The 55712-nt window shown below is 67.5% G+C and carries 58 protein-coding genes and 2 pseudogenes (2 of these 60 cut by a window edge); 31 read left to right on the top strand and 29 right to left on the bottom strand.

Annotation, left to right across the window (positions count from 1 at the left end; genetic code table 11):
* The 3 genes from ABD212_RS16100 to ABD212_RS16110 form a co-directional block, all read right to left on the bottom strand.
* Positions 1 to 132: the 5' end (the start) of an ABC transporter ATP-binding protein gene (locus ABD212_RS16100; protein WP_344096531.1), read on the bottom strand. 681 nt of this gene lie to the left of the window's left edge; only the first 132 of its 813 coding nucleotides appear in the window; it begins with the start codon at positions 130 to 132; its stop codon lies beyond the left edge, outside the window.
* Positions 129 to 953 carry an ABC transporter ATP-binding protein gene (locus ABD212_RS16105; RefSeq protein ID WP_344096533.1) on the bottom strand — a complete coding sequence of 275 codons (825 nt, stop codon included), beginning with the start codon at positions 951 to 953 and terminating at the stop codon, positions 129 to 131. The genes ABD212_RS16100 and ABD212_RS16105 overlap by 4 nt, the downstream gene beginning before the upstream one ends.
* A gap of 90 nt (positions 954 to 1043) precedes the next feature.
* Positions 1044 to 2723: an ABC transporter substrate-binding protein gene (locus tag ABD212_RS16110; protein ID WP_344096538.1), complete on the bottom strand. Its 1680-nt coding sequence runs from the start codon at positions 2721 to 2723 to the stop codon at positions 1044 to 1046.
* A gap of 186 nt (positions 2724 to 2909) precedes the next feature.
* On the opposite strand from ABD212_RS16110, the pseudogene ABD212_RS16115 reads away from it, so the two are divergent.
* Positions 2910 to 3050 (top strand): annotated as a pseudogene (locus tag ABD212_RS16115) (TetR family transcriptional regulator); the annotation flags it as partial.
* Between the two features lie 120 nt (positions 3051 to 3170).
* The gene (locus tag ABD212_RS16120; protein WP_344096678.1) at positions 3171 to 3545 is read left to right on the top strand and encodes a TetR family transcriptional regulator C-terminal domain-containing protein; all 375 of its coding nucleotides are present in this window, start codon (positions 3171 to 3173) and stop codon (positions 3543 to 3545) included.
* A gap of 9 nt (positions 3546 to 3554) precedes the next feature.
* Here ABD212_RS16120 and serC read toward each other — a convergent pair whose 3' ends face one another.
* Positions 3555 to 4673: a phosphoserine transaminase gene (serC, locus tag ABD212_RS16125; RefSeq protein WP_344096540.1), complete on the bottom strand. Its 1119-nt coding sequence runs from the start codon at positions 4671 to 4673 to the stop codon at positions 3555 to 3557.
* A 76-nt stretch (positions 4674 to 4749) separates the two neighbouring features.
* Positions 4750 to 5100, bottom strand: a complete 351-nt coding sequence (locus tag ABD212_RS16130; protein WP_344096542.1) for a three-helix bundle dimerization domain-containing protein — start codon at positions 5098 to 5100, stop codon at positions 4750 to 4752.
* A gap of 109 nt (positions 5101 to 5209) precedes the next feature.
* Between ABD212_RS16130 and ABD212_RS16135 the strand changes: the two genes are divergently transcribed.
* The 7 genes from ABD212_RS16135 to ABD212_RS16165 all read left to right on the top strand — a co-directional run bounded on the left by ABD212_RS16135 (position 5210) and on the right by ABD212_RS16165 (position 14441).
* On the top strand, positions 5210 to 5926 hold the full coding sequence (locus tag ABD212_RS16135) for an iron-dependent transcriptional repressor DtxR (protein WP_344096544.1): 717 nt from the start codon (positions 5210 to 5212) through the stop codon (positions 5924 to 5926).
* Between the two features lie 190 nt (positions 5927 to 6116).
* Positions 6117 to 7076 carry a M23 family metallopeptidase gene (locus ABD212_RS16140; RefSeq protein ID WP_344096547.1) on the top strand — a complete coding sequence of 320 codons (960 nt, stop codon included), beginning with the start codon at positions 6117 to 6119 and terminating at the stop codon, positions 7074 to 7076.
* 304 nt (positions 7077 to 7380) lie between these two features.
* Positions 7381 to 7878, top strand: a complete 498-nt coding sequence (locus ABD212_RS16145) for an HNH endonuclease (protein ID WP_344096549.1) — start codon at positions 7381 to 7383, stop codon at positions 7876 to 7878.
* Between the two features lie 52 nt (positions 7879 to 7930).
* The gene (locus ABD212_RS16150; RefSeq protein WP_344096551.1) at positions 7931 to 8494 is read left to right on the top strand and encodes a cysteine hydrolase family protein; all 564 of its coding nucleotides are present in this window, start codon (positions 7931 to 7933) and stop codon (positions 8492 to 8494) included.
* A gap of 99 nt (positions 8495 to 8593) precedes the next feature.
* Entirely contained in the window at positions 8594 to 9406 is an 813-nt protein-coding gene (locus ABD212_RS16155; protein ID WP_344096553.1) for a hypothetical protein, read from the top strand.
* A gap of 7 nt (positions 9407 to 9413) precedes the next feature.
* On the top strand, positions 9414 to 11018 hold the full coding sequence (locus ABD212_RS16160) for a DNA polymerase Y family protein (protein WP_344096556.1): 1605 nt from the start codon (positions 9414 to 9416) through the stop codon (positions 11016 to 11018).
* 12 nt (positions 11019 to 11030) lie between these two features.
* Positions 11031 to 14441, top strand: a complete 3411-nt coding sequence (locus ABD212_RS16165) for an error-prone DNA polymerase (protein WP_344096559.1) — start codon at positions 11031 to 11033, stop codon at positions 14439 to 14441.
* Positions 14442 to 14448: 7 nt separating this feature from the next.
* Here ABD212_RS16165 and ABD212_RS16170 read toward each other — a convergent pair whose 3' ends face one another.
* Positions 14449 to 14865 (bottom strand): nuclear transport factor 2 family protein, encoded by a 417-nt coding sequence (locus tag ABD212_RS16170; RefSeq protein WP_344096562.1) that lies wholly within the window; start codon positions 14863 to 14865, stop codon positions 14449 to 14451.
* Positions 14866 to 14926: 61 nt separating this feature from the next.
* Between ABD212_RS16170 and ABD212_RS16175 the strand changes: the two genes are divergently transcribed.
* Positions 14927 to 15889, top strand: coding sequence for an NAD(P)-dependent alcohol dehydrogenase (locus ABD212_RS16175; protein WP_344096564.1), 963 nt, complete (start codon positions 14927 to 14929; stop codon positions 15887 to 15889).
* Here the strand turns inward: ABD212_RS16175 and ABD212_RS16180 are convergent, their stop codons facing one another.
* From ABD212_RS16180 to ABD212_RS16195, 4 genes are all read right to left on the bottom strand, one after another.
* Complete coding sequence (locus ABD212_RS16180) at positions 15890 to 16699, bottom strand: FAD:protein FMN transferase (protein WP_344096566.1); 810 nt, start codon at positions 16697 to 16699, stop codon at positions 15890 to 15892.
* Positions 16696 to 17247, bottom strand: a complete 552-nt coding sequence (locus ABD212_RS16185; protein ID WP_344096569.1) for an FMN-binding protein — start codon at positions 17245 to 17247, stop codon at positions 16696 to 16698. The genes ABD212_RS16180 and ABD212_RS16185 overlap by 4 nt, the downstream gene beginning before the upstream one ends.
* Positions 17248 to 17275: 28 nt before the next feature.
* Positions 17276 to 18730, bottom strand: coding sequence for a ferredoxin reductase family protein (locus tag ABD212_RS16190; protein WP_344096571.1), 1455 nt, complete (start codon positions 18728 to 18730; stop codon positions 17276 to 17278).
* Positions 18731 to 19021: 291 nt separating this feature from the next.
* Positions 19022 to 19687: a GAP family protein gene (locus ABD212_RS16195; RefSeq protein WP_344096573.1), complete on the bottom strand. Its 666-nt coding sequence runs from the start codon at positions 19685 to 19687 to the stop codon at positions 19022 to 19024.
* Between the two features lie 261 nt (positions 19688 to 19948).
* Here ABD212_RS16195 and ABD212_RS16200 point away from each other — a divergent pair, with 261 nt between their 5' ends.
* Positions 19949 to 20722 (top strand): ABC transporter permease, encoded by a 774-nt coding sequence (locus ABD212_RS16200; protein WP_344096576.1) that lies wholly within the window; start codon positions 19949 to 19951, stop codon positions 20720 to 20722.
* 10 nt (positions 20723 to 20732) lie between these two features.
* Here ABD212_RS16200 and ABD212_RS16205 read toward each other — a convergent pair whose 3' ends face one another.
* The 3 genes from ABD212_RS16205 to ABD212_RS16215 form a co-directional block, all read right to left on the bottom strand.
* On the bottom strand, positions 20733 to 21149 hold the full coding sequence (locus tag ABD212_RS16205) for a VOC family protein (protein ID WP_344096578.1): 417 nt from the start codon (positions 21147 to 21149) through the stop codon (positions 20733 to 20735).
* 38 nt (positions 21150 to 21187) lie between these two features.
* Complete coding sequence (locus ABD212_RS16210; RefSeq protein ID WP_344096580.1) at positions 21188 to 21913, bottom strand: alpha/beta fold hydrolase; 726 nt, start codon at positions 21911 to 21913, stop codon at positions 21188 to 21190.
* 113 nt (positions 21914 to 22026) lie between these two features.
* Entirely contained in the window at positions 22027 to 22524 is a 498-nt protein-coding gene (locus ABD212_RS16215; protein WP_344096583.1) for a hypothetical protein, read from the bottom strand.
* A 116-nt stretch (positions 22525 to 22640) separates the two neighbouring features.
* Here ABD212_RS16215 and ABD212_RS16220 point away from each other — a divergent pair, with 116 nt between their 5' ends.
* From ABD212_RS16220 to ABD212_RS16230, 3 genes are all read left to right on the top strand, one after another.
* Complete coding sequence (locus ABD212_RS16220) at positions 22641 to 23216, top strand: beta-class carbonic anhydrase (protein ID WP_344096585.1); 576 nt, start codon at positions 22641 to 22643, stop codon at positions 23214 to 23216.
* 104 nt (positions 23217 to 23320) lie between these two features.
* Entirely contained in the window at positions 23321 to 23818 is a 498-nt protein-coding gene (locus tag ABD212_RS16225; RefSeq protein ID WP_344096587.1) for a MarR family winged helix-turn-helix transcriptional regulator, read from the top strand.
* Positions 23819 to 23899: 81 nt separating this feature from the next.
* The gene (locus ABD212_RS16230; RefSeq protein WP_344096589.1) at positions 23900 to 25321 is read left to right on the top strand and encodes an MATE family efflux transporter; all 1422 of its coding nucleotides are present in this window, start codon (positions 23900 to 23902) and stop codon (positions 25319 to 25321) included.
* Between the two features lie 16 nt (positions 25322 to 25337).
* Here ABD212_RS16230 and ABD212_RS16235 read toward each other — a convergent pair whose 3' ends face one another.
* Both ABD212_RS16235 and ABD212_RS16240 read right to left on the bottom strand, forming a co-directional pair.
* A complete protein-coding gene (locus tag ABD212_RS16235; RefSeq protein ID WP_344096591.1) occupies positions 25338 to 25751 on the bottom strand; it encodes a hypothetical protein in 414 nt (137 codons plus the stop codon).
* A 79-nt stretch (positions 25752 to 25830) separates the two neighbouring features.
* Complete coding sequence (locus tag ABD212_RS16240) at positions 25831 to 26028, bottom strand: hypothetical protein (RefSeq protein ID WP_344096594.1); 198 nt, start codon at positions 26026 to 26028, stop codon at positions 25831 to 25833.
* A 163-nt stretch (positions 26029 to 26191) separates the two neighbouring features.
* Between ABD212_RS16240 and ABD212_RS16245 the strand changes: the two genes are divergently transcribed.
* The 4 genes from ABD212_RS16245 (at position 26192) to ABD212_RS16260 (ending at position 29135) form a co-directional block, all read left to right on the top strand.
* Positions 26192 to 26743, top strand: coding sequence for a nucleotidyltransferase family protein (locus ABD212_RS16245; RefSeq protein ID WP_344096596.1), 552 nt, complete (start codon positions 26192 to 26194; stop codon positions 26741 to 26743).
* A 43-nt stretch (positions 26744 to 26786) separates the two neighbouring features.
* Positions 26787 to 27341, top strand: a complete 555-nt coding sequence (locus ABD212_RS16250) for a putative immunity protein (RefSeq protein WP_344096599.1) — start codon at positions 26787 to 26789, stop codon at positions 27339 to 27341.
* Between the two features lie 70 nt (positions 27342 to 27411).
* Positions 27412 to 27726, top strand: a complete 315-nt coding sequence (locus tag ABD212_RS16255; RefSeq protein WP_344096602.1) for a hypothetical protein — start codon at positions 27412 to 27414, stop codon at positions 27724 to 27726.
* Positions 27727 to 27758: 32 nt separating this feature from the next.
* Positions 27759 to 29135, top strand: coding sequence for a pyridine nucleotide-disulfide oxidoreductase (locus ABD212_RS16260; RefSeq protein ID WP_344096604.1), 1377 nt, complete (start codon positions 27759 to 27761; stop codon positions 29133 to 29135).
* 36 nt (positions 29136 to 29171) lie between these two features.
* On the opposite strand, the gene ABD212_RS16265 is transcribed toward ABD212_RS16260, so the two are convergent.
* Together ABD212_RS16265 and ABD212_RS16270 are read right to left on the bottom strand one after the other, a co-directional pair.
* Positions 29172 to 30029, bottom strand: coding sequence for a hypothetical protein (locus ABD212_RS16265; RefSeq protein ID WP_344096606.1), 858 nt, complete (start codon positions 30027 to 30029; stop codon positions 29172 to 29174).
* Between the two features lie 112 nt (positions 30030 to 30141).
* The gene (locus tag ABD212_RS16270) at positions 30142 to 30588 is read right to left on the bottom strand and encodes a hypothetical protein (protein WP_344096608.1); all 447 of its coding nucleotides are present in this window, start codon (positions 30586 to 30588) and stop codon (positions 30142 to 30144) included.
* Between the two features lie 132 nt (positions 30589 to 30720).
* On the opposite strand from ABD212_RS16270, the gene ABD212_RS16275 reads away from it, so the two are divergent.
* Positions 30721 to 30930 (top strand): hypothetical protein, encoded by a 210-nt coding sequence (locus ABD212_RS16275; protein ID WP_344096610.1) that lies wholly within the window; start codon positions 30721 to 30723, stop codon positions 30928 to 30930.
* A gap of 130 nt (positions 30931 to 31060) precedes the next feature.
* Complete coding sequence (locus tag ABD212_RS16280) at positions 31061 to 32422, top strand: D-alanyl-D-alanine carboxypeptidase family protein (protein ID WP_344096612.1); 1362 nt, start codon at positions 31061 to 31063, stop codon at positions 32420 to 32422.
* A 20-nt stretch (positions 32423 to 32442) separates the two neighbouring features.
* On the opposite strand, the gene ABD212_RS16285 is transcribed toward ABD212_RS16280, so the two are convergent.
* The 4 genes from ABD212_RS16285 to ABD212_RS16300 form a co-directional block, all read right to left on the bottom strand.
* Positions 32443 to 34485, bottom strand: coding sequence for a vWA domain-containing protein (locus tag ABD212_RS16285; protein ID WP_344096614.1), 2043 nt, complete (start codon positions 34483 to 34485; stop codon positions 32443 to 32445).
* A 45-nt stretch (positions 34486 to 34530) separates the two neighbouring features.
* Positions 34531 to 35922, bottom strand: coding sequence for a sigma 54-interacting transcriptional regulator (locus tag ABD212_RS16290; protein WP_344096616.1), 1392 nt, complete (start codon positions 35920 to 35922; stop codon positions 34531 to 34533).
* A gap of 173 nt (positions 35923 to 36095) precedes the next feature.
* Positions 36096 to 36752, bottom strand: coding sequence for a hypothetical protein (locus ABD212_RS16295; protein ID WP_344096618.1), 657 nt, complete (start codon positions 36750 to 36752; stop codon positions 36096 to 36098).
* An 82-nt stretch (positions 36753 to 36834) separates the two neighbouring features.
* Complete coding sequence (locus ABD212_RS16300; protein WP_344096620.1) at positions 36835 to 37608, bottom strand: alpha/beta fold hydrolase; 774 nt, start codon at positions 37606 to 37608, stop codon at positions 36835 to 36837.
* A gap of 492 nt (positions 37609 to 38100) precedes the next feature.
* Here ABD212_RS16300 and ABD212_RS16305 point away from each other — a divergent pair, with 492 nt between their 5' ends.
* Together ABD212_RS16305 and ABD212_RS16310 are read left to right on the top strand one after the other, a co-directional pair.
* Positions 38101 to 38352: a type II toxin-antitoxin system Phd/YefM family antitoxin gene (locus ABD212_RS16305; RefSeq protein ID WP_344096622.1), complete on the top strand. Its 252-nt coding sequence runs from the start codon at positions 38101 to 38103 to the stop codon at positions 38350 to 38352.
* Positions 38349 to 38609: a Txe/YoeB family addiction module toxin gene (locus tag ABD212_RS16310; protein ID WP_344096625.1), complete on the top strand. Its 261-nt coding sequence runs from the start codon at positions 38349 to 38351 to the stop codon at positions 38607 to 38609. The genes ABD212_RS16305 and ABD212_RS16310 overlap by 4 nt, the downstream gene beginning before the upstream one ends.
* Positions 38610 to 38833: 224 nt before the next feature.
* Here the strand turns inward: ABD212_RS16310 and ABD212_RS16315 are convergent, their stop codons facing one another.
* On the bottom strand, positions 38834 to 39253 hold the full coding sequence (locus ABD212_RS16315; protein ID WP_344096628.1) for a hypothetical protein: 420 nt from the start codon (positions 39251 to 39253) through the stop codon (positions 38834 to 38836).
* Between the two features lie 870 nt (positions 39254 to 40123).
* On the opposite strand from ABD212_RS16315, the gene ABD212_RS16320 reads away from it, so the two are divergent.
* The 3 genes from ABD212_RS16320 to ABD212_RS16330 all read left to right on the top strand — a co-directional run bounded on the left by ABD212_RS16320 (position 40124) and on the right by ABD212_RS16330 (position 43247).
* Positions 40124 to 40747 (top strand): hypothetical protein, encoded by a 624-nt coding sequence (locus tag ABD212_RS16320; protein ID WP_344096630.1) that lies wholly within the window; start codon positions 40124 to 40126, stop codon positions 40745 to 40747.
* A gap of 1116 nt (positions 40748 to 41863) precedes the next feature.
* Positions 41864 to 42196, top strand: coding sequence for a hypothetical protein (locus ABD212_RS16325; RefSeq protein ID WP_344096633.1), 333 nt, complete (start codon positions 41864 to 41866; stop codon positions 42194 to 42196).
* A 61-nt stretch (positions 42197 to 42257) separates the two neighbouring features.
* Positions 42258 to 43247, top strand: coding sequence for an SHOCT domain-containing protein (locus ABD212_RS16330; RefSeq protein WP_344096635.1), 990 nt, complete (start codon positions 42258 to 42260; stop codon positions 43245 to 43247).
* A 302-nt stretch (positions 43248 to 43549) separates the two neighbouring features.
* Here the strand turns inward: ABD212_RS16330 and ABD212_RS16335 are convergent, their stop codons facing one another.
* Together ABD212_RS16335 and ABD212_RS16340 are read right to left on the bottom strand one after the other, a co-directional pair.
* On the bottom strand, positions 43550 to 44353 hold the full coding sequence (locus tag ABD212_RS16335) for a hypothetical protein (protein ID WP_344096637.1): 804 nt from the start codon (positions 44351 to 44353) through the stop codon (positions 43550 to 43552).
* A gap of 704 nt (positions 44354 to 45057) precedes the next feature.
* Positions 45058 to 45426: pseudogene (locus ABD212_RS16340) on the bottom strand (PH domain-containing protein); the annotation flags it as partial.
* A 490-nt stretch (positions 45427 to 45916) separates the two neighbouring features.
* On the opposite strand from ABD212_RS16340, the gene ABD212_RS16345 reads away from it, so the two are divergent.
* Complete coding sequence (locus ABD212_RS16345) at positions 45917 to 46441, top strand: DUF4352 domain-containing protein (protein WP_344096640.1); 525 nt, start codon at positions 45917 to 45919, stop codon at positions 46439 to 46441.
* Positions 46442 to 46998: 557 nt separating this feature from the next.
* Here the strand turns inward: ABD212_RS16345 and ABD212_RS16350 are convergent.
* Positions 46999 to 47868 carry a DUF4190 domain-containing protein gene (locus ABD212_RS16350; RefSeq protein WP_344096642.1) on the bottom strand — a complete coding sequence of 290 codons (870 nt, stop codon included), beginning with the start codon at positions 47866 to 47868 and terminating at the stop codon, positions 46999 to 47001.
* Between the two features lie 845 nt (positions 47869 to 48713).
* Between ABD212_RS16350 and ABD212_RS16355 the strand changes: the two genes are divergently transcribed.
* From ABD212_RS16355 to ABD212_RS16375, 5 genes are all read left to right on the top strand, one after another.
* On the top strand, positions 48714 to 48896 hold the full coding sequence (locus ABD212_RS16355; protein WP_344096644.1) for a hypothetical protein: 183 nt from the start codon (positions 48714 to 48716) through the stop codon (positions 48894 to 48896).
* Positions 48897 to 48950: 54 nt separating this feature from the next.
* The gene (locus ABD212_RS16360; protein WP_344096646.1) at positions 48951 to 49271 is read left to right on the top strand and encodes a hypothetical protein; all 321 of its coding nucleotides are present in this window, start codon (positions 48951 to 48953) and stop codon (positions 49269 to 49271) included.
* Between the two features lie 515 nt (positions 49272 to 49786).
* Complete coding sequence (locus ABD212_RS16365; RefSeq protein ID WP_344096648.1) at positions 49787 to 50146, top strand: hypothetical protein; 360 nt, start codon at positions 49787 to 49789, stop codon at positions 50144 to 50146.
* Between the two features lie 666 nt (positions 50147 to 50812).
* Positions 50813 to 51334 (top strand): DUF1697 domain-containing protein, encoded by a 522-nt coding sequence (locus tag ABD212_RS16370; RefSeq protein WP_344096651.1) that lies wholly within the window; start codon positions 50813 to 50815, stop codon positions 51332 to 51334.
* 45 nt (positions 51335 to 51379) lie between these two features.
* The gene (locus ABD212_RS16375) at positions 51380 to 51844 is read left to right on the top strand and encodes a group II truncated hemoglobin (protein ID WP_344096653.1); all 465 of its coding nucleotides are present in this window, start codon (positions 51380 to 51382) and stop codon (positions 51842 to 51844) included.
* Positions 51845 to 51866: 22 nt separating this feature from the next.
* Here ABD212_RS16375 and ABD212_RS16380 read toward each other — a convergent pair whose 3' ends face one another.
* The 4 genes from ABD212_RS16380 to ABD212_RS16395 all read right to left on the bottom strand — a co-directional run.
* Positions 51867 to 52544: a class I SAM-dependent methyltransferase gene (locus ABD212_RS16380; RefSeq protein ID WP_344096655.1), complete on the bottom strand. Its 678-nt coding sequence runs from the start codon at positions 52542 to 52544 to the stop codon at positions 51867 to 51869.
* Positions 52545 to 52626: 82 nt separating this feature from the next.
* Positions 52627 to 53658: an alpha/beta fold hydrolase gene (locus ABD212_RS16385; protein ID WP_344096657.1), complete on the bottom strand. Its 1032-nt coding sequence runs from the start codon at positions 53656 to 53658 to the stop codon at positions 52627 to 52629.
* Between the two features lie 113 nt (positions 53659 to 53771).
* Positions 53772 to 55076 carry a S1C family serine protease gene (locus tag ABD212_RS16390; protein ID WP_344096659.1) on the bottom strand — a complete coding sequence of 435 codons (1305 nt, stop codon included), beginning with the start codon at positions 55074 to 55076 and terminating at the stop codon, positions 53772 to 53774.
* 217 nt (positions 55077 to 55293) lie between these two features.
* Positions 55294 to 55712 carry the 3' portion of a M23 family metallopeptidase gene (locus ABD212_RS16395; protein ID WP_344096661.1) on the bottom strand. The gene runs 274 nt beyond the window's last position, so only the last 419 of its 693 coding nucleotides appear in the window; its start codon lies off the right edge, out of view — the gene reads right to left on this strand; it ends in the stop codon at positions 55294 to 55296.

The following is a 55712-nucleotide window of genomic DNA, read 5'->3' on the forward strand; positions in this document are numbered from 1 at the left end:
GCCCGACTGGCCGACGAGCCCGATGGTCTGCTGAGACCGAAGGGTGAAGCTCACGTCGTCAAGCGCCTTGATCTGGCCGGAACCGCGGACGTTGTAGATCTTCGTGACGTTCTTGAACTCGAGAGTAGTCATCGCACGACCACTCCCTTCTCGCCGGTGAGACGTGGGAAGGAGCGCAGGAGGCTGCGCGTGTACTCGTGCTTGGGGGCGGTCCAGATCCGCTCGGCGGGACCGAGCTCGACGATCTCGCCGTCGCGCATGATGGCGATGCGGTCGCTGATCTCCAGCAGCATCGGCAGGTCGTGGGTGATGAAGACCACGGAGAATCCGAACTCGTGACGCAGGTCGGAGATCTGCCTGAGGATCTCGCGCTGCACGAGCACGTCCAGTGCGGTCGTCGGCTCGTCCATCACCATCAACTGCGGGCGCAGCGCGAGCGCCATGGCGATCATGACCCGCTGCCGCATGCCGCCGGACAGCTCGTGGGGATACGAGCGCATCCGCGCACCCCCCACCTTCACGATTTCGAGGAGCTCGATGACGGCGGCACGACGCTCCGCGCGGTTCATCTCGGGACGGTGGACGAGGAACACGTCGTCCAGCTGCGAGCCGATCGTGCTCACGGGGTTGAGAGCGTTCATCGCCCCCTGAAACACCATCGAGATCTTGTCCCAGCGGAATCGGCGCATCTCCTCGGCGTCGAGCGCGTGCAGGTCGATGTCCTCGCCCGACGCATCGTGGAACATGACGCTGCCGCTGGTGATCACCGCCGGCGGCTTGAGCAGCCGCTGCACGCCATAGGCCAGCGTCGTCTTGCCGCTGCCGCTCTCGCCGGCAAGTCCGACGATCTCGCCGCGCTTGATGTCGAGGGTGACGTTCTTGACCGCCGCGACGGGCGGATCCACGTCGTACACGACCGAGAAGTCGCGTATGGAGAGGAGGGAATCTGTCATGAGGGAAACGCTACGCTTTCCGGCTCACAGCACAGTGCCTGGGGTGGACGGGGTGATCAGACCCACATCCACCCCAGGCGCGCTGGCTGCCTACTTGGCGGGCTGCAGCTTCATCAGCACCTGGACGGCCGACGGCTGCGTCGGGTCGGCAGTCGCATACTGGTCGTCCTCGCTCGGCCACCCGGTGAAGGTCCGGGTGTTGTACTCGGCCAGCTGGGGGTGGGTGCCGATCGGGATGGCCGGAACGTCGTCCACGAAGATCTTCTGGATCTTGTTGAGGGCGTCCGTTCGGCTCGCCTCGTCCGATGCGGTCGCGTACTGCTTCAGCAGCGCGTTCGCGTCCGGGTTGTTGTAACGTCCGAAGTTGTCGGAGACCTTGCCGCCCGAGGCCTGCTCGAGGTAGGCGCCGTTCATCACGTCGTCATAGATGTGCCACGGGTTGGAGCCGGAGCCCGACCAGTGCAGCGCGGCGTCGAAGTTGCCCGTCGCCATGTTGTCGAACCACGTGTTGGCATCCGGCGTAGCGACCTTCGCGTCGGCGCCGAGAGTGGTCTTGATCTGCGTTGCAACCAGCTGGATGCCGGTGACGTAGTCGTTCCATCCCTGCGGATCCTGCAGCGTGAAGGACACCGCCTTGCCGGACGGGTCGATCAGGGCGCCGTCCTTCCAGGTGTATCCGGCGTCGGTGAGCACCTTCTTGGCACCCTCGACGTCGATCGAGAAGGTCTGGTCCTGGTAGTCGGGAGCGATGTACTGGTCGCCCGTCGGCTGCGGGATGCCCGTGACGCTCGTCAGTTCGGGGCCCGCGTTGCTCCGGGCCTTCTCGGCGTGCGCCTTGCGGTCGACGACCATGTTCACGGCCTTGCGGAAAGCGACATCGTTGAACGGAGCCTTCGTGGTGTTCACGAGGATCATGTCGGGGCTCAGCACATTGGCGCCCCAGAAGACGTTGTGCTTCGGGTCCTTGTCGACGTAGTTCGTCTTGTAGTCGGTGATGAAGATCTGCGCCCAGTCGGTCTCGCCGGTCTGCAGCGCCCGCAGCAGGCCGGTGTTGTCGTTGTACTCGAGGTACTTCAGCTCGCCGACCGGAACCTTCCCGCCCCAGTAGTCGGAGCGGGCCTTGAGCACGACACCCTGCGAGGAGAAGCTCTTGATCGTGAAGGGCCCGGTGCCGACGCCGTCCTTGATCGGATCCTTCGACGGGTCGGAGACGCTCTTCCACAGGTGCTCGGGAACGATGCTCGTCTGCAGCACGTCTCCCTGCTTGACGAACTTCGACTCGGTGAAGGAGAGCACGACGTTGCCGCCGTCCTTCTTGATGTCGGCGAGCTTCAGCCCGGCCAGGTCGAGAGCGGGGGTGTTCTTGATCATGTTGAATGTGAACACGATGTCGTCAGCGGTGAACGGCTTGCCGTCGCTCCACTTGACGCCGTCGCGGGGCGTGACCGTGAGTTGGGTGTAGTCGCTGTTCCACTCCACCTTCGATGCCAGCCACGGGGTCGTCTCGTTCTTGCCAACGGGGTTGACCATGGCGAGCGGTTCGTAGATCATGCGGTCGTACCCGAGGGACATGCCCGAGCCGGTGCTGATGAACGGGTTGTTGATCTGCGTGGCCAGAATGGCCGAGCCGTCCGGCTTCGCGACCGTGAGCGAGCCGGTGCTGGCCCCGGCGCTCGCTGTGGGCGAACCGCCCGAGCCGCAACCGGTGAGCGCGAGCGAGCCGAGCGCGAGAACTGCGGCGCCCGCGATCAAATGGTTCTTGAACCTCATTGTTTCTCCTTGTCGGTGGACTCCAGGAACGGAGCGGTGCATGTCGCCCTCGCGCCGATTGGGTCGTCCGTATCAGCGATGGCCTCGGCATCGAGGTCGACGTGAAGTAACTTACTTGTCAGTAAGTCTCATCACAAACTGCGAATAGACTACGTTTCGATAACGAGCAACGGAGGGGCTGCCCGAATGCATGTCGAGAGGCGCCAGCCGCGTAATCGCCCCGAGACCGTTGTCCGCCGACGCGAGATCCTCGACGCTGCCGTCGAGATCTTCGGCAGCAAGGGTTACGCCGGGGGGACACTCGGCGACATAGCCGATCAGGTCGGGATGACCCACGCAGGAATTCTGCATCATTTCGGGTCGAAGGATCAGCTCCTGCTCGCGGTTCTGCGACATCGTGATGAAACTGATGTCGCGGGGCTCGAAGGGCAGCACATCCCGGATGGGATGGATCTGTTCCGCCACCTCGTGAAGACGGCCTTCCGCAACGAGGAGCGGCCCGGCATCGTGCAGGCGTACACCGTGCTGTCGGCCGAGTCGGTCACCGACGATCACCCCGGTCGCGATTTCTTCCAGACGCGGTACCGCACGTTGCGCTCCGAGGTCGACCAGGCGTTCCGCGCGGTGTGCGCGGAGCGCGGCGTCGACGCACCGGACACGGTAGACCACGCTGCGGCCGGCATCCTTGCCGTGATGGACGGGCTCCAGGTGCAGTGGCTGCTCGACCCCGACCGGGTAGAGCTCGCTCGGGCGTCGCAGTTCGCCATCGAGGCCCTGGTGGCCGCAGTGCTCAGCCCGCAGCCGTCAGATGTCAGTGCGTGATCGGCTCGTTCACACGGTGATCCGCTCCACCGTGTAGTCGATGCAGCGGATCAGCTGGCGCACGTCCTCGGGGTCGATCGAGACGAACGTCGCCACGCGCAGCTGGTTGCGGCCGAGCTTGCGGTAGGGCTCGGTGTCGACGATCCCGTTCGCCCGAAGGCTCGCGGCGACGGCTGCGGCATCCACCGACTCCTCGAAATCGATCGTCACCACGACCTGCGAGCGATCGGCGGGGTCCGCCACGAAGGGCGTCGCGAACTCGGTCGCGTCGGCCCACGCGTACAGCGCGCGCGACGACTCGCGGGTGCGGGCGTCGGCCCACTGCAGCCCGCCGTTGCGGCTGATCCACGCCAGCTGCTCGTTGAGGAGGAACAGCGTCGCCAGTGCGGGGGTGTTGAGGGTCTGGTTCAGACGCGAGTTGTCGAGCGCGTTCTTGAGGCTGAGGAACTCGGGGATGTATCGACCGGATGCCGCGATCCGCTCGATCCGCTCCACCGCGGCGGGCGAGACCAGCGCGAACCACAGACCGCCGTCCGAGCCGAGGTTCTTCTGCGGCGCGAAGTAGTAGACGTCCGCCTCGTGGATCGAGAAGTCGATGCCGCCGGCGGCGCTGGTCGCATCGATGACGGTGAGTGCCCCGGCATCCCCGTCCACGCGTGTCACCGGTGCCGAGACGCCGGTCGAGGTCTCGTTGTGCGGCCACGCGTAGACGTCGATGCCTTCGACGGGCTCCGGCGCCGTGCGCATGCCCCCGGCGACTTCGCGCACGTCCGGCGGCTGCAGCCAGGGCGTTTTGGCCGCAGCCGCGAACTTTCCGCCGAACTCGCCGAAGACCAGGTGCTGGCTGCGCGTCTCGATGAGGCCGAACGCCGCAGCATCCCAGAAGGCCGTTGAGCCGCCGTTGCCGAGGATGACCTCGTATCCGGCGGGGGCCCGGAAGAGATCCGTCATCCGCGCGCGAACGCGACCGACGAGGTCCTTCACGGGCCGCTGGCGATGCGAGGTGCCGAGGATCACGGACCCCGGGCCGGCGAGCGCCTCGATGTGCTCCGTCCGGATCTTCGCCGGGCCGCATCCGAAGCGTCCGTCGGAGGGCAGGATGTCACGGGGGAGCTCGACGTGGGGCATGGCTCGATTCTAGGGATCGGCCGCACCCGGCCCCGGCTCCGTGACCCGCGGTGTCAGCGCGGACGCGGGGTTCGCGTCATTGATCAAGGTCGCCGTAGAGCAGGCCGGTGTGCTGCGACCGCCGGTCGACCTCCATCGGGTCGAGCTCCTGGGGCTCGTCCGTCGGCACCAGACGCTGCTGCTCGGCCGCGACATCCAGCGGCGCCGGCTCGGCCTCGAGGCGCAGCCGCTCGTGTGAAGCGTGCTCGACGAGCACCGGTACGAAGTCGCGCACGCGCCCTCCGTCGAGCTTGTGCGCCTCCTCGCGCACGATCTCCTCGACGTGGGCGTGCTCGATGGTCGGGAACCGTCCGGCGAGTCGCTCGATCACCTCGTCGATCTCGTGCTGTTCATCCCTGCCGCCGGCACCGGGTGTTTGGTCGGTCATAGGTGAATTGTGAACGCGCGGACGAGTGCAGGCAAGGGCTCCGGGCCTCGACGTCCGCATGACTGGATAGGCTTGCCTCACCCCCTTCAACACCCCGAGGACGCCGCGAATGACCGATCTCATCGACACGACCGAGATGTACCTGCGCACGATCCTCGAACTCGAAGAGGAGAACATCGTGCCCCTCCGCGCGCGGATTTCGGAGCGTCTCGGCCACTCCGGACCTACCGTGTCGCAGACGATCGGCCGCATGGAGCGCGACGGCCTCGTCATCGTCACCGAGGACCGCTCCCTCGAGCTGACGAACGCGGGCCGCCAGAAGGCGATCGACGTCATGCGCAAGCACCGCCTCGCCGAGCGGCTGCTGTCGGACGTCATCGGCCTGGACTGGGCCTACGTGCACGAAGAGGCGTGCCGCTGGGAGCACGTCATGAGCGAGCAGGTCGAGCGAAGGCTCGTGGAGCTGCTGGGGCATCCCACCGAATCTCCGTACGGCAACCCGATCCCCGGCCTCGACCAGCTGGGCGATGTGCCTGCGGGCGGCTTCGACAAGGGCGTCGTCGGACTCGTCCGCCGGCTCAACGACGCCGGCACGCCCATCACCGGGACCGTGCGACGACTGGCGGAGCCCGCCCAGGTCGACCCCGAGCTGCTCCAGCAGCTCAAGGGAGCGGGCGTGCTTCCCGGCGCGACGGGCGACTACAGCTTCAGCGAGGGGTACGTCCTGGTCGAGATGCACGGCAGCGACGAGGGCCTCGAATTGCCCGTCGAGGTCGCATCGCACATCTTCCTGGTCGACGACCGGGTCGCTGCACTTCCTTCCTGAGTCTCGATCCGGATGCCGGCTACGCGGCATGCACAGAGTTCTGCCAGGCGACCAACGTGACAGATTCGTTATGTTCAGGTAGCCTCGAAAAGTCCACTAGGCGAGAAGCCCGCCAATCGGACCCCGCGCGGATTGCCTCCTCGGCTCGTCGTTCGCCTGGTGAAACCCGCATATCGTGCCCCGACACCGAATGCCGACGAGCCAGCGCCCCGGCGCAGAGGCGCCGGAGGACATATTGGCTGAAGCGATCGACCCGCCCGCGCACGACGCCCCCGAGAACGACGCGACGAGTCTCACTCCTCGGTCGCGCGTGCGGACCAGAGTCGGACGAGCATCCACCGCCGTCCGTGCCACTTCGCAGCGCTCCGCGGTGACGCGTCCCGTCAAGGCGAAGAAGCGCATGGCCAAGCCCGTCCGCAGCCTCGTCATCCTCACGATGGTCGGCGGACTCGTCGCCACCATGGCGATCCCCGCCTTTGCCGCGACCGGCACACTCGACGATTCGAAGACGCTGCAGCAGGTCGCCGCCGACAACGCGCAGACGCTCGTGGTGGCCTCCGACGCCAGTGCGTCGCAGATCACACGCGAGAGCTACTCTGCCACGACCCAGGCCGAGATCGACGCCAAGAAGGCCAAGAAGGCCAGGGAGGCCGCGGCCGCAGCCGCGGCCGCAGCAGCAGCCGCCCGTGCACGTCAGACCGCCAGCACCGCATCGTCGACGTTCTCCGGCAACTACGTCATGGTCGCACCCGGCAGCGGGCAGGTGCGGTGGCCCCTGCTGACCTTCATCAAGGGCCGTGGCCTGTGGGACTCCGGATACCACCAGGGGCAGGATCTGCTCGCTCCGGCAGGCACTCCGATCTACGCCGCGGCCGCCGGTGTCGTCCGCGTCTCGCAGGAGAGCTTCGGGGGCTACGGCGTCTGCATCTCGATCGACCACGTCATCAACGGCCAGAACGTGTCCACGCTCTACGGCCACATGACCTACGGCACCCGAATGGTGCAGTCCGGTCAGACGGTGGTGGCGGGCCAGATGATCGGGCGCGTCGGCAGCACCGGCAGATCAACCGCCAACCACCTGCACTTCGAGGTGCACATCAACGGTCAGGTCGTCGATCCGTGGATCTGGCTGACGACCAACGCCGGATAGTTCCCCGACACGCCACCCCTCGTTCACCCGGGCGTGCGGCCCTCGTGTCTGCGGCGTACGTTAGCCTGAAAGCCGACGCTGAGAGAAGCGAAGGGGAGCCGATGGGCATCACACCACGCATCCGCACCATGGATGCGCTCGGGCGCCTTGTCCTTCGGCATCACACGATCGGATGCCGCGGCATTGCCGTGGCGTCAAGGCGCTGTCTGTGAGACAGCGCCTTTTTTCGTGCCAATGAGCCCATCTCCTCGTCGAGTGAGTCGAATCACCGGGAAGCCGTCCCGGCCGTTCGAGAGGATGAGGAATGCGCACTCTGGTGCTGAATGCAGGTTACGAGCCGCTCGCCGTGGTCTCCTTCAAGCGGGCTCTCGTGCTTGTGATGAACGAGAAAGCCGTCATCGTGGAGCACACCGACGGCGATCCCGTCTGGGGCACCAGGCGCGCGTATGAGCGTCCCGCGGTCATCCTCCTGACCCGGTACGTCCGGGTGCCCGGAGGACGCCACATCCCCGTCACCCGGCGAGGGGTGCTGCGGCGCGACGCGCATCGGTGCGCCTACTGCGACAAGTCGGCGTCGACGATCGACCACATCCTTCCCAGGTCGCGCGGTGGGGCCGACTCGTGGGAGAACCTGGTCGCCTGCTGCCTGCGCTGCAACAACGTCAAAGGCGACCGCACTCCGCAGGAGATGAACTGGAATCTGCGGATCGTTCCGCGGCCACCCCGCGGCGTGCAGTGGACCGTGCGCGGCACGGACCGCACCGACCCGCGCTGGGAGCCCTACCTCGCCCTCGCGGCGTAGGCCGGACAGGCATTCGGCGCCTCTCGTGCACATCGCGTGATGGGATGGGCTCATGACCCGAGCCCTCATCGTGATCGACATGCAGCGCGGCTTCGACGACCTGGAGTTCTGGGGCCCGACGGCGAACCCGGAGTGCGAGGCGAACGTGGCTGTGCTGACCGCGGCCTGGATGGCCTCGGGCGACCCGATCATCGTGGTGCGCCATGACTCCGTCTCGCCAGGATCGCCGCTGCATCCGGGCAACCCGGGCAACGCGCTGGTCGACTCGGTGGCGGCGGTGCAACCCGACCTGTTCGTGACGAAGAACGTGAACTCCGCCTTCTACGGCGACCACGACCTGCACGTGTGGCTCTCGGCGGGAGGGATCTCCGAGCTGGTGGTGTGCGGCATCCAGACCAACATGTGCGTCGAGACGACCGCACGGATGGCGGGCAACCTCGGCTACGACGTCACGGTGGCACTGGATGCGACGCGCACGTTCGATCTGCGGGCGGATGTCGCGGGCCTCGGCGTCGTCACACGCACGGCGTCCGAGCTCATGGCGACGACCGCGCTCGACCTGCAGGGCGGGGGATTCGCCCGCATCGCGACGACCTCGGAGCTGACCGGCGCATGATCTGCGGCATCCGGAACTGTCGAACATAACTGTCGGAACCCTGCGGTATCCTCATCTCCTGCGGTTGACGTGCTAGAACATCCGTTCTAGCCTGTGGGAATGAGGGCGATCGTGCAGCTCACGACATCGCACGCCCAAGAGCCGGTCGACGAGCCTGAACAGGCCGACGAGATCCTGCGGCTGCGCACCCAGCTCGAGCGGGTGCAGGGGCGAAAGCTCGATGCGCCGGTGCTTCCGGTGCATCCCGCGCTGGCATCGCTGCTCCCCGGCGGAGGACTGCGTCCGGGCGCCGCCTACTCGCTCCCGCGTTCGACCTCGCTGCTGCTCGCTCTGCTCGGCCACCCGTCGCAGGCCGGTTCGTGGTGCGCCGTGGTGGGCATGCCACGGCTCGGCGCCGAGGCGGCAGAGGGCATGGGAGTCGATCTCTCACGGCTCGTCCTGATCCCCGACCCCGGCAGCCGATGGCTAGCGGTCACCGCGACCATCGCCGAGGTGCTTCCCGTGGTCGCCGTGCGCCCCTCCGGGCGGGCTGCGGATGCCGAGATCTCGCGCCTGGCCGCACGGCTGCGCGACCGGGGGTCGGTGCTGCTCGTCCAGGGACCATGGCCCCAGGCCGAGGCGGTGCTCGAGGTGGGCGACCCGGTGTGGACGGGCGTCGGGCGCGGTCACGGCTATCTCGAGGGGCGAGCGGTCACGATCACGGCGTCGAGCCGCCGCTGGCCGCGACCGCGGCGCGAGCGACTGCTGCTTCCGGACGCTTCCGGAGGACTCTCGGTCGCACCGGATGCGATCGGCCCGGTGCAGGCGATCCGCCCTGCCGCGCCGATCGACACCGCCCGGCGCGGCGGTCCTGAGCCGACGCGATTCTCGCCGCAGAGCTACGAGCCGGTCGGGGCGAGAGCGGCAGGCTGAGATGACCATGCCGTCTCCCACGCGGAGTCTCGTGCTGTGGTTCCCGGATTGGCCGGTGACCGCGCTCACCCGCGACGGCGCGACACCGCTCGACGCGGCGCTGCCCATAGCCGTGATGGAGCACAATCTCGTCGCGGCTTGCTCGGCATCCGCCCGTGCCGAAGGCGTGCGCCGTGGGCAGCGCCGGCGCGATGCGCAGGCTCGCTGCCCGGGCTTGAAGGTCGTTCCGGCGGACGCGGCGCGCGATCACCGCGCATTCGCCCCCGTCGTGACGCGGATCGAAGGGCATGCCCCCGGTGTGCAGGTGGTGCGGCCCGGGCTCTGCGCGCTGCGCGCCCGGGGACCGGCGCGCTACTACGGCGGCGAAGCCGAGGCGGCGCGGGTGCTGCTCGGAGTGCTGCGCGAATCCGGACTCGACGGGGTGCGGGCCGGGGTCGCCGACGGACCTTTCACGGCCGAGCAGGCGGCGAAGGCAGCCACCGTCGCGAGCGACCCGGTCTTCGTCGTGCCGGCAGGCGGAGCAGCCGGGTTCCTGGCGCCGTTGTCGGTCGCGGTGCTCGAGGCGTCATCGCTCGGCGGAGGCTCGGCGCTGGCTCCCGGAGCCGGGCAGGCCGATCTCGTGGGGCTGCTCGCCCGCCTCGGGGTCCAGACGCTGGGCGAGTTCGCGGCGATGCCGCCCGACCGGGTTCGGGAGCGCTTCGGGGAGCGCGGCATCCGCCTCCACGATTTCGCGTCCGGGCGCGATTCGCGGCCCGTTCAGCCGCGCACGCCTCCTCCCGAGCTGCACCGCGAGGTCGCGTTCGAACCGCCGCTCGAGCTCGCGGAGCAGGTCGCGTTCGGCATGCGGATGGCGGCAGACGCGTTCATCGCCGGCCTCGGCGCCGTCGACCTGGTGTGCACCGAGCTGCGCGTCGAGCTCATCGGCGACCGGGGCGAGCGCAGCGACCGAGTGTGGCTGCATCCCGGTTCGTTCGATGCCTCCGCGGTGGTCGACCGGGTGCGGTGGCAGCTGGCCGAAGAAGTTGAGGCCCTCCGCAGCGGGGTCGCGGTCGTGCGGATCTCGCCCGAGGCGGTGGATGCGGCATCCCATCACACTCCGGCGATCTTCGGCGCCGGCCCCGAGGAGCGCGTGCACCATGCCCTCTCGCGCGTGCAGGCGATGCTCGGCCATCGGGGTGTCGTGACGCCGGCGATCGGGGGCGGGCGCTGGCTCGCCGAGCGACAGGTGCTCGTGCCATGGGGCGACCGGGATGCACGTGGCAGGGACGGACTCGCGGCGGAGCGCTCCCGGCCGTGGCCGGGAAGTCTGCCCGAGCCGGTTCCGTCGACGGTGTTCGCCGAGCCGATCCCGGTCGAGGTGACGGCGCTCGGCGGGCAGCTTGTGGACGTCGACGAGAGGGGCAACGTGTCGGCGGTGCCCGCAATGCTCGCGGAGGGCGGACGCCGGCGTGCGATCGACGCGTGGGCGGGGCCGTGGCCGATCGTCGAGCGGGGGTGGGATGCCGCGCGCGCGCGGCGTGCGCATCGGTTCCAGGTCGTCGACGCCGACGGCAGCGCATGGCTGCTGGTGTGCGAGGGCGACTCGTGGGTGGTGGAGGCGAGCTATGACTGACCGGGCTTGCTGATGGGCTTCGACAACCCGTCCGTGCCGTGGTCCGAGATCGAGCGGCTGCTGAGCGATCGCCGCCGGCCGGGCGGCCCGCCCGCAGGTGCCGACGGCGGCGACAGCCCGGCGTGGTCGCACAAGCGCGGCCCGTACGTCGCGCCGAAGATCGAGCGGCCCACCGAGGTGATCCCCTACGCCGAGCTGCATGCGCACTCGTCGTTCTCGTTCCTCGACGGGGCATCCTCTCCCGAAGAGATGGCCGAAGAGGCGGAGCGGCTGGGCCTGTACGCCCTCGCCATCACCGATCACGACGGGTTCTACGGCATCGTGCGCTTCGCCGAGGCCGCCGAGTCGCTGCAGCTGAAGACCGTGTTCGGCGCCGAGCTCTCGCTCGAGCTTCCGAAGCCGCAGAACGGCGAGCCCGACCCCGTCGGTGCGCATCTGCTCGTGCTCGCCCGCGGCGAAGAGGGCTATCACCGGCTCGCCGGCGCCATCACGCACGCGCAGCTGCAGGGGCAGGAGAAGGGCAGGCCCGTCTACGACCTCGACGAGCTCGCCGCGCAGGGCGGCGGGCACTTCGCCGTTCTGACGGGATGCCGCAAAGGGGCGGTGCGCCGCGCTCTCGCCGCCGAGGGCCCCGACGCCGCGGCACGCGAGCTCGACCTGCTCGTGCGGCTGTTCGGACAGGATGCCGTGCACGTCGAGCTGATCGACCACGGCAACCCGCTCGACACCCGCGAGAACGAGGCGCTCGCCGGGCTCGCCCGGGATCGACGTCTCCCGCTCCTCGCCACCAACAACGTCCACTACGCGGTGCCGCAGCGGCAGCTGCTGGCGGCCGCGGTGGCCGCCGTGCGCGCGAACCGCGGCCTCGACGAGCTCGACGGGTGGCTGCCGTCGCATGCCGGCGCACACCTGCGGTCGGGGGCCGAGATGGCGGAGCGGTTCGTGCGGCATCCGGATGCCGTCGCCCGCACCGCCGCCCTCGCCGACGAGCTCGCCTTCCCGCTCCGGCGTGCGAAGCCCGCGCTGCCGAGGCAGAAGGTGCCGCAGGGGCACACCCCGATGTCGTGGCTGCGTCACCTGGTGTGGGAGGCCGTGCCGCACAAGTACCCCGACCTCACCGAAGACGACCGCAAGCGCATCGAGAAGGAGCTCGGGGTCATCGAGCTGAAGGACTTCCCCGGCTACTTCCTCATCGTCCACGGCATCGTGCAGGAGGCGCGGCGTCGCGGCATCCTGTGCCAAGGCCGTGGTTCGGCGGCCAACAGCGCGATCTGCTACCTGCTCGACATCACAGCCGTCGACGCGATCGCGTACGACCTGCCGTTCGAGCGGTTCCTGTCGTCGCTGCGGGACGAGGAGCCCGACATCGACGTGGACTTCGACTCCGACCGCCGGGAAGAGATCATCCAGTGGGTCTATGAGCAGTACGGGCGAGAGCGGGCGGCGCAGGTCGCGAACGTCATCCAGTACCGCCCGAAGAATGCCGTGCGCGACATGGCCAAGGCGCTCGGGCACTCGCCCGGTCAGCAGGATGCCTGGTCGAAGCAGGTCGAGCAGTGGGGCGCGACCCTCTCGACCGGGCCGGAGCACGACATCCCCGACCGTGTCATCGAGTTCGCGTCCGAGCTGCTGAAGGCGCCGCGGCATCTCGGCATCCACTCCGGCGGAATGGTGCTCACCGACCGGCCCGTCGGCGAGGTCGTGCCGATCGAGCACGCGCGAATGGAGAATCGCACGATCATCCAGTGGGACAAAGAGGATGCCGCGTGGATGGGGCTCGTCAAGTTCGATCTGCTGGGACTCGGGATGCTGGCTGCCCTGCAGTACTGCTTCGACATGGTCCGCGCAGCGACGGGCGAGGACTGGGAGCTCGCGACGATTCCGAAAGAGGAGCAGGCGGTCTACGACATGCTGTGCCGGGCCGACTCGATCGGGGTCTTCCAGGTGGAGTCACGCGCGCAGATGGGACTGCTGCCGCGCCTGCAGCCGCGGCGGTTCTACGACCTCGTGATCGAGATCGCCCTCATCCGTCCCGGTCCGATCCAGGGCGGTGCGGTCCACCCGTTCGTGCGGCGCAAGCTCGGCTACGAGCCGGTGACCTACGCGCATCCCAAGCTCGAGCCCGTGCTCGAGCGGACGCTCGGCATCCCGGTGTTCCAGGAGCAGCTCATGCAGATGGCGATGGCGGTGGGGGAGTGCACGGGCGAGGATGCCGACCTCCTGCGCCGCGCGATGGGCTCCAAGCGCGGGGTCGAGCGGATCGAGTCGCTGCGCGAGAAGCTCTACGAGGGGATGGCACGCAACGACCTCGTGGGCGAGGATGCGGATGCGATCTACGCCAAGATCCAGGCGTTCGCGAACTTCGGCTTCGCCGAGTCGCACTCGCTGTCGTTCGCGCTGCTGGTCTATGCGAGTTCGTGGATCAAGCTGCACTATCCGGCCGCGTTCCTCGCCGGGCTGCTGCGCGCGCAGCCGATGGGGTTCTACTCGCCCGCGTCGCTCGTGGCGGATGCCCGGCGCCACGGCGTAGAGGTGCGTCGCCCCGACCTGCACGCCTCGGGCGTCGAGGCGGTGCTCGAGCCGGTTTCGTCTCGCTCCGCTCGCTCAACGACCGACTCCACCGGCATGGACTCGTGCACGCACCGCATCCAGCCGCCGGTGCCGCCGTTCGACCTGCAGGCGCCCGACGAGTCCGCCGACCACCGCCGTGACGGCCGCTTCGCGGTGCGGCTCGGCCTTGCAGCGGTGAAGGGGATCGGCGCAGTGGTCGCGCAGCGTATCGTCTCGGCGCGCGACGCCGATGGCCCCTATCGCGACCTGCGCGACCTCGTGCGACGCACCGGGATCACGGCGGTGCAGGTCGAGGCGCTCGCCACGGCCGGAGCGTTCGAGAGCATGGGACTCACGCGGCGCGAGGCGATCTGGCTCGCCGGCTCGGCCGCGCAGGACCGTGTCGAGTTCCTGCCCGACTCGCTCGTCGCGGTGCAGCCTCCGCTCTTCACCGACCCGACGAGCTATGAGGTGCTCGCCGCCGACCTGTGGGCGACCGGGGTCTCCACCGACGACCATCCCATGACGCATTACCGTTCCGGGCTCGATGCGCGGGGGGTGCTCACGTCATGCGAGCTGCGTTCGCACGAGACGGGCCGCCGCATCGAGGTCGCGGGACTCGTGACCCACCGCCAGCGGCCGGCGACGGCATCCGGGGTCACGTTCTTGAACCTCGAGGACGAGCACGGCCTCGTCAACGTGATCTGCTCGGTCGGGGTGTGGAACCGCTATCGCCGGGTCGTGCGCGATTCTCCTGCGCTCATCGTGCGCGGGATGCTGGAACGCTCCATGGAGGGAGTCACCAACCTGCTGGCCGACCGATTCGAAGACCTGCGGGTCGGCGTGCAGCATCAGTCCCGTGACTTCCGCTGAGGATGCCTCAGTCAGCCTCTCGACTCGGCGGCTTGTACAGCTCCTCGACGGCGGCGTCGATGTCACCTCCGCCGATCTCGACGGGTTCCAGGTACAGGCGCATTCGGGTCACCACGCCGTCGTGCGTAACCATGATCACTACTCCGCGCATCGCGAACTCCGAGCCGTCCGTATGGTGACCGCGCCAGTCCCATTCGGCCCACTCGACCTCGCCGTCCACCGCCGAGGCGAGCAGTTCAGCGGTGAAGTCGGGAACCCCTTCGAACACCGACGTCCAGTTCGACAGCACTTGAGCCTGCCCGCTGAACCCGCGCGCGGGGTGCAGCGGTTGGAAGCTCTCATAGTCGTCCGCGAACAGCGATGCCATGCGCTCGGCATCGTGGGAGTTCATGGCATCCAAAAAACGCTCGAGCATCCCGGCCATGGCACGAACGTAGTCCCGCTCCTTCGGACGCGAAAGACGTCCTCGCCGTACGCTTGCCCACGTGGCTTCGACGATGAAGGCGGTCGTGTACGACCGGTACGGACCTCCCGACGTGCTCCGTCTCGAAGACGTGCCCGTGCCGGTGCCCGGCCCGCGGGAAGTCCTCGTCGAGGTCGCCGCGACATCGCTGAACCTGAGTGACTGGGAGGCCCTGGTCGGGTCTCCCGCGTACGCCCGCTTCGGCGGGCTGCGCAGGCCGCGGCGTCGGATCCTGGGATCGGACATCGCCGGCGTCGTCGCCGCGGTGGGCCCGGGCGTCACGCGCTTCGCGACCGGCGACGAGGTGTTCGGCGACAATCTGCAGCGTCTGGGCGGCTTCGCGCAATTCGCGATCGCGTCCGAGTCCGCGCTCGCGGTGAAGCCCGCCGCGCTCACCTTCGCGCAGGCGTCCGCGATCCCGCAGTCGGGTGAGATCGCCGCGCAGGGAACCGTCGACGTCACAGCCGGAACGCGGATGCTGATCAACGGCGCGGGCGGCGGGTCGGGCGCGTTCGCGATCCCTCTGGCGAAAGCAGCCGGGGCCCACGTCACGGGCGTCGACAACGCCGGCAAGCTCGCATTCATGCGCGCCCTCGGCGCCGACGCGGTGATCGACTATCGCGCCGAGGACTTCACGCGGACCGGTCCCTACGACCTGATCCTCGATCTCGTGGCCCACCGATCGGTCTTCGCCTACCGCCGCGCGCTCGCGCCGGGCGGCAGATACCGCGCGGTGGGAGGCAGGGTGCGAGCGCTCGTTCGGATCCTGACGGTCGGCACCGTCATTGCGGGGGTCTCAGGACGCCGCATGGGGATCCTCGTCGTCCGCAGCGGACCGGCGCAGTTCGAGCCGCTTGCGCAGCGCTGCGCGCAGGGCGAGATCGACATCCACATCGACCGCACGTTCGCGCTCCATCAGACCGCCGAGGCTCTCGCGTACCTGGGCGAAGGGCGGGCGCTGGGCAAGGTCATCGTCCAGCCGTGATCACGGGTGGGTTTCGGCCGCCTGCACGCTCACCTCGGTCGTGCCCAGCCATCGGCGGATGCCGCCTGCCGCGCCGATCACGACTCCGCTGCGGGTCGCGGCATCCGCGATCCACGACAGGTCATCGATCCCCGCGACCACCGCCGTCGTGGCCCAGACATCGGCGGCGGCGAGACCGTCGGCCACGACGGTCGCGCTCACGACCTCACGTGCCGGCATCCCGGTCCGCGGGTCGACGATGTGGTGACCCCGCTCTGCGGTTCCGGATGTCGCGACCGCGCCGGTCGTGATGCCCAGCGTGGCGATGACCTCTCCGGGGCGAGCGGGGTCGGCGATGCCGACGTGCCAGCACCAGTCGGCGTCATCCGCGGTGAACAGCTGAAGGTCGCCGCCAGCGTTGATCCCCGCCGCCACGACCCCGGACCGCTCGAGGAGCGGCGCGAGGTGCCGCCGCGCCGCGGTCTCGACCGACCAGCCCTTCACGTATCCGGTCGGGTCGAACCAGCCCTGCCGGTTCGCCGCGAAGCGACCCCGAGTGGCCCGCTCCCACTCGTCGCACGCGACCACGACCTCGGCGATGTGCGGGTCGAGGTCGGAAATGCCGGCCTCGCGCCTGCGCAGCCGTGAGATGTCCGAGTTGCGGCGATACGTCGAGAACAAGCGATCCATGTCGTGCAGCTCGGCGAAGCATCCCGCGACCGCGTCGCCCAGGTCTGGCGCCCCGGGCCGAGTCAGGACGTGGACGCTGATGGCCGTGCCCATGACCTGATCGACCCAGACCGCGCGCTGCGGTTCGCCGGCGCGGTTCATGAGGATGCCTGATCGATCGCGCTCTGCAGCGATTGCAGATAGCCCTGGCTGGTGTAGGTGGCTCCCGTAACCATGTCCACGCTCGCGCTCTGTGCAGTCAGGGTCTCGGACACCAGCTGCGGAAGCGCCCGGGCGTTGATCTGCTGATCCCGCCCGTTGCCGCTGGGGTACTCCGGAACCGTGACATCGGCGATCCTGCCGCCCGCGACCGTGATCTGCACCTGGACGGGTCCGAACCGGGTATCGGCGGCCTGACCCGTGTAGCTGCCGTCCGTCAGGCCGGAGGTCGTCGCTCCGCCGGCTGAACCGCCGCCGGCGGTTCCCGAGGACGAGCCGGACGAGCCGGACGAGCCGGACGAGACGGACGAGCCGGACGAGCCGGACGAGACGGATCCCGACGAGACCGAGCCGGAAGACGGCGAGCTGGTCGCGGATGTCGTGTTCGCGCTCGTCGACTCGACGACGGACTCACCGAGCGAGGTGCGGTAGCTGAACAGCAGGATCAGGCCGCCGATCGTCGCGATGATCGCGTAGATGATCTTCTTCATGGGGGCTCCGGGGATCGGCGCGGCGCGCCTAGACGGTGAATGCTTCGGAGTGGATGCGCTCTGCCGCGACGCCTGCGGCGTGCAGATCCTTGCGCACGCTCTCCATCCACGGCATCGGCCCGCAGAGGAACACGTCGTGAGCGTCGAGGTCGGGCGCGAGGTGGCGGACGAGGTCGGCGCCCCGCCACGCACTGTGGGTCGCGGGCAGCCAGGTCGACCCGCTGTGGGAGCGGCCGCCGTTGAGCGTGAAATGCCGCAGACCGCGCGTCGCCGTCAGGCGGCCGATGGCACCGAGCCTCAGTGCATCGGCGTCCCGGTGGTCGCGCGTGACGAGGGTCGCGGCGCCGGGCGGGTAGGGCTCCGACTCGAGCAGCGCCACGAGCGGTGCGACGCCCGCGCCGGCCCCGAGCATGAGGAGCTTGGTGCCGCGCCGCGCTTCGCCGGTCAGGTGCCCGTACGGGCCCTCGAACAGAACGCGCGTGCCCGGGGCGACGGTGGTCAGTCGATGGGTCCCGTCGCCGATGATCCGCGCCGAGATCACCAGTTCGTCGCCGCGCGGCGCGCCCGCGAGCGAGAACGGATGTCCGCGCATCCATCCCGCGCCATCGAGGAAGCGCCACACGAAGAACTGGCCGGGCAGAGCGCCCAGCTCGCGGACCCCCCGCCCGCGCATCCGCACTGCGACACCGCGTGACCCGTCGCGCTCCACTCCGACGACCCGCAGGTCGTGGTGCCAGGAGCGCCATGCCGGGCGAGCGATGCGGAAGACGACGACGGATGCCGCCACCACCGCCCAGAGGCTCCACCAGTAGACCGTCGCCAGGAGTGACGCGATGAAGTCAGCTCCGGTCCACAGCATGTGCGGGATGGCGAGACCCACGCCGAGATACCCGTAGAGGTGGAGGAGGTGCCACGACTCGTACCGCAGCCTTCGGCGCGACCGCCGGATCGATGTGATGACGACCATGATGAGCAGCAGCGTGCCCGCGGTCGCGAGCAGCATGCCCGGGTAGTCCCAGATGAGCTGCCACAGCTGCACGAACGGGTTGATCCCGGCGGGGGTCGCGTAACCCGTCACCTGCAGGACGATGTGGGTCATCAGCAGCCAGAACGACCAGAAGCCGACGAGACGATGCATCCGGGTGATGCCCTCACGACCGAATCCGCGCTCGAAGAGCGGCACGCGTGCCATCAGCAGCACCTGGTACAGCAGCAGGTTCGCCGAGACGAGGCCCGCCAGCCGCCCGAGGGTGTTCAGCGTGTCCGCATTCAGGGCGAAGACGGCCTGGACGCCGCCATCCGACACCCAGAGCGCCATGATGGCGAGGCTGGTGGCCCAGATGACCCCCGCCGCGACAAGATGCCAGGCCTTCCGGCCCGCGGCCGAGCTCGAACCCGCCGCCGATGGTTCCGGGACCGCGGCGATCACCGGCCCGAGGGTGTGCATCCCCGTGCCTGAGGGGGGAGGTGAGATGGTTGCCATTCCTCCATCGTTCGGCGACTTCCTTTGAGAGTGCACCCATCATCCGGTGTTCGTGACACCCTCATATGAAACTCCAGGAAAGCGCCGGTGCCGCCGAGCCCGATCTCGCAAGCCGCGTTCACCCCGACCACGCCCACATCCTGGCGCGCATTGCGCTGGTGAAACGGCTCGAAGTGGTCGTTCCGATCCTCATGGTGCCCACCACGCTGCGTGCGCCGCGATGGTCTTCGTCAGCGGCGTCGGCGACGGCTTCGCCTGCGCGTCTCGGGCATCATCGATGCACGCGAGGGTCTACAGGCGCGCCAGGCCCATGCCGACGATGACCACGCCGATCAGCACCACGATCAAGCCCGTCATGGCCTCGCCGTTGCGCACCAGCCACTCGCGGGCACTCGCCAGTCGCGGCTCCATGCGCGCGGGGGCCGCGAGCGTCGCGATGATCGGCACCACCACGGTCGAGGCGGCGATGACGGTGTAGATCCCGATCACGATCAGGGCTTCGGTGAGCGACTCGGTGTCGCCGCGGATCGTGAGCCCCGCAGCGATCGCCAACAGCAGCCCTTTGGGCCGCAGGTTCAGAATGAATGCGAGGCCGAACGACTTCCATGGCCCCAGCGCCCGTTTCGAGTCGAGGAACTTCGGCACCGCGGGCGCAGCGGCGCGCCGCGCGCGGCGGAACGACAGGATGCCCAGCACGATCAGTGCCAGGCCGACGAGGATCTCGATGATGCCGACAGCGGTCTCGGGCCGACGCGGTCCGCGCGGAGTCGGCACGAGCTGCGCCGCCAGTGCGCACACGGACACGATCGCGAACAGGCCGACCACCCAGCCGATCGCGAAGGGAAGAGCGGAACGCGATCGGTTCGGCGACAGCAGGATATAGATCGTCACCATGATCGGCACCGAGCTGAGCGCGACGGCCAGCGCGATCGGAAGGACATGACCGATTGCCTGCACGCGCCCCTCCGCCCACGCGACGATGACGCCCGATCCGAGTCCGAAGCCAGGCTCGAACCGAGGCGAAAGCTTCGAGGCCAGTCTGCACGATGTGGCCTGGCGCGTGGGTGGACGCGACCGACCACCGGCCCACTCGTCTCGCGAGGCATCCGGGTTCAGCAGTTTCGGCGAGCCGCATCCACCGTAGCGTCGTCCACCACCTCGTCAAGGACTGACCGTCCACACCCGAGTCGACAGGTCGGTGATCTAGGGTCGGTTGCCATGGGAGCACTGCCGCCGTGGCTGACCACCGCCATCGCCGTCGTGGTGCTCGCGGGCATCGCGACAGCCTGCCTCCTCGCGATGAGGGTCCCGGCGCCGTGGGCCGGGGTCGGAGCTCTGGCGCGGGCGGCGCTGCAGCTCACCGCTCTGAGCCTCGTGCTCACCGGCGTGATCCAGGATCCGCTGCTGGTCGCGCTCGGGCTGCTGGTCATGCTCACGGCCGCCGTCTGGACGGCGGCGAGACGAGCGCAGACGTCGTGGCGCGGAGTTCCACCGCTCGCGTTGTCGATGCTCCTCGGGCCGCTGGCGGTGATGACGGTCGCGTTCGCGAGCGGGGCGATCGAGCTGACGCCCCGGTATGCCCTGGCCATCGGCGGAATCATCATCGGAAACACCATGACGGTCGCGATCCTGACCCAGCGGATCTACCAGGGCGCGGTCCACGACCACTGGGATGAGGTCGAGGGCTGGCTCGCGCTCGGCGCCACACCCTGGGAGTCGACGAGGGGGCTGGCGCGCAGCTCGATCCGGACCGCTCTGCTGCCCTCGATCGATCAGACGCGCACCACCGGGATCGTCGTCCTGCCCGGAGCCTTCGTCGGTGCGATCTTCGCCGGTGCCTCGCCGTTCGAGGCGGGGCGATTCCAGCTCGTGGTGCTCGCGGGGATCATCGCCGCCGGTGCGCTCACATCGACGACCCTGCTGCGCATGACCGGCGCGGTCGCATCGCGTCCTCCGGCCCCGGGCGCGCCGACGCGCGCCGCCAAGGGGTGAGAGCCCGGCCCTACTGGTCGTCGTGCAGTTCGGCGAAGTACGACAACCCGACCAGCATCCCCTCAGGGCTGAGGAGTCGCGAGATGGTCTGCCCCCACGGCTCCACGTGGGTGCTCGCGAGGATGTCGTATCCAGCGGCGATCAGCTCTTCTTCGCCGTCGGCCACGGCATGTGCCGACGCGAGCTCGAACTCGAGCCACGCCTGCGGAATCGTCCGGTTCGACGGCCACTCCGCAGTCGCGAAGGTCGACTGCGCGGCATCCGAGAGCCTCCAGAGCGCGAAGACCTTGACTCCGGTCAGCGAATGCGTGTCGAGGTACCCGGGGGTCGGTTCGGAGAGCTCGATGCCGAGCGCGTCCTGATAGAAGCGACGCGACTCGTCATCCCGCACGATCGGACCGAATCCGGCGACGAACTGCACATCCATGCGCTCACGATAGAGCACCGTAATCGGCGATGCCGGGGCTACTCCTCCACCGCGGCCACTGCCGCCAGGATCGCGGCGATCGCGACGTCGGGGTGCGAGACCATCGAGACGTGGGATGCTGAGACCTCGGTGATCGTCGCCCCGGCGCGCTCGGCCATGGAGCGCTGGACTGCGGGTGGGATCACCCGATCCTCCGTCCCCACGACCGCCCACGCGGGGCGTCCCTTCCACGCCGGCGGCCCCGACGGTGTGGTGTTCGCACTCAGGGTGATCGGCCGCTGGCTGGCGGCGATCAACCAGCGGTCGGCCTCGGGGAGGTCCTGCGCGAAGGCGCCGTGGACGGTGTCGGGCTTGAGGAAGGCTTCGAGGTCGCCCTCGGGCGCACCCGGGTAGGCGATCAGATCGAGCACCGTCGTCGGGTCGGGAACGTCGAGCGCCGACCCCGATCCGCCGAGGATCTGGAACACCACCTCGCCCTCGTCCGGGATGAACGCATCGACGTAGACGAGCGCCTTGACGTTGTCGGCTGTGCCGGCGTTCGTGATGACGAATCCGCCGTAGGAATGGCCGACGAGGACCACCGGTCCCGGGGCGCGCTGCGCGATGAAGGATGCGACGTTGGCCGCGTCGTTCGCAACCCCGTGCAGCAGGTTGGGCGGCACCAGCACCGTGAACCCCTGACTCTGCAGCTCGGTCGCGACCGGATTCCAGCTGGACCCGTCGGCCCATGCGCCGTGTACGAGAACGATCGTCGGCTTCGTCATGCTCTTCCCTTTCGTCCGGCCCTCCGAGGGCCTCTTCCTGGCGTGACAATAATCCCGCGGGTCATGCCGGCGCGGCCAGGACTTCGGCTGTTCTCACACCCTTCTCCTGTGCGTCACATAGCCCGCTCGCCGAGCCGGCGGGCATCCATGTGCTGCTCGTGCCACCACGTCGCGCCGCCGTCGTTCGAACACCACCCGTCCCACGCGAACGAGTCCTCGGCGACGGCGCTGAAGACCCATCCCACCAGCCGTCCGTCGGCTTGGATCCCGTCGAGGCGGATGTCGTCGCCATCGGCGCTCGCGGAGAGACTGACGTGCTCCGCGGCACGTGGGCAGAACCACACCACCCGCCATCCGGCGCGTACATCCCATGTGCGAACGGTCGTTCCGATGGCCGTTCCCGAGCTGTCGACCAGCACGTCCTGGATGCCTCGCCCCGCGATGATCCACGCGAACGTCCACATCAGCTCGGCGCGCGACCACTCGCCGCTGGCCTCCGAGAACAGCTCGTTCTCGACTCGCCAGCTGCCGACGAGGCGCCCGAACAGCGCCAGCTCGGCCGCGGCATCCGGCGCCGGCGCAGCGGCCACCAGATCGCGTTCGAAGCTCACCCCGCTGAAGGTACGGCGGGGCGCCGACATCCATCGGTGTCACATCGCGAAACAGTCCTCACCTGTGCAACCGTGCGGCGTAGCGTCGGCCACAGGTCGCACGGAGGGGATGGATGATGCCTGTACTCGATGAGGTTCTCGCCGCGAACGAGGCCTATGCCGCGTCGTTCGACAAGGGCGACCTGACGCTGCCACCGGCACGCGCGTTCGCGATCCTCACGTGCATGGACGCGCGCCTCGATCCGGCGAAGTACGCCGGACTGAGCGAAGGGGATGCGCACGTGATCCGCAATGCCGGCGGGCGTGCGTCGGATGACGCCATCCGCTCCCTCGTGATCTCGTACAAGCTGCTCGGCACGAAGGAGTGGTTCGTCATCCACCACACCGACTGCGGCATGGAGTTCTTCACGAACGAGGTCATCACGGGGCTGCTGGCGAACAGCCTCGAGACCGCGGCACTCGGAGACGAGGGGTTCTACGACGTCGGCGAGGGCCCGGGGTCCGATGCGGCGGCCGAGATCGACTGGCTCACCATCTCGGATCAGGCGCAGGCGGTCGTGGATGATGTCATCCGCATCAAGGAGCACCCGCTGGTGCCGAACTCCATTCCGGTCCACGGGCTGGTCTACGACGTTCGCACCGGCCGGCTTCTGGACGTGCCGGGGGCCGAAGAGGCGGGCGCCGCAGGCTGACAGCCGCCGGCTGACCACCGGCTGGATCGCCGCTCCTCCGTTGGCCGGAGGAGACGATAGTTAGAAACTTGACAGTTAGAATTCGAATGGTTAGAGTTCTAACTATGACGTCAGTGACCGAGCAGCTCAACACCCTCTTCACGTCGATCGCGTTCGCCGGGCGCGCGAGCGCCGATGACTGGGTGCGCGACAGCGGCCTCACGCGTCAGCAGGGCTTCGCTCTGCGCTACATCGAGGAGAACCAGCATCGCGATGTGATCGCCCGCGAGCTCGCCGTGGTGTCGGGAACGACGCCGGCCTCGGTCGCGAGTCTCCTGCAGGGGCTCGAAGACCGGGGCTACATCACGCGAACGCCGTCGCCCGACGACTCCCGCGTCAAGCTCCTCGCCATCACTGCCGCCGGTTCCGACCTCATCGAAGGATTCGACGAGGCGGTGTCCGCGGCGCAGGTGCGCCTGTTCAGCGGGCTGAGCCCCGCCGAGCAGGAGCAGCTCGTCACGCTTCTCGAGCGGATCATCGAGACCGCCGGGGTGCCCGTGATGGCCGCGCCCCCGCGCCGGGGGGGATCGCCGTCCGGTCGCCGAGGCCCCGGCGGGCGCTGACTCCGCACCCCACCCCGTACTTCCACCCGCGCATCGCGCGGCATCCATCATCCAGCCGTTCGACACAACGGAGGTCTTGTCATGTCTTCGAACAACCGCTTCTACCTCGCATCCGCGCCGATCTGGCGCTCGCTGCTGCACCTGTGCATCCCGATGATCGCCGGCTTCTCAGTGGGGGTCGTCTACAACATCATCAACGCGGGCTTCATCGGCTCGCTCCACTCGACGCCGCTGCTCGCTGCGCTCACGTTCTCGCTTCCCGTCTTCGCGCTCATCATGGCGGTCGGCGGCGTCTTCGGAGTCGGTGGTGGCACGTTCATCACGCGCCTGCTCGGCTCGCAGGAACAGACGACGGATGCCGCCGCCACCGCCCTGCGCATCAAGCAGGTCTCGTCATTCACCATGTGGGGCGCCATTCTGGTCGGTGTGGCCATCGGCGTGCTCGGGCTGCTCTTCGCAACGCCCATCGCGCTCGCCGTCGGCGCCTCCGGCGAAGCGCTCGCTCCGACCGCGACCTACATCGGCGTGATGTTCGCCTTCGCGCCGATCTATGTGGCGGCGTTCGCGCTCGAGCAGGTGGTGCGCGCGGAGGGCGCGGCCACGGCATCCATGACGGGTCTCATCGCCTCGACGATCGCCAACCTCGTCTTCGATGTGCTCTTCATCCTCGTGCTGCCGTGGGGAGTGTTCGGCGCCGGCCTCGCACTGGGGCTGTCGAACATCGTGATGGTCGGCTGCTACGTGTGGTGGCTGACGAGGAAGAGCGAATCGGTGTCTGTCTCACCGACCTTCTTCCGTGCCGACCGCGAGATGCTCAAGACCGTCTTCGGGGTCGGCGCCTCGGAACTGCTGATGTCGTCGTTCCTCATCGTCACGACCCTGATCGTCAACTGGGTCGCGATCGGCTACGGCGACGCGCTGCTGGCCGGAATGGGCGTAGCGCTGCGGATATCTCAGCTGCCGGAGATGATCTGCATGGGTGTGTTCATGGGCGCCGTCCCGCTGTTCGCCTACTCGTTCGGCGCGGGCAACCACGCGCGGCTGCGCAGGGCCATCACGGGTGCCGCGATCGCCATCGGCGGCTTCACCGTGATCTTCTCGACGCTCGTGTTCCTCTTCCGCGACCAGGTGTTCGCGCTGTTCAGCGCCGACCCGTCCGTGCTCGCGGATGGCACGCTGATCCTGACGGCGATGCTCGTGTCGACGATCTTCAACGGATTCACGGGGCTCGTGATCGCGGTCTTCCAGGCCACCGAGCAGATGCGCAACGCGACGATCATGTCGGTGGCCCAGGGCATCCTGTTCATCCCGATCATCCTGATCGGCAATGCCGTGATCGGAATCAAGGGGGTCATCTGGGCGATGACGGTCACCGAGCTCCTCACGTTCGGGCTCGGCATCCTGCTGTTCTCGCTCTCGCGCCGTGCATTGGCGGCCGCGCCGTCGACCGGGGCGCAGCAGGCTGCCGGCGAGGTGGATGCCGAGGCCCTCGCCGCGGTGTGATCGGGCGGAGCGCCCGTCAGCTGGACGTCGCCACTTGCGGAGACCGCGCCGCGCGGAGCATCACCGCTGTGGTGATGGCGAGCACCACGATGCCGATCGACTCGATGACGATCGTCCACGGAACGGGTGCGTAACTCCACCGCTCGGTGATTCCGAACAGTCCGACCGTGAGCGCGAGGATGAGCGCAAGCAGGGTTGCGATCAGGAACAGCAGACTGAGCACGGTGGTGATGAGCAGCAGTCGTCCGCGAGTCACCACCATCGCGATGGCCAGGACGATCCCCGCGATGCCGTTCAGAACGAACGCCACACCCAGGATGCCGCCGGTGCCGCTGAACACGAGGTACAGATGTATGCCGCCCGTCGCGAGAAGGAAGATGGCGCTAAGGATGCGCATGACCCACGGAGCGCGCTGGTTGCTTTCGGTCATTCACTCGCCCTTTCCGTTCGGTGACCCTCGATGACCAGGATCCTCCTTCCTCTAGACACGATCCAGCGACCGCAGGGGTTCACTCTGCATCCGATCGCGCATCGTCCGCCCCGTGCCCATCCGCCTGTGCGTCCTGCTGTGGGCGCGCGAAGGACGCCGGCAGGACCTTCACCGATATGAGGACTCGGTCCTCGCTCTCCTCGAGGACCATGGCGGCCGGCTGATCGTCCGCTACCGAGTCCGGCGGCAGGACCCGACCGACAGAGATCCAGATCATCGAGTTCCACGAGCAGGCGGCGATGGACGAATACATGGCGGATCCCGCCCGACTCGCGTTGCACAACGACCGAGACGCCGCCGTGGGCGCCACCCAGATGCTGCGGCTCGAGTAGGTGGCCGTCCGCCGCGTCATGGCGGAGGCGCTCGGTACCATCGGTGCTGTGCTCGACGACGATCGCATCCGCCGGTTCGCCGCTGAACTGTGCGCCGTCGACGGCGTGAGGGCGATCGCGCTCGGCGGCAGCCGGGCACAGGGCACGCATCTCCCGGATTCAGATGTCGATCTGGGCGTGTACGTCGATGCGACCGTCGATCTCAAGGATCTGGAGGGGGTGGCACGCCGGTGGACCGGCGGCGACGCCTCTCTCTCACCACGGGGAGGCTGGGGTCCGTGGGTCGACAGCGGCGCCTGGCTCGTGGACTTCCTCCTGGATGGCGCGAAGAAGGGAGCGAAGCGTCCGGATGTTCCGTATGTCGCCCTCTGCGCGGCGACCGCGATGATGCTCGTCGCGCACGGTTGGCACGCCGCCGCCGGCCGGTGGGTGACGAACGAGAAGGGGGTCATCCCGAACGTCGCCGGCCTGCCCATCGACACCGCGGGTTTCAGCTCGGCCGCAGCCTCGGTGCTCGGCGCCCTCGGAACCACGACGGATGAGCTCCTGACGTCTGTCGCGACGCTGCGCGCGCTGCCGCGCCCTGCTGCCGGCGGGTGACGCATCCCGCCGTTCGGCGGATGATGTGTGGGAGGGTGCTGGCATGGCTTCCCCGCAGACGTTGAGCGAGGCGGACCGCCGTATCGTGGCGGCGTGGGCCGCAGATTGCGCGGAGCGGGTTCTGCCGGCCTTCGAAGCGCAAGCCCCAGCGGACGACCGGCCGAGGGATGCCATCGCCCGCGCCAGAGCGTTCGCTCGAGGCGAGCTCAGTGCTGCCGATGAGATCCGCGAGCGGTTCATCGCCGGCCGCGCCGCGAGCGACGTGAAGACTCCTGTCGCGGTGGCGGCTGCGAGGGCGGCCGCGCAAGCCGCGGCCGTTGCGCACATGGGTGCGCACGCTCTCGGAGCTGCGGCCTATGCCGCGAAGGCTGTCGCGCTCGCGGCCCCCGACCGGCCCGAGGCGGTCTCCGACGAGATCCGGTGGCAGCTCGATCACCTGACCGCCGAGTCCCGGTCGGCGCTTCGGCGCCTGCCGCCGCTCGGCGAGGATTCCTCTGGTCCGTTGGGACCTGGACTTCTCACGTCCGGCATCCTCGCCACGGTGATCCGCGAGATTCAGGCGAACGTGACCGATCCTGACGGACCCGAGTCCAGCTGAGCCGACCGCCGCCTCGCAGCCGGTTCGTATGGCTTCCAAAATGCGGTCCGCGATGTGGCAGGCTCGGAGGGTGAGCGTTGGCGAAAGTGCGACCCGCCGCATCGAACTGACGCTGCACAGGCCATGGTTCGCGCTCTACGCCGGGGTGAAGCCGACGCTCATCATCGAGGGTCGCGGCCAGCCGGTCCAATGGGGGATCGGCACCTGGCAGGTCCCCTCCGACCGGACGGCGGTGCTCGGCGTGTTCCTCTTCAACCGGCTGTGGCGGTTCGGGGAGGCCGAGTTCGCCCTGGAACCCGATGACACGGCGTCGCTGGCATACCAGGCGCCGGCGCTCCCGTTCCGTCGCGGTCGGATTCGGCTGAAAGGTGCTCCCGGTCATTGACGCCCGGCGGCCCTCACTGCTCTGATGAGCGCATGGAGGCGATCGTGGACGTCGACTACCTCGTCGTCGGCGCAGGGGCGATGGGGATGGCGTTCGTCGACGCGCTCACTGCCGCCGCCGCGGATGTGTCGGTGGCGATCGTAGAACGCCGTCATGGCGCCGGAGGGCACTGGCTCGACGCATACGGGTTCGTGCGCCTGCATCAGGCGTCGGCGTTCTACGGCGTCGCCTCGACGTTGCTCGGCGGTGGCCGGATCCAGACCCTCGGCCCGGAGCTCGGGATGCACGAACGCGCGAGCGCAGCGGAGGTGTGCGACTACTACGACCGGGTGCTCGCGCGCCTGACGGCCACCGATCAGGTCGTCTTCCACGGCCGCAGCGAGTATCTCGGCGATCGCCGATTCGTCTCGCAGCTGAGCGGAACCCGCTATCACGCGCCCCGCGCGCGTGTCGTGGATGCGAGATACCTGTCGCCCGACATCCCCGTGCTCACCCCGCCGCCGTTCGCGGTCGAAGAGGGAGCCCGCGTCGTCGCTGTCAACGAGCTCGTCCGCATCTCGCACGCACCCGAGCGGTTCGTCATCGTGGGTTCGGGCAAGACGGCATCCGACACCTGCGTGTGGCTGCTGCGAAACGGCGTCTCGCCGACCGCGATCACCTGGGTGCGTCCTCGCGACCCGTGGTTCCTCAACCGCGCCGTCGTGCAGCCCGATCCCGCCGTCTTCCTCGGCATGGCCGCCGACACCATGGTCGCAGTGGCGGGCGCGACCAGCGCCGACGACGCCTTCGTGCGGATGGAGGATGCCGGGATCATGCTGCGGATCGATCCCACGGTGGCGCCGACCATGGCGAAGACGCCCACGCTCGCAATGTGGGAGCTCGATCGGCTCCGCACGATCGACGACGTGATCCGCCGCGGGCACCTGCGCGCCGTCGCCCCCGGCCGCCTCGTCTTCGCGGACGGCGACGTCCGCATTCCCGCCGACGCGCTCGTCGTGCACTGCGCTGCCGAGGGGCTGAAGTACCCGGGACTGCGGCCGATCTGGACGCCGGAGGCGATCACCCCCCAGCCGGTCCGGGTGGGGTTCCCGTGTTTCGGGGCGGCCCTCACCGGCCACGTCGAAGCCACCCGCGACGACGACGCGGACAAGAACCGAGTCTGCCAGCCGTCACCGTACTCGAACACGCCTGCCGACTGGGCCGCCATGCAGACGATCGGCGGTGATGCGTCGCTGGCGATGGCGAAGGAGTCCGACCTGCGCGCCTGGGCGAACACCACGTCTCTCAATCCCACCCGAATACCGCACGACCGCGTGGACGATCCGGCGGTTCTCGCGGCGGCTGCGCGGCTGAGGGAGCACATCGGCGCTGGACGCGCCCGCCTGGCGGAATTCGCCGCTCAGGGATGAGACACCGGATGCCGAGCGGCGCTGCGCTCCCGCCCTTCAGGCGTCGGGCTTCTGCGGTGGGGCGAGGTGCTTCACGCCGTGCTCGACGACGATCCGGACGAGCTGTGTGCCCGGGACGAAGATGTTGACGGCTTCCACCCCCACATCGAGCAGGAACTTCGGCTCGAGGATCTTGCCCAGGTACTGCTCGAAGGTGGCGCCATCGGGACGGATGCTGCCGGTCAGCCCGTCGAACTCGATCACGGCCTCCTTGCCGGCGTGACGGTAGCGGAACGCGTACACCGGCCGGTAGACGAGGTCGACGACATCCACCGTGACCCGCTCCTCGAGCACGCGGTCGGCGTCGATCCTGCCGATGGCGCCCGCCATCACCTCACGGACGAGCATCGACGCCTTCGCATCGGGGGGAACCACGACCGTGCCCGACGTGGCCTCCGCGGCGAGGGTCTCGGCGTTCGCGATGGAGCTCGCAAAGCTGTCGTACACGCTCAGAGCCGGGTTCTCGGCGCGGGTCAGTCCGTCGTACACGAACCCCCGCGCCGTCTCGTCGCGGCATGACTCGAGGCCGGACAGCACGATGCGTCCCTGGTCGGCGGGAATGCTCTGCTCGGCGACTTGGACGCTGCGGACGTTGGACGAGACCGGGATGGCGTAGCTCCGCGTCCGCTCGTATGAGGCCACCGTCGTCACATGCAGACGCCAGAACGGCTGCAGTCGACGTTCCCGGTAGACGCATTCGTAGTCCTCGGAGGTGGGGCGATTCAAGAATCCGCCGAGCTTGGCGCCGGTGCCGAACGCGTCCGCTCGTCGCGACCAGGCGCGCCCCTCCGCGTGGTCGAGGCTGAAGCGATCAGCGAGCAGGAGGATGCGCTCCTCCGCGATCTCCACCTCCATCGCGCCCCCTCTCGGTCGGGGTCAGCATACGACCGCTCGGAGCCGGAAGGGAGGGCACACCGGCGGCGACACGCTGCGGTACGGGATGCCGGATGGTTCCGTGAGCTCCAGCTCACCCGGGCGGAGGTTCGACCACGCTCACCTCACCGGCGATCTCGCGCCAGGCAGCACGGACCGATGCGCATGCCGCCTCGACGGCGGGTTCGCAGTCAAGCTGGGATCGCTGGACACTGTGCTGCCAGGCGCGCCACTCGATGCTTCGGGAGCGCGCGGTGTCGACCAGCTCGGCCATCGATTCGTATGAGCGCAGGTCCCGCCAGTAGCGAGTGGTGGATGCCGCGACCGCGGCATCGATCTTCGGCAGTCTCACCGGCAGCTGCCGGACGTCCGTGACGCGCCGCAGCTGGTCTGCGGCATCGTCGACGGATGCCTGGAGCGCGGCCACCTGCTCGCCGAGGTGGTCCACGACAGCGATCTCGCCGGCGGGCGGTCGATCCTCGACGGCGGTCAGCGCGAGTTCCGACACGACCTCTCGGAGGCTCGCAACGGCGTGTCTCATCTCCTCCAGTGCAGACGTGAGTGACATTTCTTACCGCCTCCACGAGTTCGCCCAGAAGTTGCGCATCAGCGTATGGCTGCTCGAACCGCGCGATCCGGCCGACGCAGTCGCGCTGCGAACTATGGTGGGCTCGTGAAGCGAATCTGGCCGTTCCTCGTCCCGGGTGTGATCCTGACCGGTGTCGGATTGGTGTGGACCCTGCAGGGGCTCGACGTGCTGCGCGGCTCGGTGATGAGCGGCTCCTCGTTGTGGGCCACCGTCGGGCCGATCGTGCTCGTCGTCGGGTTGGTGCTGATCGGGATCGCGATCGCGATCGCCCGCCGCCGCCGCCGCACTCGGTGACCGGCCTCTGAAGCAACCCCGTTCCTGATCCGCGCTGAACGGCGCGCGCCCGAGGTGGTTGTCCACGGCCGAGCGGAGCGGGTCGTGCGGTGATGCAGGATAGTGACAGCATCGCGGGGATTGGGGCTCGATGAGGACGACGGGGAGTGCTTCCGACGCGCTCGAAGAGTTCACGGAGCTGCTGCGCGACGAGCAGGACTTCCTGAGTCCCCGGCCCTCGCGGCACATGGATCCGGCTGTCCGGCGCAAGCGCCGTCGTCGTCGCCTGATCGCCGTTGCGGTGGTCGCCACCCTGGTTCTGGGGCTCAACGGAGCCTACGTCGGCTGGGCCTTGACCGCCCCGGTGGGCGACGCGGTCGCGACGTCCCGGGTACCGGCATCCACGACGCCGGCCGCCGCTGCCATCGTGCTTCCCAGGGAGGGCGCTGCGGCGATCTCGATCGGGGGAGCGGACGAGTACCTCGGCCCCGCAGCCCGTGGCATCTGGCTGTCGAGCGGATCGGACGAGCCTCGGGCGATCGCAAGCATCAGCAAGCTGATCACCGCGCTGGTCGTGCTCGACGCGCGGCCGCTGACCAGCGCAGACGACGCCGGGCCCACGCTCACCTTCGACAGAGCCGACCACGCTCTCTACGACAAGTACTACGTGATGGGCGCCACCATCGCGGCGATGCCGACCGGGAGTTCGATGTCGCTGCGCGACGCGCTCGCGACGATGCTGATCCCCTCCGCGTGCAACTACGCGGAGGCGGTCGCCGACTGGGCGTTCGGCTCGCAATGGGCCTTCGTCGAGGCGACCAGGCGCTGGCTCGCCGCCCACGGTCTCGCCCACACCACGATCGTCGAACCCACCGGGATCGACCCCCGCAACGCGAGCACGCCGAGCGACCTCATCGCGCTCGGCCGCCTCGCTGCTGCGGATCCCGCGGTCGCGCAGATCGTCGCGACACGCTCACTCGCTCTGCCGGGTCCCGGCGTGATGTACAACACCAATGCGCTGCTCGGCACGGAAGGGATCATGGGCCTGAAGACGGGCACCCTGCTGGAGAGCGGCTCGAACCTGCTCTACACGGCGACTCTGGATGTGGGTACGCCCGAGCCGCTCGCGGTCGTGGGCGTGATGCTCGGCGGCAGCTCCAAGGAGTCGGTGACGCGCAGCGTGATCGCGCTCCTCGACAGCATCACCCGTGGGTTCGTCAGGGTGCCGGCGGCGACCGAGGGCACGGATGTCGGCTCCTATTCGACACCCTGGGGCAGCAGTGCCCGGATGGTGCTCAGCGAAGACGCATCGATCTTCACCTGGTCCGACACCCCGATCGTCGCGACGATGAAGACGACGACCCCGACCAGGTGGAAGGACGGCGAGGTGGTCGGCTCGGTCACATGGACCGCAGGGCCGAACACGGTGACCGTCCCCATCGAGATCGAGGGCAGCATCCGCCCGCCTACGGACTGGTGGCGGCTCACGCACCCGAGCGAACTCGGCCGATGAGGCGGGGTGTCAGCTGAGCGTCACCACCAGGATCTGCCGCGCAGCATTTCGCCGAAGTCCTCCGGTGACCCGCGCCCGGTATGACGCGAGCCCAGGTAGCTCTCCACGACCGCTCGTCCGAGGTCGTCGAGCTCAGGTGCGACCACGTGGCCGCCCGCACGGCGCGCGAGTGCGTCGATGAACCGGGCGAGACCCGGATCGTCTCCCAGGCGGAAGAACGTCGTCTGGGCGCCGAGTCGCTGCACCGTGTCGAGCTCGCGCACCGTGACCGCCACCGTGCGGGGGTCGGGCGGGTAGGCGAAGTGCACGGAGCCGTCCGGCTCCAGATGCGACGTCGGCTCGCCGTCGGTCACGATGAGGAGCACGGGCTGCGCGGTGGGGTTGCGCCGGAAGTGCCGTTGGGCGAGCAGCAGGGCGTGGTGGAGGTTCGTGCCCTTGTCCCACACGGCATCCTGCGCCGTCAGCTGCTCGATGTCCATCACCTCGGCGTGGCGGGCGAACGCGATCAGCTGCAGGCTGTCGCCACGGAAACGGCTGGAGATGAGGTGATGCAGGGCCAGCGCCGTGCGCTTCATGGGCACCCACCGTCCGTCCATCGCCATCGAGAACGACGTGTCGACGAGCAGCGCGACAGCGGCCTGCGTGCGTTCCTCGGTTTCGACCACCTCGACGTCGCGCGTCTCGAGGCGCACGCCCGCTGACGTGTCGCCGCCGTCGGCCGCCGTTCGCAGCACGGCGTTCGACACGGTGCGCGGAATGTCCCACGGCTCGGTGTCGCCGAATGCCCATTCTCGGGTCGAGCCGTTGCGGTCGCCCGCCGCGCCGGCGTTGCGCGTCTCGCGGCGACCGGTGCGCCCGGTCTGGCGTGTGGCGATGTCCCGAAGCAGCGCACGGCCGAGCTGCCGCATCGCGCGGGGGGTGAGCCGCAGCGCACCGTCGGACGCACGTTGGAGCATCCCGGTGTCCTTCAGCTCCTGCTCGAGGTCGCGCAGGGCTCGGGCGCTGACCGCAGCGTCGTCGCCGACGAGGCGCGCGAGCCCGTCCACGTCGATGTCGTCCATCCGAGCGCCGGGGTAGGACTGGCCGAGCTGGTCGGACAGGGAGTCGAGGTCGGAGAGGTCCTGCATGATTCCGGTCGCCTCGCCGAGGCCGGCAGGCTGATCGCCCGAGAAGGATGCCGAGCCGGTCCAGTCCTCGCCGGGCCTGAGGGAGCGCAGGTTGTCGTCGAGTCGCGACAGCGACTGCATGAGGTCAGGCGAGCCGAAGGCCTGGGCGGCGAGGTTCATCAGCTCTTCGCGCTGCTCGGGAGTCATGGAATTGAGCATCCGCTGAGCCGCAGCGGAGCGTTCGGCGAGGGCATCCATCAGCTCGTCGAGGTTCCGGGGATTCTCGGGGAAATGCTCGCCGTGCTTCTGCATGAACTCGTCGAAGTCCTCGGGGGTGTCCTCGCCGAGGCGGCGCTTCTCGAGCAGGTCATTGAGATCGGCGAGCATCTCGCGGATCGCCTGGCGGTCGGCATCCGTCGCACTTTCGAGGGCGTTCTTCATGCCCGCGAAGCGCTGGCCGAGCAATTCACGGCCGAGCAGCTCCTTGATGCGCTCGTAGTCGGCACGCGCCGCGGGACTGCGCCACTCGTAGTCGGCCAGGTCGTTCACGGCGGCCGCGGTGCTCGAGGGCAGGTTCTCGAGCCGCATCTCGGCGAAGGAACGGTCGTCGTCATCCATATCGACGTCGCGGACGAGGTGCTTGCGCTCCTCGAGCACGGCGTGCTCGAGGAGCTTCCGAACCTCCTCGAGGGTGCCGTCGAGCCGGTGACGGCGCACGAGATCTGCGCGCCGTTCGCGCACTCGGCGCGCCAGGTCGTCCAGACCCAGCTGATCGCGGGTGCCGCGGCGCAGGTACTCGCGCATGGCGCGCTCGGCGGAGGTTCCCGACATGACGTCGCGCCCGATCGCCTCCAGCGCCTCCTGCACCGGGACGGGCGGGGCGAGCGGATCCGGCCCCCCGGCATAGCGTCCGTACCGGTTGGTGTGCGCCGGCACGCGGTGGAACCCCCGGACCATCAGCGGATGCCTCGTGGTCGGACCATCTGCGAACCGCCAGCCCGCTCAGCCATAGACCGTCTCCCCGGCGGCGCTGTCCTTGCTGATCCTGCGGTCCAGGTAGAGCGCCTCGAGGAGGAGCTCGAGCGCGCCCGCGCGCTCGCCAGGCGTTTGCGCTCCGAGCCGATCCGCGACCTCGTCGTAAAGGTCGGATTCGCCCAGCACCGGCATCGCCGCGAGGACATCGGCGGCCGGCACCTGCTCACCCGTCATCACCGTCGCCCCGTCATGCAGTGCATCCACCAGGGCTCGCGCGTCGATGCCGCGCAGATGCGTGCGAGCGGTCTCGGCGACCGCCGTGCGCAGGAGATGCTCGAGGATGACGCGCTCGCGGCCCTCCTCGCCGGTCTCGAACTCGATCTTGCCACCGAGGACGTCGACGGCGGTCTCGAGGTCGACCGGTCGAGCCACCCCGACGTCCTCGTGCTGACGCGTCGCGCGATGCAGCGCGGCGGCAGCGATCGTCTCCGCCCCGGCGATGGCGAAGCGGGCCGACACTCCGGAACGCTGATCGACGGCATCCGACTCGCGAAGGTTGCGGGTGAACCGCGCCAGTACTTCGAGCAGGTGCGGAGGCACTGCGGCGACGAGGTCGGCCTCCTGACGGATGACCGCGACCTCCTCCTCGATCGTCTGCGGGTAGTGGGTGCGGATCTCGGCGCCGAAGCGGTCCTGCAGCGGCGTGATGATCCGCCCGCGGTTGGTGTAGTCCTCGGGGTTGGCGGTGGCGACGACGAGCACGTCGAGGTTGAGGCGCAGCACATAGCCGCGGATCTGGATGTCGCGCTCCTCCATGACGTTCAGCAGCGACACCTGGATGCGCTCGGCGAGATCGGGGAGCTCGTTGATGGCGACGATCCCGCGGTGACTGCGGGGGATGAGCCCGTAGTGGATCGTCTCGGGATCGCCGAGGGAGCGGCCCTCGGCGACCCTGATCGGGTCGACATCGCCGATGAGGTCGGCGACCGAGGTATCGGGGGTGGCCAGCTTCTCGACGTACCGCTCCGATCGGTGCCGCCACGCGACCGGCAGGTCGTCACCCAGCTCCGACGCCCGCCGAACGGATGCCGGCGTGACCGGATGGAATGGATGCTCGCCGAGTTCCGATCCGTCGATGACCGGAGACCACTCGTCGAGCAGACCTGCGAGACTGCGAAGCAGCCGCGTCTTGCCCTGACCGCGCTCACCCAGAAGGACCACGTCGTGTCCGGCGAGAAGAGCGCGTTCCAGCTGTGGAATCACCGTGGTGTCGAATCCGTGGATGCCGGGCCATGGGTCGCGTCCCTCGGCGAGAGCCGACAGGAGGTTCTCGCGCAGTTCGATGCGCAGCGGCCGGTAGGTGTGCCCCGACGCGCGCAGCTGTCCGGTCGTGGCGATCGCGGATGGCGATGTTGTCATGACGAGAGAGTAGGTCGCCTCAGCAGGCATGAGGGCCGGATGCCGCAATTTGACGCCGCGATGGCCGCGCGGTGCCCTTGTCGCCGTCGTCTGGTTGTTCTACCGTGTGGCGCAATGTCGAGAGTCTCGGTGAGATCTCACCGCGAATTGCCCGTTCCGATTACGTGCTCTGTTCAGTCGTCCATCGCCCATCCGCGCCGGCCGTAAAGTTCGTCTGCCACCCGTGTGAAGTGGTCGCGATCCATGATGAAGCGGGTTCGGCGCGCGCCGCGGATGTGGACACTGAAGACCCGGTCGAGATCGACCCACGACAGCCGGCCGTGCGAGTCCTTCGGCCCGGCGCCGATCGCGAAGAAGCGGTGGTCGGCCTCGTGGGACCTGGTGCTGAGCCGCACTGCGTAGAACCGGTCAACGCCCTCGCTACCCAGGATCAGGACGGAACTGTACGCGCCGCCAGGTCCAGCCTGCCCGGCGCCGCTGGGTCCGGCCCCGGTCGGCCCGGCGGGGCCGGGCGCAGCCCCGATGGGCGCGGTGGCCCCGGGCCTAGCCCTGGCGGGCGCCCAGGTCCGCACGATCTCACCCGCCGCGAGTGGGCCGTCGGCGTCAGGGGCGTAGGTGATGCGCAGTCGGTTCCGAGTGGGGGGTTCAATCTCGACGGTGGCGGTCAGTCCCGAGTGCCCGGGTAGGAATTGATTCCACTGGTCCTGTTCGGCCTGCTCGCGCGCTATGCCGCGTGCGAGCGATTCGGCAACGCGCCCGTACGGGTTGAGGTTGTCTTCGAACATGCGCTGCAGCGCCGCGCGGACTGCATCCCTCTCCTCAGCATCCACGAGGACAACTTAGCTCCAGCGGCAACAAGGGGCTCCGGATGCCGCGGCGCGGGCGCCATTGCGCCAGTTCGGTCGATGGTCGTCAGACGCGCTCCCGGACCACCCGGGCAGTCGCGACCGGGTCTGGGCGGTGCATGACCGACTCCGGCACGATCACGAGCTCGGCTCCGTCGATCTCGCTCGCGAGTCGATCAGCCGCCGCCACCAGGATGGGGAACGTCTGCTCACCGCGCAGGATCGTAACCGGCTGCGTGACCGACAGCATCTCCCGCGGGGGTGTCGACACTTGGGCTGTCAATGTCGCGTCGTAGACCGTCGACTGCGCGAGTGGTACCAGTGGCACGAACTGGTCGCTGTTGCGGATCTGCTCCACCATCTCTGGTGGCAGCCCCACCCCCTCGAGCTGGAACGTGACGACCGCTTCGTCGCTCCTGCCATCGTCGACGAGCTGCTGCAGACGCCGCGGGAGATCCGCGGCAGGTTCGTCTGTCCCGAACCGAAACGGCGGCTCTGAGAGGAACAGGGAACGGATCGGCGCCCCTCTGGCGGCCGCGTAGAGGGCGAGGACCGCGCCGGAGGAGTGCCCAAGCACGATCGCCTCGCCGCCGGCTGCTTCGATCACCGCCGCCAGGTCATCGGCCTCGTCCTCAGGTGTAGACCCGCGCTTGTCGTCGCTGGAACCCCGCCCCCGCCTGTCGATCGTCACGACTCGGAAGCCTGCCTCGGCGAGCGCGCTCGCGAGCGCATTCCCGTCGGCGGCTAGAGAGAAGGCACCCCCCACGATGACGACGGTCGGCCCGGCGCCCACCTGCTCGAAGGCGATCCTGGTGCCGTCGGCGGAAATGGCTTGGTCCATGGCAACAACAAACCACGACCCACCGACAGTGGGCAAGACGGGGTCTCTCGCCGAGCCGATGGATAACGCGCGGATCGGGCAACTGAGTCGCAAAAACCCTGGAGGGACTCGAATGCGAAATTGAGCATTCTGCTCAACGGCATCAGACGACAACTTCCGCGGAATTACGCGGGTTTTCGAGAGTCGAGCTACGTTCAGCTACGTCCAAAAACAGCCAACTGCATGCAGAGTGCGGGCAAAAAGCGGGCAAAAATGGCGGTCCTACCCATGTGCCGTGGGCGATCTCAGGATGGGTCCCGTTCAACAGCATTCGCCAACAAATTCCTACCTCTCAATTTTGCGCACATTGCTTAGTGTCAGGCTTCTCGATCCGGTTGCGATGAGCAAAATGCTCAAATGGGAGTGAGTGCATCATGAAGGTCACGACATACGCGAACCTGATCGGCGCGGTTGTAGTGGTACGCTATTATGTACCATATTTAGGAGGCCGGGATGACCGCCATCACTGCCACAGAGGCGCGCAAGACGCTCTTCGGAGTCATCCAACGGGTCAACGAGGACCACACCGTCGTCGAGGTTGTCTCTCGGCACGGGAACGCCGTCATCCTCTCGAAGGATGACTACGACGCGCTCACCGAGACCGCCTACCTTCTGCGCAACCGGGCGAACGCCGAGCGGCTGCTCGAGGCGATCGAGCGCGCCCGGCGTGGCGAGTTCGAGCAGCACGATCTGCTCGACGCGTGACCCGCAGGCTCGCCTTCGACCCCAACGGGTGGGAAGACTACGTTTACTGGCAGACGCAGGATCGCAAGACATTGAAACGAGTGAACCTGCTCATCGCAGATGTGCTCCGCGACCCATTCGCCGGCATCGGCAAGCCCGAGCCCCTGAAGCATGTCCTGTCCGGAGCGTGGTCTCGCCGCATCGATGAGGCGAACAGGCTCGTCTATTTCGTGACGGATGAACATGTCGTCGTGCTGCAGGCGCGCGACCACTACTGAGTGCCGCGCGCGCCGAGAGAACGCGAGGACGCCGAGCGGGCACCGTCAACGCTATATCCGGGCCGTGTGTGAGGGGTACGGCTCCGAGCGAGGACAGCCGAGCGCAGCACACGCGACGCCGTGCCCGGCGGGCCTTCGCGCGAGAGGATCATCGGCCGATCCTTCAGGCGGAGCGTCGTCGTGAGGCAACGCGAGGCGCGAGACGCCGCTAGCGGTATCCCGCTCTAACGGTTGCGGTCGAGGGATCGACGTTGGAAGAACGCCGGTGCATAGGCGAGGACCATGATCAGCCCCATGCCGACACACACGCCGCCCAGAACGATGTTGGACGTGGGAGGCACCAGCCGCCAGAGCCCGAGAAGCATCCATCCGATGCCGATGAGGGACAGCGATCCGTAGGTGGCCTGGCTCGCAGCGGCCTGTCGTCGATTGAACGCCGCCAATGGTCTGCGGAACATGACCGCAAGCGCCGCCGCGACGGCAGCCCCCGTTGCGATCACTACCCCGGTCACGACGTGGCCGATCAGAATCTCCGCGATCGCCGCGGCCCCCCACAAGGAGAAGAGGGCAGGTGTGACCCAGCGCTGTGTGGCGACTCTCGAAACGTCGCTGACGTCGTCCGAGGATGACTGACTCAGTGCCATGCGCCACACCATAGTCGTGCGTCTCGCGTCCGCGGGGAGCTCCGCCAACACGGTTCCATTTCCGTACGGGACACTCACGTGGCGACAGAATCCGCCGGTGACGACCGACTGGTCGTGATCCCCCGGGGAGCGCACATCGTGACTACTCGCAACTGCTGGCGCTGCTTGCCGCGCTAAAGAGGGACGTCGACCGCATCGATACGCTCACGAATCGACTTGACGCCCGCGAGCATCATGACGCCGCAGGCTTCACGGTCGACCGCTGAGCTCAGATGTCTGGCTGTCTGCTGTTGCCTGGAAGCTCCCGCGCGAGACGGGCGGCGCGGTCTTCGGCATCCTGTCGGCGATGCATCCCGCGGTTGCCTCTTCGATCGTGATGCCCTCGTGGAAGTCGACGGGAGGATCATGCGGCGGTTCGCGTTCGGTGGAACGCGGTCGACGAGGCGGCTCCCTCGGCCTCTCGCATTGGGGTTTACGGGCCGAGGGGGCCTGGCCCACATACGGCAGCGCACACGTGTTTCCGACGCCCCAGTAGTCGGGTTGGATGCCACCATAGTCGCCGTGCTGACCTTCTGGACAGCAACGGACCAAACTGGAGTTGCACTCTACGGCGGCGGGCTTCGTCGTCCTCGAGTTCGCTGTCACCGAAGCCGGCACAAGGCAGGAAGTGTCGCGCCACGGTCAGCTCCTCGAACCGACGATGATGACATTCCTGAGGTTCCGACTCGGGCCGCGAGGCGTCGCCCGAACGACGCCGGTGGGGTGTCTCAGTCCCTCCGGTTGGGGGCTTGCGCGCAACGAGCCTCGGGTGAAGGGTGAGAGGTATCGGCGACGCCGATGGGGCGTCACCCTTGCCGAAGGGAGGCGGCCGTGTACGCACGTTCCACCACTATTATTGCCCAGCCTGCCCGCATCGACGACGGCATCGCGTTGGTCAACGACGAGCTGATGTCGATGATGACAGACATCGAAGGCTGCATGGGACTGTCTCTGCTGGTCGACCGGTCGAGTTGCCGCTGCATCGCCACGAGCTCGTGGGAGTCCGAGGACGCCATGCGCGGGAGCAACGAACAGCTCAAGCCGATCCGACAGCGCTTGCTCGAGACCTTGGGCGGGGACGGACTCGAGATCCAGGAGTGGGAGATCGCGATCCTCCATCGTGACCACGAGTCGCCTGCCGGGGCCTGCGCTCGTGTGACTTGGGCTCGACCACGGGCGGGTCAGCTGGACGCAGAAGTAGACGCGTTCAAGACCAACGTGTTGCCGCTCCTGGAGAACCAGGACGGGTTCTGCAGCGCGAGCATGCTCCTGAGCCGTGAGACCGGGATGCTCTGCGCCACGGTCAGCTTCGACAGCGCAGCGAGGCTCGAGGGCAACCGCGAGTTCGGCGCCCGCCAGCGGGCCATGATGACCGAGCAGACCGGGATCGAGTTCGTCGACGTCCTCGAGTGCGAACTCGCCGTCCACCACCTGAGGGTGCCCGAGTTGGTCTGACCGATATCTGTCACCGTTTCTCGCTGATCCAGTGCAGGGACCTCCGGGCCCGGTGACCCGACCCGATTCGACGCGCTCACATGCTGGCGCGAGTTGTCCGTCAAGTTCGAGACGACCGCATCGAGCAATACCGCGAGCCCGGAGTGGCGATCAGGTCGTTGTCGTGACAGATCTCACCACCGACGCACGTGCGTCGCCCATCCGCCAACGAGGATCGATGGATCAAGGTCACGCCACACTTGGTCGGATCCCCTGGCGGATGGCGCGCTGGACCACCAGGCGCGTCTGAAGGCGCAGCAGTTTGACCGCCCGTATGGATGGCCTCGTAAAGCGCCGCAACGCCCTGCGCGCCCCGGTCGCCGCTGACCGACCGCTCGTTCGCCAAGTCCATTCCGGCGCGATGGGGGAGTCCTCTCGGTACTCGCTAAGCGTCGCGTGATTGACGAGTTGGGCATGGTCGTGGCGATCGACAGGGCGCCCCCGGACTACGCCCGTTCGACCCGCGGTCGGTGCGGATCGAGTGGCAGGACACACCACCGAGGTCGCCCGGCTCCGCGCCGGGCGAAAGCAGGAGAAGCAGTCATGACCACCCAGTCCCACGGTCGCGGGTACATCCACGACAGCAAGCAAGAGCGCCGCCGAATTGGAGGAGCGCTGGGCCACGGCTCACCGCCGCCTGCACAAGGCGATCGAGGAGGAGGGCTGGGAGACGCCCAGCGTCGCCCGGCCTTAAGCCCAGGAGCAGGATGCCGCGATGCGGTTCCGTCGACGTGCCGAGAGTACGAACCGGTGAGCACCGACACGCCGAAGGAAACGACAACAGCCTGTTGTGGGTCGCCGGATGGATCGCACTGGTAATCGTCAGCGCGGGCATTGGAAGTGCCCGCCACAGCGACGACTGCTATCAAACCAGCTCCTGCCAGGACTACAGGGGGGACGAGGAGTACCGAATGGTGCCGGAGGAATGATGGAGCCTGCACACGACATGCCTGAGGACTCTGGTCCGCGGCCCCACGACGGACCTAGCCCTTGAGGGTGGTGCGTTGCCCAACCCGGACCGACTGCGCGTCGCGCTCCCGGAGCGGTTCCGACCGCCGCTCGGGCCTCCTCGCATCGTTGGACTACGACTGGACCGTGGTCTGCTTCGTTACGCCGACGACGATCGACGTGCTCGCCGGCTCACCGCCGGAGTTCATCGAATTGCGGATGTCGCCCGTGGTCGAAGATGCGCAAGCTCGCAGACCGGTGCACGATCGTGTTCTCCGGGATCGCTCGACGATCTCGTCGACGTCGCCCGTCTTCGTCCTGGGCAAGGTTTTGCCGGGCTGCCCCAGCAGCCATCCCGCATCCGGTCCTGGCGTGGAAGGGGGATCCACGCGTTGGGTCGCGATCCTCGAGCAGGCAGTTCGCGCGATGAGACCGGAAGGTGTTGCTGCGCCCTCGATCTAGGGCCAACATGTGGGTCACGTACAGCGATCTACATCGACCGCATCTGAAAGCGAGGACGCCGATGACGCAATATCCTGCGAGTTGGTCTCTCAAGAAGCAGGCGAAGAAAGATGCAGAGGCAGCCAGCTACCTGTTTCCTGGAGAACGGGTCTTTTACCAAGGGTCCGCGAACGGAGTGAAGCCCCTGACCACGGACTTAGTCGTCACAGACGTGCGGCTCTTCCGCTACAGCCCGTCTGGGTTCGGTGACGGCATCCGCCTCACCGAGATCGCTGAGGTGCTTGCGAAATCGAGCGCGCTCACCGGGGGCTCCCTGGTCATCACCGACAGGGCCGGAATCGTCGTCAAACTCAGCGCGATCGCTTCGAAGGACATTGCCGCACTTGAAACGGCGATCGCTTCTGCCCGTGCTGCCCAACCCGCGCCGGAAGCGATCGCTGCGGCCGAAGCCGATTCAGCCGCACAGAGGACCGAAGATGTTTCCACCACCGGTGATGTCAGTGGAGAGGCCAAAGCCGACGAGCGGAGGCTCCAGCAGGTCGAGAAGCGTCGAGAAGCGGCCGCAAGCATTCTCGAGCGGGCGCGCGCGAAGGCATCCAAGAAGGGAATCAACGTTGACGGAGCGCTGGCCGTGGCTCACACCTACGACGACGGCCAAGACCAGTTCCTGGTCCTGTTCCCAGATCGAGTCGAACTCATCAAACGACGAAAAACCGGCTCCCTGTTCGGCTCTGGAGCGGGTACCGAGGCCATTCCCCTGACGCGCATCTCGTCCACCCAGGTAGTCAACTCGAGCATCTGGGCCATCGTCGAAGTGTACACATCGGGCAACTCCATCAAGTTCAAAGCGGATCAGATCTCGGGGCCAGCGATGCGAGAAGCGATCCTGGACCAGATGAATCGATCGTCGGCCGGATCCGGGCCGACTAGCGCTGCGCAGCCGGAAGACCTCCCCGCAAAGATAAGGAAACTCGCGGAGCTCCATGCCGACGGCATCCTCACGGATGAGGAGTTTGACGCCAAGAAGACAGAGTTGCTCGAGCGAATGTAACCCCGCTCATCATCCGTTAGCGGGCCATACCCAAGCGACGCCCGCAGGCGGTCGCTCGGATACCTGTCAGCGCGGCGCGCTCGAGGGTGTCGGCGTGCGCCTGCAGATGCTCAGCGGGAGTCCTCGGGTCGCCCTGATGTGCCTCCGAGAACAAGACCATGATGGTGGCGCGTCTAGTCCCCTCCAACGACGGCCGCGCTATCGATACCACCACCCGACAAGCAGCACCGCTTCAGCGAGTGTGCATTTAGCGCTCGGGGGTAAGGACATGATGCGAATGGCGGCTCAGTCGGGTCGCAGGCCTAGTCGCTGAAGGTCACCGAATATCCCGACAGTCCGTCGATGCTGATCGTGAACTTGATCCCATCGAGCGTCGACATGCTCCATCCGCTCTTGAAGCCGTAGGAATCGCCGGGCGCGAGAGACTGAAAATCCACCGAGCTGGTTACCTCACCGTCGCTAACGGACAGCACGTCAGACTCGCCTTCTTCGGCATTCGTCGCATGAGCGAAAACGAAGTCATTGTCGCGCGCCAATGCCGGCGAAACGTTCTTGATGGTGACTGGAAAGTACACATTCACGGGCTTGGGTGCTTGCTGATCAGCGAAGTTGTCAAAGAACACCGCGCTGCCGCTTGGCGTGAACTCGACCGGCGGCAGGACCGTGATCTCCAGCAGCATCTCACCATCCCTTGTGCTGTCCGAATAGATCGCGGTCTGACCAAACTTGCAACTCGAGGATGCGGGGGCCGTGTCGCACGTGTCGTCGACAGTGGGCGTCGGCGAGGCGGTCTTGCTCGGTGCCGTCGGTGTTGCTGGCGGCACCGGGCTGCCGGAAGCCTGCGGCGCAGCGGCGCGCTCGCTGATGACTCCGAAGGTAATGATCGTCGCGAGTGCAACGACGACTACGCCGCCACCGATGATCCACGGAACGATGGGAGGCTTCGGCTTTGGTCGACGCATCGTGATGTCTGTCCGAATCGTCCCCGGTGTCTGAGAGATGACCTCCCAGCCGTCGTCCGCCCACTTCTTGATAGTTCGAGACTCCATCCCTCGAACTACACGAAATGTCCTCGTCTCGTAGTTGACCTCGGTGTCGGTCGTCATGTTCCATAGTTCCGAAAAGGTGGCTGGCCGATGCCTGGCCAAGCCGAGCCTATCGTCCACAGATCACCGTGTTCGCGGCACGCGATCCGTCAGACGTCGACGCCAGATTGATAGGTGGTTACCTCCCGCCGCTCGCTGTCGACGACAGTTCAACCTGAGGCTACGGCGACGGGCGCGACTGATGCGGTAAGCACAAGCGCGGCCGCGGCCCCAAGGCATCTCATGCGGCCGAGCATGGCGTAGCGATGCAGAGGCCGACAGTCCACCTTTCAGCGGACATCCGACTCTGGGGACTAATGCCGCGCGAGAAAGCCAAATGGCGGCCCCAAGTGGCATCCGTAGCCGGGCCGTGCCCGAATGCGCCTTTTCGGACGGTCGATCACGGGCCGATCCGTCTGCGGGCTGCGCCCGATTCGAGGTCCTTTTAGGGGTGCTTCACATGTTCCATGATGACTTCGAGGATTGCAGATGACCGGCCTCCCGAGTCCGCGTCGGAGCACGACGCCCTGGGGGCCCTCGCCGAGCCCCACGGCTGGTACCCCGCCAAAGCTGAAAGCGTCCCACGGCGGGCAGCCGTGCAGCGGCGTAGATGTCCAGCACATTGCAGGCAGCTCCGAGTGCGCTGCGCCACGTCACGATCTGACGATCTTGGTATGCCGATCGGGACGGCCGCGCTGGCTGGTCATCGTGGCGGTTGTGTGGCCGTGGAGAAGGGCCCACGCGAGAAGGCTGTCGATCCGCCGGACGTCCGCGCCCTTGGTCAGCTTTACCTTGATGTGGCCCGGGGGAGTCCACAGTTCGACTTCTGCGTCACGGTCGAGCATGCCCCCGGCGTTCTCGGTGGACCACATGTTGATTGAGCTGTACGGCAGCGAGTGGATCTCGACCTTCTTGCCGGTCATGACCTGCGCGTCGCGAACCATGAGTCGTTTCGTGGTGAACGTCGCGGAGTCGCGGAATGTCTTGAATGATGCGACGGGTTGCTCGCCCTCGACAAGCAGAGACTGTACGTCGTCGGGTGTCGGGATCTCCTTCTGCAGCGTCCAGGCGAGGATCGGCGCGGTCTCGGACATGAGGGTCTCCCAAGGAGTCAGGCGTGGCTCCAATGCCGCGCGCGGTCAGCGTATCGGAAGCGACCAAAGGTCATGGTCCCGGCGTGAGCTCAAGTCGCCGAGTAGCGACCCGTCAGCGCGACGTGTTCCGGTCACGAGAGATCTGATCGTGTGATGCCCAGCGGGCTCGTCCTCGGCGTCTCCGTTTCCGGAATGCGGAGCACGGACGTTCGTCGAGAACGATTGCCCGCACAACGGCGACCTCGCACCCTCGACATTGACCACGACCTGATCGTCAGGGGCGACCCGGCGCCTTCCGAGCCCAGCCAGACACAGGACCGGGTGAAACGGTGACGTCATGGCACAAGCACCTGCCACCCCGTGGAGCCGCGAGCGCTCGCCGTTGAGGGGCACTTGATCAGTGCCCATGGTGGCGCGATAGTGATCTCAGTGCGGAGCACGTGGCACGGCTCGGGGAGAGCGCAGATGACCAGCCAACGAGAGGGGCATCATGCAATCAAGCAATCTCCGACGACTTCCTGCCCGCCTGCTGGTTGTTCTCGGACTGGGCCTGGCGCTCACCGGCTGCGCCGGAGCGGGTGTGACTAACGAAGGTGCATCGAGCTCGGCTGCCCCTCAAGAGGCGGCGCCGGCGATCGGGGTACCGGTGACCGACGGTGACATCGAGTACACCGTGAACTCCGTGACCTGTACCGAGCAACCAATGGATGACGGCAATTACGATCCGCTTCCGCCCGACGGTCAATACTGCAAGGTCAACGTCGCAGCCACAGCGAACGCGAACGTCGGGATGTTTCTGGGAGAGATCACGATTACCACTGCCCAGATCAACGGCGAAGTCAAACCGGATGTCGCGGCGATGCTGTACGCCGGGACACTCCAACCTGACTACATCAAGAAGGGTCAGACCCTCACGGGAGATGTGGTTTTCGACATTGCAAAGGACGATTCCGTCAAAACGGTCGCTCTAAAAGAAACACCGCTGTCGGAAGGGGTCGTTGTTCCCGTCGATTAGGCCCTCGAACCGCCCTCTCCACGATTGTGCAGAGAGGGATCCCTGCGAGCGGCCGATTCGGATCGCTGATCGAGCATTCGTCGGCAGCCAGCATCTGCGGCGGCCGGTGTTTGGCGCCGAACCTGAGGCGGCGATCATGCAACTACGTGAGGAAAGCCGACCTCGAAACAAGCTGTGAGCTGAGCGGCATCGTCCAACCGCCAGCGTTGCTGAAGGAGCCTCAGCGGGCGGGCGAGGCCTCGGCACGTGCCCGCGACGCTGGGTGCCTTCGGTCGATGACGACTTCACGGCCGATGCCTGTGCTGTTCAGCGGAGTCGACTTTCCATCTCTCGATGTCTGGGTCGAGGATGGCAGGTAGGGCGGTCGCCCTCAGGTCCGCGTGGTCGGGGCCGGTGGTCCGATCGTGGGGTCTGCACCAACGAGAACTACACGAATAGGTTCGCGGGCTCGTCGGGGATCTCAACGACGAGACGAGTCGTCCCGAAGTCGTCGGTGTGGATCGTACTAGGGTCGGCCACCCCGCCTGAGTCGCGTGCCGTCGTGAATCGGTTCGACGTTATCCCGGCTTGACGGTCCAAGCTCCGTCGGACTGGACGACGATCACCGACGGGCCAGCGAGCATCGGGACAGTCCCGTTGTACGCACCGATCTCGTTGATGGCGAGGTTCGGGATGGATCCGCTGTACTGGACGACAACGAAGTTGCTCTGGCCGGTGTTGCTGAACGCCCAGTTTCCGGCGGCGCCATCGTATTTGTACACCTGGTCACCGGTTGCTCCGCCTGGCACGACGAGTGTAGGTGCGGAGGAGATCGGGGCGATCACGACGGACCAGTCCCCGTCGGCACTCACCTTGATGTTGGTGCCCGCGCCACTGCCGATGCCGCTCAGGCCGAACCCCGTGACACCCTTGTAGGGGCCGATCGTGTTGACGAGCAAGTCTCCGGTGGGCTGGTTGGCCGAGTCGAGGACCGACAGGACGAAGTTCGAGGATCCGTTGTGCTGTGCTGTGACGATGCCAGCTGTCGCGCCTGCCGGGATCGCGATGACGGAGTCGCCGGTACCCGTCTTGGTCACGGGCGCGAACGTCCCGTACGCGCTGTCGTACGCGGCGTTCGGGTTCGCTGCCGGCTCGGACTTCGAAGGCGACGCCGCTGAGGATTTGGACGGCTGATTCGCTGCAGGGCTCTCGTCCACAGTGCTGGACGTTCCGTTGCTGTATACGACGTTGAAAATGATCCCAAGGACGATTGCGACAGCGCCGAGGATCGTGCCGATCAGCGAAAGCCCGCGAGCCGAAGTCTTCCGGATGAGGGCGATGACTCCCAAGATCAACGCGACGACGCCGAGGAAGATCCCGAACCCGGCAGCAGGGGTGAACGAGAAGATGACGCCGACCGCGCCGAGTATGACAGCGGTAAGCGCCAACCCACGGCCCTTCTTCGGCGCGTTGGGCTCCGGTTGGGCGGGCGTGTTTGGGTCAACAGCCACAGTCGGGGCCGAGGGCGGGGGCGGTGCGATGTTCGCTGGCTGCCCCGGCGGTTCCGGTGGAACCCCAGCAGCCACCGGCGGCGGTGCCGGCAACTTACTCGCCGGATTGGGGCTGGATTCGTCGTGGGGCTCTGACGGCTCACTCATGACGGCTTGAGCATGGCACGTGTGCTGAGGTTCCTTCAGCGCAAAACGGTTGAACTGCAAGTTCCCCCGCGCCAGCTATCTCCTAGACGCCAGACTCTACCTCCGCTGAGCGGAGGTCAAGGTCAGCGTCGGATCGGAGCGTAGTCGCGGGGACCGAATGTTTCCGGTGCCGCGCACTGCCCGTCGCCACCGGATCCAGCCAACCCCGGTTCCGCACAGGCGACATGTTGGTCACACGGCGGCCAGCCCGAGCGGCCGGCGTTCATTGGTCAGTGGATGTGGCCGCCGGAGGATTCCGACGTGCCTGGCCAGGACTCCCACCTGCGACGTCAAGCATTGCCAAGTACGAGTTGAGTACGCATAGTGGGGACATAAGTTCGGTTTAGACACGCATAAGACCAACGCGCTGGGAAGGAGCATCGATGAAGCCTGAGCGGGACGCGTCCCGCTCACCGGACGGTGCCGTTCACGTCCGTGCTCTTTCGTGAACCTCAGCAGCTACAACACCCGATACGAGGAATCTTCTGTGACTACGCCCACCGAACAGCCGGTCTCGCTCGGCATCCCGCCCCAAGACGGTCGCTGAAGCCCCGCCCGAACAGCCCGCAACCAAAGAGCCCGCAGCCAAAGAGCCGGTGGCTCCGGAGGAAGACGGTTCGCTGGAGCATCCTTTTGCCGGCAAGGCTGGCATGGTTGTGAAGGGTCTGTTCGGCGGACCGAAGTTCGGCCTCACGGGTACGGTCCTCGACGCGAACGGCAAAGCGAAGGTTCATGGCTACAACCAGTTCATCGCCGAGCCTCCCGCGGGCCATAAATAGGTTCTGGTCGGTGTCGGATTCGTCGGAATCTACGCCGACGGCACGGAACCCTCGATGGAGTCCTACTCGGTTCACCCGGCCACACCCGAGGGCCATGTCTACGGCAACGAGTGGAGCGTGTACCCGGACGGGATGGCATCCGTTACCGACGGGCCTACCCTGTACGATGGCGACCAGTTCGCCGGGATGATGGCATTCATCGTTCCCGAAGCTAAGCAGACCTTTCTGCTGGAAAACAGCGGTCAATACCTCTCCATAGCCGAATATTCGGCGCCCGCCCCGACTGATGCGGGGCGTTCGGTATGGAGACGACATCTACCCTGTTTCGGGACTCACCTGGACCCGATCGCAGCCGAGGCCGTGCATCACGAGTAGGACCCTTCCTCCTGTACGACGATCGATGTAGCCGGGTGCCCTCTCGGCGGTCCTTGGATTGTCGAGGTGACGGCAACACTTAATGAGTGGAGAGTGTTGTGGTGGCTTTCGTGTTGGCGTATAGGCCGGACCTGGTGCAGGCGTGTTGGGATTCGTGACCCCGACGGTCCGTGTTGTACAAGCATCGGCATCGGCACCTGCCGCGAGGGCCTTGCGACACAGTTGCCGCAACCTCGGCCAACTCCGAGATTCGGGTGTTCTGAGCGTCAAAGGAGCCTCGGCGTGCACAGCCTCGAATCGATACGCCGGCAAGTGCGCGGGATTGCGTAACGATTGCACGGTTCGCCACGCTGCCCCACGGTTGGCGGTTCGTCTGGCTCCGATCTAGCCAAGCCACCTGTCCAAGCCCGGTCTGTGCTGCCGCCACCAGGGATGCCGGTCGCCATGTCGTCAAGTACGGCGCTAGCGAAGCGGTTGGACCGCGAGGCCTGGTAGTGCGGGGCTATGCTCTGGGCATGAGCGATCTGATCCTGCACACCAAGAGCCGCATCTCGGGCAAGAACGCTGACGTCCACATCTACGGAAACCGCATCGAATGGGCGCGCGAGGGACGCGGCGCTGGGTGGAACATCACGGCAATTGTGCTCGCCGTGTTCACTGTGTGCATCAGCCTTATCTTCATGCGACCGTCGTTCAAGACCCAGGCCACCGAGGTTATCCCAGCTTCCAAGATCAGTTCTATCAAGACGCAGAAAGATGGCGCGGTCAATACGAAGGTCACGGTAATCACTTCAGGCAACGAGATAGAGTTTCGAACTTCACACGACAAGGCTGCGGCGATCAAGACGGCGCTCACCCAACTCGCGACCGGGTAGCGCGATAAGTTCCAACTGACAGAGGGTGAAATCGCAAACGTGGGCGAAGTTGTCCCTGTCCCTAGCTGGCGACCGCGATCATGGTCTTAGGCGTCGTTGGTCCATCACGGCCCAGATCGATCATGCGCGGTCTTGTTTGAATAATGGCACCCATCAGGAGATACGCAGGCGAACGCCCGGGGCCAGGCGAACGGCTTCACGCTGTCAGCGAGGTCCTCGTCGCGAAGCTGCTCCGGCGCGAGCGCCCATCGCGCCGAACGTGCCGGCGCAGATTCGACCTCAGCGGCGCAGGGAGATCCGATGCGAACGGGGGGGAGTCCGCTGTGACGCCGGTCGCGGCGTCCACCAACCCGGAGAGATCACCTCCTGCCGGGCCGAACAGCGCGGCTAGAGCCCGGCGCGAGCGCCGTCCAGATCGGCATCCTCGAGGTCGTCTGTGGCCCATGGTCCGAGCGCGGTGGCGATCCACTCCTTCGTCGATTGATGCTCGGATGCGAAGGGTCGGCGGCGATCTCGTGACAGCCGGCGATGCCGCCGGAGTCCTCGAATGGTGCGCGCCGTTCACCAGAGCAGCTGGGCGAGCGGCTCGCCGGCTCTCGCGACATCACGATCGATCAGGTCGATGCGGCGCCAAACGGCGTGCGTGGCGTGGCGTACCCTCGACGCGTGCGTTGGGTCGCCTTGCTTCGAAACGTCAACCAGGGCCAACGGGGGAACCCCTCGACGGCCGACATCCGTGCCGGCTTCACCGACGCCGGATGCCGCAACGTCGAACTGTTCCAGAGCAACGGGACTGTCCTATTCGACGCGGACGATCCGGTCGAAGCCGCAGAACGGGCGTCCGCGGGGATCGCTGCCCGATCGGGACATGAGCGCGAGGTGTACTGCATCGCGCTTGCTTCGCTCGCGGAGGCTGTTGACCGGCACCGCGACGCAACGGACCTCCGCCGATATGAGTTCACGCTCCATGGCGGCGGCGATCTGGACCCGACGGCTGCCGATGTGAGGAAGGAGACCGACCGGCACCGCTGCGAGATCGTCGACTCCGGGCCCGGCTGGGCGATCATCCACAACCGGATCGACGGCGAAGGTCACGCCACCCCCGTCCTCGAAAGTCTCACCGGCGGTCCGGCCACCTCGCGAGGGCTGCCGACCCTCGTCCGACTGGTCAGCCGATTCATCAGGTGAGCCGTTCGGGCTCGCGTGGTCGTGCAGGAGTGCGACACTGAGCGCATGGGTACGGTCTATGAGGCTGCGGGTGGTGCCGAAGGGCTCGAGCGACTGGCTGGCGCGTGGCACGACAGGGTGATGGCGGACGAGGTGGTCGGCCACGCCTTCAGCCATGGCTTCCATCCGGAGCACACCAAGCGGCTGGCGGCGTACTGGGCGGAGGCGCTCGGAGGACCGCCGGCGTACTCGGCCGAGTACGGTGACGAAACCTCGGTCGTCCGGATCCACAGTGGAAACGGCGTCCACGACGACATGGATCGTCGAGCCATCGCCTGTTTCGACCAGGCCCTGGTCGACGTTGCTCTGGCCGAAGCAGACCCGCTCCGACAGGTGCTTCACGACTACTTCGCGTGGGCCACCACGACGACGATGTCCCGTTACCACCGCTCCGCAGAGGATGTACCCGACCACCTGGACATCCCACATTGGTCGTGGGCCGGACTGGTCGACACACCATCACGCGACTGACCAGTAGCGTTCCACTCACGCGTCACGTGCGTGCGATGCCGGCGATGTGGGTGTTGAACGGGAGGAACGGGGTGTGGATGCGGTAGCGCTCGATCTCGACGCTTTCGAACCCAGCCGCGCGCACGTATCCTTCGAGGTCTCGTTCGCAGGAGCAGCCCTCGAAGGTCCAGGCCCAGGGGCGGCGGAGGATCCGCTGAACGGCTCGCGTCGGCGTCCCGGTCTCGGCGACGACGTGCTCCAGGAATCGAAAGGTGCCGCCCGGGCGCAGGATGCGTCGTACCTCGGCGAGCACAGCAGCGGGATCCTGCACCGTGCACAACACGAGCGATGAGATGACAGCGTCCGCGCTGCTGTCGGGCAGGCCCGTCTGCTCGGCCATGCGCTCACGCAAGGTCAGTTGCACGCCGTGCTGACGCGCCGCCTCTCGCAGCCGGCCGTGCATGTGACGGTTCGGCTCGATGGCCACGAGGGACGCACCGGCAGGGAGGTAATCGAGGTTCGCGCCTACTCCCGGGCCGATCTCGACGACCTCGCGGGGGAGCCCCGCGTACATTCGCTGTTTGTGCGACCGGAGGCTGTGCTCGATGTAGGGGTCCATCATCCGGAAGAACAAGGCATTGAAGGGGCCGCGCACGGCGTGCTGCTCGAACTCCGTCACGGCCGGCGTGGCCGTCGAGGTGGTGCTCTGGGTGGCATTCACTTCTGCTCCCGGGTGTTGTTGTCATCTGCAGCAGATCCCAAGAGTGCACGGTCGCGTTTGCCGTTTCAGGCGTGGAACTACCTCACTTCGCGGATGCCGACTCCTCTCGTCGAGCGGCGCACCAGGCCGCGATCTGGGCGCGCGATGTGAAGCCGAGGCGCAGACGGATCCGTTCGACATGGCCTTCCGCGGACCGTTCGTCAATGCCCAACCGCACCGCGATCTCGCGATTCGTGCACCCCTTGGCGACCAGAGCAGCGACTTCGGTCTGTCGCCCGGTCAGCGCTCGCGGGTCACGCGGCAGCCGGCGCAAGCCCAGGAAGCGGCGGATCGGGGTGACCAGGCTCTGCGCGTCGCCCGCGTAGGGAAGGTGTGAGCGCCCGGGCAGCACGACAAGCTGCGCATCGCGGATGCCGTCGGCGAGCGCCCGCGCCTGCTCGATCGGCGCAGCTCTGTCCTGCGCGCGATGCACCACCAACGTCGGCGCGCGAACCTCCGCCAGGAGGTCGCTGACGTCCAGGTCGTAGCTCAGCGCCAGCAGCGACCGGGCGCTGCCCGCGGTCGATGAGGCCCGCTGGTACCGACCGAATTCCTCACGGGACGCGAAGTTCGCATCGGGGGCGAAGATGTCGGTGAGTACGTCCGAGCCGAGACCCCAGTGCGACTCCACCAGTCCGAGGAGATGATCCTGCACGCTCGGCTCCGCGATCTGGGCGCCCGTCACCCAGCCTCCGTAGAGAACGAGCCGACGAACCGTCTCAGGGTGCGCTGCGGCCCACGCCACCGCGACGAGCGCTCCCATCGACGTGCCCATCAGGTCGAACGGCTCCGCACCGAGCGCCTCGGCGACAGCGCTCAGCTGCTCCAGTTCATACGCCAATGAGGGTTGACGATCGGATGCGGCGGACAGCCCGCATCCCGAACGGTCGTAGCGAACGAGCCGGCAGCCATCCGCGAGGCTCTCGTAGAACGCGCGCTCCGCGAGCACCTCCCAGCTCAGCTGCAGATGACTGAGCCACCCGTTGATGTACACCAGAGGCCTGCCGGTGCCCACCGAGGCATACGCAACGTCGGAGCCATCGGCCGTGGTGAGGTGACCAATGCGTTGCTGCACATCTTCATTATCGCGATGAGCTCCGGAGGGCGGCCCGATCCGCGCCGCTCCGCGCCGCTGCACGTGGGCGACGCCCTACGGAGCGTCGCTTGCCCTCACCTGATGGGCATCTGTCACGCCACGGGACCTGCGGTAAGGGTTACTGACGCCGAGTGGGTCGCGCCCGCAGTGTCGACCCAGGTCACCGTCACGGCATCGCCCGGCTTGTGCGATGCCATGATCGCCGAGAGCGAGCTCCCGTCTGTCACCGTCGTGCCGTCGACCGCCGTGATGGTGTCGCCGGCGGCGAGTCCCGCACTCTCAGCCGGGGTGCCGGCGAAGACCGAGCCGACGCTGACTCCCGAGCCCGTGACATTCTGCGATCCGTACCCGTTGTACCCCGAGTCGGGGCCGCCGATAGCTGCCGATTGGCCGATGCCGACGCCCAGGAACGCCGGATAGCCGATGGTCACGGAGCCCGACCCGTCGCCGTTCGCCATCTGCTGCGCGAGCGTGAGTGCCGTCCCGATCGGGATCGCGAATGCGGTGATGTCCGCACTGCCCGAGGAGGCGGCTGTGGTCATTCCGATGACTTCACCGTCCGCGTCGAGGAGTGCACCGCCGGAGTCGCCGGAGACGATTGGCGCGGCGATCTGGATGACGCCGTTGAGGGTCTCGCTCGCCACCGGTCCCTCGGAGGCGGTTGTGACACTCGAGTCGAGCGCGGTGATGGTTCCCGTGGATGCCATCAGGACACCGCCGCCCTCTGCGTTGCCGACCGCGGTCACGGCGTCGCCGGCGCTCTCGGTGTGGTCTTGGTCGATGGCGACGGTGTCGAGGCCGGTCGCCCCCTGCAGTTGCAGGAGCGCGACATCATCGGTGGCGTCCGTCCCGACCACCTTCGCCGTGTACGTCTGTCCGGTCGAGGCGATCGTGACGGAGATCTGGGTGGAGCCCTCGACGACGTGGTTGTTGGTCAGAATGAGCCCGTCGCTGCGGACGACCATGCCGGTACCGGCCGCGGCGGCGTTGTCGTAGCCGAGAACGGTGTCGATGAGGACGATTCCCTTCGACTCGCTCGCTGAGGCGGTTGTGGCGGGGGACTGCGTGGTGCTCCAGCCGCCTGCGTTCGGCGTGCCGTATCCGTATGCTCCCGAGTCGCCATACCAATCCGCATACGCGCTCCCACGATACGGATCGCGCGCGCTCGACTGTGCGAGCACGGTGGCACTCGAAGCGGATGCCGCGCTGGTCGGGCTGCTCGTGCTCGCAGCGGCAGCAACCGAGGCGCCGATCCCGAGCACACCTACGGCCGCCAGGCATGCCGCGACCCCGACGATCCGGCCGGGGCGTCGATACCACGGGTGACGCCCGACCACCTCTCGTTGGGGAGTCGTCCTCGGCTGCATCGACTCAGTCGACTCGACGGATTCATTCATGATCGGGTCCCTCTCTTTGCACCGATCTCAGCAAGGGTTCCCGAGCAACGACCATCCGTGCGCTTTGCTTTTGCTATGCGATTCGCGATTCGCCCCGGCTTCGGCGGGTCGACGGAGGATCTCACGCGTGCGGCGCGCGGAGCAGTGAGGGCAGACAGGGATCGAGCGCAAGCCGTCCCGCACGAGCGCTGCCCGACATCGGGTCAGCGGCGCCGGATCAGGCCACCTCGGCCGACCGAAGACGTTCGCGCTGAGCGGGAATGCCGTTTCGGATCGACATCCAGGATCCCTGGTGCTCGACGTCGTACCTGCGAAACGCACATGGGATGCCGCGAGCCGTCATCACGTCCAAGGAGTCCATGAGTTGGAAGTGCAGGTGAGGTGAGGTCGAGTTGCCGGTGTGGCCGACGCGGCCCAGCAGCTCACCGGACCGCACGATCTGTTCGGCGCGCACTGCTACGGAGCCCGGCGCGAGGTGGACGAACGCCGCGAAGACGTCGCCCGTCCGCAGGATCACGTGGTTGCCGAGGATGGCGGGGAGGTTGCCGGGCGTGAACGTCCAGGCATTGCGGATGAGCCGCGCGGCTTCGGTCACGGGATGGATCCAGGCTCGCTCGGCCACGCCGTCGACGGCCA

Origin of the sequence: Microbacterium deminutum (assembly GCF_039530205.1) — a bacterium.
Lineage (GTDB): Bacteria > Actinomycetota > Actinomycetes > Actinomycetales > Microbacteriaceae > Microbacterium > Microbacterium deminutum.

Excerpts from the sequence above, each read along its gene's own strand:
- ABD212_RS16160 (WP_344096556.1), top strand. The coding sequence starts at position 9,414 with ATGCCGTCTCCCACGCGGAGTCTCGTGCTGTGGTTCCCGGATTGGCCG.
- ABD212_RS16260 (WP_344096604.1), top strand. The coding sequence starts at position 27,759 with ATGGAGGCGATCGTGGACGTCGACTACCTCGTCGTCGGCGCAGGGGCG.
- ABD212_RS16290 (WP_344096616.1), bottom strand. The coding sequence starts at position 35,922 with ATGACAACATCGCCATCCGCGATCGCCACGACCGGACAGCTGCGCGCG.
- ABD212_RS16250 (WP_344096599.1), top strand. The coding sequence starts at position 26,787 with ATGGCTTCCCCGCAGACGTTGAGCGAGGCGGACCGCCGTATCGTGGCG.
- ABD212_RS16135 (WP_344096544.1), top strand. The coding sequence starts at position 5,210 with ATGACCGATCTCATCGACACGACCGAGATGTACCTGCGCACGATCCTC.
- ABD212_RS16390 (WP_344096659.1), bottom strand. The coding sequence starts at position 55,076 with ATGAATGAATCCGTCGAGTCGACTGAGTCGATGCAGCCGAGGACGACT.
- ABD212_RS16155 (WP_344096553.1), top strand. The coding sequence starts at position 8,594 with ATGAGGGCGATCGTGCAGCTCACGACATCGCACGCCCAAGAGCCGGTC.
- ABD212_RS16265 (WP_344096606.1), bottom strand. The coding sequence starts at position 30,029 with ATGGAGGTGGAGATCGCGGAGGAGCGCATCCTCCTGCTCGCTGATCGC.
- ABD212_RS16130 (WP_344096542.1), bottom strand. The coding sequence starts at position 5,100 with ATGACCGACCAAACACCCGGTGCCGGCGGCAGGGATGAACAGCACGAG.
- ABD212_RS16220 (WP_344096585.1), top strand. The coding sequence starts at position 22,641 with ATGCCTGTACTCGATGAGGTTCTCGCCGCGAACGAGGCCTATGCCGCG.
- ABD212_RS16225 (WP_344096587.1), top strand. The coding sequence starts at position 23,321 with ATGACGTCAGTGACCGAGCAGCTCAACACCCTCTTCACGTCGATCGCG.
- ABD212_RS16280 (WP_344096612.1), top strand. The coding sequence starts at position 31,061 with ATGAGGACGACGGGGAGTGCTTCCGACGCGCTCGAAGAGTTCACGGAG.
- ABD212_RS16120 (WP_344096678.1), top strand. The coding sequence starts at position 3,171 with ATGGATCTGTTCCGCCACCTCGTGAAGACGGCCTTCCGCAACGAGGAG.
- ABD212_RS16180 (WP_344096566.1), bottom strand. The coding sequence starts at position 16,699 with ATGAACCGCGCCGGCGAACCGCAGCGCGCGGTCTGGGTCGATCAGGTC.
- ABD212_RS16145 (WP_344096549.1), top strand. The coding sequence starts at position 7,381 with ATGCGCACTCTGGTGCTGAATGCAGGTTACGAGCCGCTCGCCGTGGTC.
- ABD212_RS16270 (WP_344096608.1), bottom strand. The coding sequence starts at position 30,588 with ATGAGACACGCCGTTGCGAGCCTCCGAGAGGTCGTGTCGGAACTCGCG.
- ABD212_RS16230 (WP_344096589.1), top strand. The coding sequence starts at position 23,900 with ATGTCTTCGAACAACCGCTTCTACCTCGCATCCGCGCCGATCTGGCGC.
- ABD212_RS16165 (WP_344096559.1), top strand. The coding sequence starts at position 11,031 with ATGGGCTTCGACAACCCGTCCGTGCCGTGGTCCGAGATCGAGCGGCTG.
- ABD212_RS16365 (WP_344096648.1), top strand. The coding sequence starts at position 49,787 with ATGAGCGATCTGATCCTGCACACCAAGAGCCGCATCTCGGGCAAGAAC.
- ABD212_RS16170 (WP_344096562.1), bottom strand. The coding sequence starts at position 14,865 with ATGGCCGGGATGCTCGAGCGTTTTTTGGATGCCATGAACTCCCACGAT.
- ABD212_RS16375 (WP_344096653.1), top strand. The coding sequence starts at position 51,380 with ATGGGTACGGTCTATGAGGCTGCGGGTGGTGCCGAAGGGCTCGAGCGA.
- ABD212_RS16200 (WP_344096576.1), top strand. The coding sequence starts at position 19,949 with ATGGGAGCACTGCCGCCGTGGCTGACCACCGCCATCGCCGTCGTGGTG.
- ABD212_RS16105 (WP_344096533.1), bottom strand. The coding sequence starts at position 953 with ATGACAGATTCCCTCCTCTCCATACGCGACTTCTCGGTCGTGTACGAC.
- ABD212_RS16305 (WP_344096622.1), top strand. The coding sequence starts at position 38,101 with ATGACCGCCATCACTGCCACAGAGGCGCGCAAGACGCTCTTCGGAGTC.
- ABD212_RS16330 (WP_344096635.1), top strand. The coding sequence starts at position 42,258 with ATGACGCAATATCCTGCGAGTTGGTCTCTCAAGAAGCAGGCGAAGAAA.
- ABD212_RS16185 (WP_344096569.1), bottom strand. The coding sequence starts at position 17,247 with ATGAAGAAGATCATCTACGCGATCATCGCGACGATCGGCGGCCTGATC.
- ABD212_RS16345 (WP_344096640.1), top strand. The coding sequence starts at position 45,917 with ATGCAATCAAGCAATCTCCGACGACTTCCTGCCCGCCTGCTGGTTGTT.
- serC (WP_344096540.1), bottom strand. The coding sequence starts at position 4,673 with ATGCCCCACGTCGAGCTCCCCCGTGACATCCTGCCCTCCGACGGACGC.
- ABD212_RS16360 (WP_344096646.1), top strand. The coding sequence starts at position 48,951 with ATGGAGTCCTACTCGGTTCACCCGGCCACACCCGAGGGCCATGTCTAC.
- ABD212_RS16110 (WP_344096538.1), bottom strand. The coding sequence starts at position 2,723 with ATGAGGTTCAAGAACCATTTGATCGCGGGCGCCGCAGTTCTCGCGCTC.
- ABD212_RS16235 (WP_344096591.1), bottom strand. The coding sequence starts at position 25,751 with ATGACCGAAAGCAACCAGCGCGCTCCGTGGGTCATGCGCATCCTTAGC.
- ABD212_RS16210 (WP_344096580.1), bottom strand. The coding sequence starts at position 21,913 with ATGACGAAGCCGACGATCGTTCTCGTACACGGCGCATGGGCCGACGGG.
- ABD212_RS16315 (WP_344096628.1), bottom strand. The coding sequence starts at position 39,253 with ATGGCACTGAGTCAGTCATCCTCGGACGACGTCAGCGACGTTTCGAGA.
- ABD212_RS16285 (WP_344096614.1), bottom strand. The coding sequence starts at position 34,485 with ATGGTCCGGGGGTTCCACCGCGTGCCGGCGCACACCAACCGGTACGGA.
- ABD212_RS16140 (WP_344096547.1), top strand. The coding sequence starts at position 6,117 with ATGCCGACGAGCCAGCGCCCCGGCGCAGAGGCGCCGGAGGACATATTG.
- ABD212_RS16150 (WP_344096551.1), top strand. The coding sequence starts at position 7,931 with ATGACCCGAGCCCTCATCGTGATCGACATGCAGCGCGGCTTCGACGAC.
- ABD212_RS16240 (WP_344096594.1), bottom strand. The coding sequence starts at position 26,028 with ATGATCTGGATCTCTGTCGGTCGGGTCCTGCCGCCGGACTCGGTAGCG.
- ABD212_RS16300 (WP_344096620.1), bottom strand. The coding sequence starts at position 37,608 with ATGGACCAAGCCATTTCCGCCGACGGCACCAGGATCGCCTTCGAGCAG.
- ABD212_RS16205 (WP_344096578.1), bottom strand. The coding sequence starts at position 21,149 with ATGGATGTGCAGTTCGTCGCCGGATTCGGTCCGATCGTGCGGGATGAC.
- ABD212_RS16190 (WP_344096571.1), bottom strand. The coding sequence starts at position 18,730 with ATGGCAACCATCTCACCTCCCCCCTCAGGCACGGGGATGCACACCCTC.
- ABD212_RS16335 (WP_344096637.1), bottom strand. The coding sequence starts at position 44,353 with ATGACGACCGACACCGAGGTCAACTACGAGACGAGGACATTTCGTGTA.